We start from the raw sequence: 41,136 nt of genomic DNA, 5'->3' as shown, positions 1-41,136 counted from the left end.
CGGTGGCGAGGTCGTGGCCGATCTGGCCGTGGCGTTCCAGGGTGGCGGCGATCGCGGGGTCGTAGGCCGAGCGCAGGATCACGGCGATTTGTCCGGGGGTGAGCCATCCTGACGGGGTGAGGTCGGCTGAGCGGAGTGCAGCGGTAAGGGTGTTCATCTCTTGACGTAGGACGGCAGCGGCGCCACGGATACCGCCACCGGCGGTGCGGATCTGCCTCGCCGCGTTTCTCATGTCGAGGGATACGGAGAGTGTGGTGGCGTGGCGTTCGCCTGCGGGTCCGGCGCGGTTGATGAGTTCGGCGTAGGTGGTGGCAGCCCAGCTGGTGTCTTCGGGCTGGCCGTGGGTGGTCCACCATTCGGCCAGTCCGGTGCCGGAGTCGGGCAGGGTGCGTTCCAGGATCTGCAGGGTGGCGATCCTGCCGGAGCGGCAGACGGTGGCCAGGACGCGGCCCCAGGCGGTGACGCGGCGTTCTTGTTCGGCGGGGTCGAGGAGCACGAACGCGGGGTGGGTGATTTCGCACACCACCGTGAGCGTGTTCTGGTGGGGGTCGTGGATCATGCCTGCCCCTGTGGTCGGGTCCTCGTATTCGCGCAGTCGGGCTTGGTCGCCGGGTAGGGCGAGGGTTCCGGCGGGGCGTGGGGTGACGATGCGGCGCCGGTAGAGGAGCTGGCCGATGGTGGTGCGGTAGACCCACCAGCCGGCCACGGGCACCCACTCGATGACCGGCCGTCCCGCGACAGGGACCCAGGTGAGGAGGACGGCGGTGGCCCAGATGGGGGCGGTGTAGGCCAGCCACATCCCGCCCCCCGCGTACAGGGCGGTGACGATGGTGGCGATCGCGATCCCGACGGTGACCAGCTGGGCCGCGGACAGGCCAAGCAGGATGCCGCGACGGGTCAGCCGGGAGAACTTCACCGGCACCAGCTCCGAACCGGTCGCATCCGGTTCGTGGCTGTTGTTCTTCTTGCGGCGGCTCATGACTGCGGCTCCTTCCCAGCACTCGACGGCGGCGGCGGATTGTCAGCGGGCGGCGGGTTCGGCACCGGCGCGGACGGTGCCACCTGCTCACCCCCACCAGGCGAGGACGACCCCGGTGGCTGTGAGCTTGGGGTGCTGGGCGGGGTGGGCTCCCCGCTGGCAGGTGGGGTGCCCTGCTGTGGCGGCGTCTCACCGGGTGCAGGCGCCGGCGGAGTATTCCCGCCATTGCCTCCGCCTTCGTTGTTGGTGGGGGTGTGGTCGGCGGCGTCGGCAGCGGTCTCGGCCTGCTGACCGAGTTCGGCGCCGGCTTTCGGTCCCGCGGTGGCGGCATCCTTGGCCACCTGTGCCCCGATCACGGCCGCGGCCGCAGGACCGGCAGCGGCAGCAGACCCACCCGATGCCGCACCCGAACCGGAAGCCCCGGCCGCCCCGCCAGTGCCAGCTCCGGCTTCGGCTCCGCCCTGGGAGGCTGAGGGGTTCGGGGTACTCGGTTTCGCCGGCTGCTTCCCGCCACCACCGTTGCTGTCACCGCCACTGCCGTCGAGGACCTGCTGGGGGTTGCCCGGCTGACGTTCCGGTAGCGGGATGGGGCGGTTGAGGGAGTTCTTGGCGTCTTGTTCGGCGCCGATCGCGTGGTACATGTCGAAGCCGACGAAGCTGATGAACCGGTACGTCAGGTAGGGGGCGAACGCGGCCATCGCCATGAGCACCACCCCGGCCAGCGGGTCACTGATCGAGGACAGGTCCCCATCGATCGGGGCGGCGACTTGGGTGATCGCGACCAGGAACATCACGACCAGCACGAGCTTGGAACAGATCAGCGCGACCACGAACATCGCCCACTTGCTGATCCACCCCCTGGTGGCGTCCCACGAGGAGCCCGACAGGGCCAGGGGTGCGAACACGATCGCGACCAGCAGCAGGGCTTTGCGGACCAGCAGCGAGAGCCACACGATCGCCGCGGAGGTGATCGCGAGCCCGGCGAGGAAGATCGTGATGATCGCCCCCACCCCGGGGGCGGCGATGTTAATCGCGGTCAGTCCGCCGGCGAGGATCGTGATCTTCTCGCCCATCGATTCGGTGGTCTCCCCGGCGGCTTGGACGATCCCGACACACAGCTGGTCGACCACCTCCAACAGCAGCCCGGTCAGGGTGATCACCACGAACGACCCCAACACGCTCTTGGCGAGGCCGAGGGCGGCTCGGCTCAGGGCCGTCGGGTCGCGACGGATGAGGCCGGTGATGAGTTGGAGGCAGAAGAACAGCAGCATCACGAACACCGCGATGCCGAACAGCAGGTTGTACACCGACAGGTATCCGTCACTGGTGATGTCGACCATCGTGGTGGCGTCGAAGACATTCCACACCGCCTCGAACAACCACCCCGCCGCAGCCCCCATGGCCTGGGCCAGCCAGTCGAACGGGGCCGACACCAACGACGCGGCGGCCTCACCAGCAGTTTCGCATACACCTGAGATGACGGGCAGATCACAGATCCCCACCGCAATCACTCCTCACACACGTGGATTGGTGGGTAGGGGTCAGACGGACTGGCCGACGTTCCAGAAGAAGTTGATCAGCGTGACCGCAGCGCCGCAGATGATCGCCGACCCGCACGAGACCAGGACACCGACCTTGCCGCGGCCGGCCAGGTGCGGGTTGGAGGAGTTCGCGCCGAAGCCCCACACGATCGCGGAGATGATCAGCGCCAGCACCGACAAGATCAGCCCGATCGTCATCACCGCCCCCACGATGTTGCGCAACTGCGCGATCCCCGGCAGCCCATCATCATTCGGCGTGATCTCCACCTCCATCGGCAGCATCACCGGCAGAGATGACAGATTCGGCACAACACAGCTCATCAGATCAAACACAGCAAACTCCTCACAGGACGAAACAACGAAAGGGGCCCGGCCCCGCCAGGAAGTGACCGGGAGGGCAGGCAACCAAGAGAGGTCTGCCTGTCAGGTGCGCTGCCAGCCCCGAAGAGTTTCGAAGGAGCTACTCAGGACCGGTGCGTCATGTCATCATGGCGGTGTCAAGGGTTCGAGGAGGTATCCATGACCAGCCATAGCCGCAGGTGTGCGGACGCTGTTCGAACGACGCCTGAGCAGTGCGAATGCATGTGTGATGGAGCCTTCCACGGAGGCCCCCACAGCGAGCGCGCGCGAGCGTTGCTGTGGTCCAATGCGCGGCGTCAGAAGTACTCGCAAGAGCAAGTCAGAACAGCCAAGAGGAAGGCCAAACATGCTTTGGATGCCGCCGAGGAGGATTCGAAAGCGAAATCGGCAGCCGACGAGCTCTGCACCGACTTCCTCGTCCGGTACATCGTCAACGAGATCGTGTTCGAGGAGCCTACGTCGGTGCAGGAAGATGTTCGTACCGCGGTAGCAGACCTTATCGGTCTCTTCGTCGCAGGCGTCCTTGAAGAAGACCTCAGCACCAATGACTCAGCGCGCATAGCAGCCGTGATCAACGTCGAGCACATTCTGTGTAGTCTATGTGTGGAGATCGTCAAGCTTGCCGACGAACTCAGTCAGGCGGTCGATAAAGCGCTCAATGACCTTGCTGAAGCGTCTGCTACAACGGTGGTTGCCACGGTTGCTGGACGTTCCTCTCTCTCGGAACCGCTGGAGAGGGCATTGAAGGCGATACTCAAGCGCGTTTTCCATTCGATGTTCCCGTACGCGGTCGACCCAGAAAAAGTGCAGCTTCTGCGATTCCTTGGAGCGATGTCCTGCCCGAACATTGCTGTGCACCCAGACGTCGAAATCCACTGCCTCAAACCCCTTGAGAAAGACTGGGCGACCGACGCCCTCAAACAGTGGGCTGCCGACAGCTTCCCGAATGACGCTGCAGTCCTCGGGAGAGCTAAGCCCAGAAAGAAGAAGCGGCGACCCCGACACTTAGCTAAGTAATCAGAGCTGGTCGCCGAGGTTGATGAGCCAGTTGAGCCAGGTGATGCCGGCGCCTGCGAGGGTGGCTGTGCCGAGGGCGATGAGGAGTCCGGTGCGGGCTTTGGTGGCGGTGGTGTGGTTGCCGTTCGCTGTGGCGATGGCCCAGGTGATGCCGGAGATGAGCATGGTGAGGACGGCGGTGATGAGGACGAACGTAAGCAGGGCGCCGATCACCGTGTGGAGGGTGGTGTTGTCGCCGAAGGCGCCGAAGTCGGGGTAGATGTTCACGGGTATCAGCTGCCTTCTTTGACGGTGATGTGGACGTGGTCGTAGTGGCCGCCGGTGACGTCGTTGGGGTCGTGCATGCCGCCGCCGTTGTAGGGGCGCCAGCCTTCGGCGTCGCGGGCGAGGGACCAGATCTGGCCTTGCCAGATGAGGTACTCGACGCCGAGGGTTTCGGCGTTGTCTTTGAGCCAGTTCGTCAGTGCCCATCCGGCTTCGAGCTGCTGGGGTGTGGGTGGGGTGCCGATGGCGTTGCCGAAAGTGACGTCACAGGCCCGTCCGAGGGGGTGTTCGGATTTGGTGCCGGGGCGGGGTGAGTAGCAGGCCCAGGAGCTGTCGGGGTGGGCGGTGAGGGCTTGGGTGTAGACGTGGAGCATGCGGGCGGTGATCTGTCCGTCGGTGGTGGGGTCATCGACCTTGCGGTCCAGGTCCCCGTCATCGGGTCCTTGGGGCGGCGCGGGCTGGGTCGCGGCCGGGTTGCAGCCTTCCTGCTCGACCGGCGTGGTGGGGGCTGGGAGGTTGCCGGTGGTGTGTTGGTCGAGCCAGGGCTGGGGGTCGGTGAACTCGCCGTCGCTGCCCCCTTGGCGGAGTTCGAAGTGCAGGTGCGCGCCGGTGGAGTAGCCGGCCGATCCGACGTCGCCGATGTGTTGTCCGGCGGTGACGTGGTCGCCGACGTTGACGTGGATGCCGGTTTCCCACAGGTGGGCGTAGGCGGTGGCGATCTTCTGCCCGCCGATGGTGTGTTCGATGATGATGAGTCCGCCGTACCCGCCGGACATTGAGGCGTGGGTGACGATGCCGTCGGCGGCGGCGAGGATGGGGGTGCCGTCGGGTGCGGAGTAGTCCGCGCCGGTGTGGAGCTTGTTCTCCCCGGTGATGGGGTGGACGCGCATCCCAAATGGCGAGGTGGCGACCCAGGTGCCCTCGGGCAGCGGGAAGACCACACGCCCGGTCTCCGGCAACTGCGGGCTGTCGGTTGTGGGGGTGGTGAGGGTGGTCAGGATCTGTTCGGCGACGGGCTCGTAGTTCGCGTACCGGTCGGGGTAGGCGGAGACTTCCACGGCTTGGGCAGCTTCACCTTTAGACAGGGTCTGCCAGCCGGGGATGTCGAGCAGTCCGCGGGGTGAGGGGTGGTTGGGGCCGGTGGGGCCGCCGAAGAACGCGCGGGCCTGGTAGACGGGGTCCATGAGGTCGGGGACGGTTCCCCATCCGGCTTGGGGTCGCATCTGGAACAGGCCGAGGCTGTCGTGGTCGGAGGCGTCCCCGTCGTGGGGGTGGTTCCCGGAGTCGGGGTAGACGTTGGTGTTGGCCAGCATCCGCAGATTCGACTCGGTGAGGGCGGCCATGAGCGCGATCTGCAGCCCGTCACGATTCACGCCTTCGATTTGGGATCCGGTCTGGATGATGGTGGCGGCGTGAGTGAGCTGGGTGGTGTTCAGCGTGAAGGCCTGCCCGTCAGCGGTCGTCACGTCCAGCGAGTCCGGCACCGGCCCCACCACTGACGGGCCAGTGGTGCTGGTGGTGCAGGAGGCGTTGGCGCCGGGGCTGAACATCATCCCCACCCCCAACAGGAGCAGGGCGGGGCTGAACAGCACGAGCACGGCAGCGATCACGGCGAGCTTCTTCACGGCCAGGTCACCGCAACGGGTTGTCCAGCTGTGACAGGCGCAGCAGGTGACAGGTGTCGTAGGTCGGCGCGCAGACCACGAACACCGTGAACTCCACCTTGTGAGGCGAGTCGACTGGTTCACCGTTCCAGGTCCCGGTGCGGTGCCGGGTGCCCTCGATGGTGTAGGCGACCGTGCCCGGTGCGAGTTGCCCCTCGGGTGCCTGGGCGAGGGCTTCGCCCCACTGGTCGGGGATGTAGGCGCGGTCGATTGTCAGATGTTGACTGGTGCCGTACTCACGCAGGTCCTGCCAGGCGGTCCGCGAGGGCAGGTAGGCGGCGACGTCGGTGGCGAGGCCGGCTTGTTCGGCGCCGCTGGGGTCCCCGACGGCGAGGACCGCGGAGGTGTAGTCCAGCGGGAGCAGCCCGGTGGTGGTGTCCCACGCGAACAGTGTGGTCGCGACATTGCGAGCGAACTGCTCCGGATCAGCACTGCGCGCCACCGGTGGCACCGACGGCGCCTCTGATGCTGAAGGGCTCGCCGTGGCGGTGGTGGTTGAGGAGGGTGACGGGCTGGTGGTGATGGTCGGTGAGGTGCCCGGGGTGCTGGTGGGGGTGTGGGGGCCGGTGGCCAGGCCGTAGATCCCGACCCCACACACCAGGGCCGTGACCGAGCCGGCAGCGATCAGCACGAGCCGGCGACGCGACGAACGATCAGAAGTGTCCATGCCCAGCAGGTGCACGCACTCACCCCAAACACCAGCAGCCGGAGTCGGTTAGATCGCGCGCAGCTGCGGACGGCCACCCGCCGGTCCGTCATCCTGCTCATCGACAGGGTTGGAGGCGGCGGTGGTGGTGTCGTCGGGGTTGGTGAGGGCGGCTTGGAGGGCGTCGGCGAACTCGACGGTGTGTTCGATCACGCGCAGGAACGTGGCGATGTGTTTGTCGGTGAGTTCGACGGCGAGCACGGCTGGGTCGTAGTGGGTCCACCACTGATCCAGTTCGGTCCACGTCACTACAAACGCCCGCACCGGGTACTGCACCGGCGCGTGCTCACTGTCGTTCGTGGGTTTCTTGGCTGGGGCGGGCTTCGGTCTGTCACTGGATTGGATGCGGGCGAGGGCGTCGGCCGCGGCCTGATGCAACGCCTCATCGCCAGCATCGGGGCTGGCAGTGTGGTTGCGGATGGTCTCGTAGATCGGATGGACCGGGCTGCCCGCGTCGATCTCCTCCAACCCCTGCCGTGCTGCTGCCCTCACGTGTTCGGGCAGCGTCTCGTCGGTGGCGGCCTGTTCGAGGTAGCCGATCTTGTCCAGCGTCTTGTACGAGGCCCCACCGGGAATCATTCCGGCCGCTTGTTCACTGGCGCGTCCGGTGGGTGTTGACGGTGCGGGAAAATTTCCCACACCGTCGGTTCCGGGCTGGTTGTCGCTGCGGAACTGGGTCGCGGCCTTGCGACGCGCAGCATCCTCCGCCATGAGGGATTTCAGTTCGCGGTAGAGGGCGGCGGCTTCCAGCGCGGTGAGCGGCTTGTGCAGGACGTTGTCGTCTTGTTCGGCCAGCAGGTGGCCGAGCCGGTCGGAGATACCGGAGCGGACCCACACGTTGACGGTGCGCCAGCCGAGCTGCTTGATCGCCGCCAGCCGTCGTGCCCCGCAGATCAGCACCCCGTCGGGGCTGACCGTCAACGGCTGCAACAACCCATCGCGCTCAATCGAGGCCGCCAGCGCATCGATGTCACCCAGGTCGGCACGGTGACGTTGGCCGACATGCAGGGAGTCGACGGCGCGGTCCAGCTCGATGTGCCCCGGGGTACTCATGACCGCACCCGTTCCCGCCCCGGGACGGCACGGACGATCACGGTGACCAGGGCGTCATCACCCAACAGGTCCGCCAGCGTTTCCCCGAGCAGCAGGCGCAGCAGGATCCCGCGCCCAGCCGTCGTGGTGGCGTAGGCAGGTTCGGGATGGCCCAGCAGAACCCTCAGCAGGCACGTCCAGGCTGGGGCGGGGAGGTCGAGCAGAGCGCGGGCGTGTTTGTCGCGCCGCAAGGCTTCGTAGGTGCCGCGCCGGGACCCGATCCGGGCCAGGGCGTTGGTGACGTGATCCACCCCTGCCCGGGCGGAGGGTTCCGGCCAGCCCAGCAGCACGAACAATCGGGTCGCGTCCGCGACTGTTGCCTGCACCGTTGCATCCACATCCTCGGCCGCATCCTCATGGTCGTGGTGGTGGGGGTCGGTGAGATGGAACGCGGGATGGTATTCGTACAGGGGTGTTTCGCGGTCGGAGAACCGTTCGGGGTCGTGGTGGGCGGAGATGTGGGCGCGGCGGGCCTGGTGGACTGAACACATGAGCCCTTGGGCGCGTTCTTCGTAGATGCAGGTGATCCGCACCGCATGCGTGACCACCGCCCACGGATCTGCGGCCTTCCGCGCTGCCGGGGTGCGCATCACATCAAACGCCGCCGAGGCCGCCTCCCACACATCGAGGCCGTGCTTGCGCGCCAGGGGTGCGAACCGCTCCGCCGCGAATTCCAGCAACTCTTTGGCTTGGGGGTTGTTGCGCCATCCGTGCTCGGCCAGATGCTCCAGCAAGGCCCGCAGCCCCTCGCTGGTGCGGAAGTCAGCACTGTCGGGGTGGGGTGTCGACGGCGTTGTCGACGACGTCCCGGTCTCAGTGGCGGTGCCGGTGGTTGGTGTTGTGGTGTGGGTCATGGTGGTGCCTCCTGACAAGCAGGTGCGCACCCCCACCCCAGACATCGGCGGCAGTGGTGTCGTCGTGTTGGCGAGTCGTGTCATTGCTGGTCACCACGCTCAACTCATCCCCACCGCGGACCGATCCGGCACCGACTGGGCCCGGCCGAAGGCCGACAACGGCGCCAACCGTCCAGCCCGATCACCGATCCGCCGTGCACCCACCGTGATGCCGTGGCGGGTCTTCTGGCTCAGCGCGGTCTGGAAGTGGATGCCCCGGCCAGCGACCGTGGCGCCACGCCGGGCCATCAGATCGGTCGGACGCACCCACTCCACACCCCGCCCCACCTGCCCACCCACAGGACGGCCTGCGACCTGGGCGGTGCGGGCCTTGACCGCCTCAGGCACCCCCTCCGCACCCTCACCCAGCCCCGGAGAACCCACGTCTGGTCCGTCGATGTCTGGGGCGAGCTGCTCATCGAGCTCTTCCACCGGCGCCTTGGGTGGGACAAGATCGCCTCGCTCACTCACCGTCTCCTGGTCGAGGTTCTCCGCGTGGGTGCCGGGGGTGGTCAGGGCGAGTTCTTCGGGATCGGGTGGGCCGTAGTCGTCGTGGACCGGCGGGGCCACGGGGTGGTGCTCGTGTTCGTGGGTGCTCATGATTCCTCCTTCATCGATGGGCTGGTGTCAGGTTCAGGACTCCTCGTTGGTGTGGAGGTGAGCCAGCGGCCCACCGTGGACGGATGCACGCCCAGCTCGGCGGCAATCTGCTTGTTCGACCACCCCTGTCTCCGCAACCCGGCAGCCCGCTCCCGCCGACCCACCCCAGCCATCTCGGGAGCGCCTCGAACGGTCTCCTCATCAGGAGCAGTCGGAGTCGAAGCCTCGGGCGCGGGCTTTGCCTCGACGTGCTTCATCGGAGGCGGACCGGATTCCGGTGTGGTCGGTCGTTCATCGCCAAGGTCGACGGTGTCGCTGGCTTCGTGCTGCGGGAGTGCCGCCGGTGGAGGCTCTGCCTCGATGCCCGGTCTTGGGGCTGGTGTGGGCTGGTCGTTCTGTTGGGTGACGGTCTGCCACATCACGGACTGCGTCTCGGGGCTGGTGGCGCGGGTGAGGATGACGGTGAGGTGGGTGATCGCCAGCAGCACCACGGGCGGAACCGCGGCAATCGCTGCTGCCAACAAGGCCGGGACATCGGCGTCGGCGGCGACGATGGCGTGCAGGGCGTTGGCGGTGACCGAGACGACGGCACCGCCGATCAGCAGGGCCCAGGGATACCAAGCGGCCTTCTGGCCCGCGAGGGCGACGACGGCGACGGTGGCGACCACGATGATGCCGTCGACGATCAGCGGCCACGCCCACGCCTGACCTGCCCCGATGCCCGAACGGGCCGCGAGATCAGCTAGAGAGGTGAAGGACAGCCAGAACGCCCCGATCGCGATGAACACTGTCCCCGCGACCGCCGTCCGCACTGCCCACCGCCGTGCCTTCACGCCAGCCCCCAACCAGCACCCACCGGCACCCGCACCGACGCCGCCTCCGCTGGTTCGGTGGGCCTGGATGCTGTGGACGTGGTGGGGTGGGTGGTGCGGTAGGCCGACCGCACGGTGGTCGCGATCTCCCGCGGCCCCAACCCCGCCTCACCGGCAGCCGCGCCCAGCACATCTACCGCCGTGGCAGGTGTGATGTCGTGTTCCGCGGCCCGGCAAGCCGCCCAGAACAACCCCCGATTCCGCTCGCCCTCACCCAAACCCGCCACCCACGCAGCCAGCCGCGACACCACCACCCCAGCCTCGCTCTGAGCCATGCTCCGATGAACAGTGCGCGGTCGCGGAGCGGGGCGGGGGTCGAGGAAGTCCCGGAGCGCGTCACTGTCGATCCCGGCCGCCGCCCCTTGCCGGACCGTCGCCAGCCGATATGAGCCGGCAGTGGTGTGTGAGGGTGGGATGACGATGTAGCCGCCATCCCCGCGGAAATCCACACCGGCCCGGGCAGCCTGCCACGACCGCTGCACCACATCCGGCGTGGCCGGGTAGTAGCCATGCCGTCCACCTGAGGGGGAGACCACCGTGAACACCGGCACACCTGCCCGCCCCGCATCGAGGGCGCGGCGCATGCTCTCCCGGCCATCTATGTGCTCGCGGACATCAATATCCACGACCACGACACCGGAGACCGCCCCGGTCGGCAGCCCGAGATTCGCGTCCGGCCATCGCGTCCAACAGTGCTCGATCTGGGCGAGGTCGGTGGTGGCGTCGTGGAACCCACGGGCCGTGAGCGGTCGCTTTTGCCCGGGCACGCACGGAAACACCGGCACCCCCGCTGATGCGAGATCACTCGCCACCCGCCCCAGCAGACGATCTTGGCGAGGGGCGAGAAGCCGGGCGAGGTGGTAGAGGTTACGGCTCATAGCGCCACCGCCTCACGTCCCGACACCATCCGCTCCATCGGCTCCGACACCGCCGGTGCAGCCGGGGCCTGCCGTGTCGCGGGTTCGCGAGTGGGGGTGTCGCGTTCCAAACCGGGCGGGGTGCCGTTGCCGACCTGGGTGGTGTCGAGCTGCTCTAGAATCCCCAGCGCGGTTTTGCGGACCCGTTCCCCGGTGGTCTTGACCACCTCGACCGGGTCCTGGCCCTCCACTCGGGCCGCCCACGTCGACACGTATGGGACGGTGTAGCCGGAGGTGTCCATGCCATGCGCGGCACCCACCATCAACGCGACCGATTCGGCCTCCACCTCACCGATCCCACGATGCTGCCGCGCCTCACTGGCGTCCGGGCCATGCAACAGGACGTGGCCGAGTTCATGGGCCAGGGTCTTCACCTGCGCTGCCGGGTCCATGTCCGCACGCACCGACACCACCCGGTTGCTGTAGTCGGTCAGTCCGTTCGCCCCGAAAATCTCCGACGCATCCGCAACCAGCCGCAGCTCGAACCCGGCCGTGTCGACTTGTGTAGCGAGGCCCTCCCACAACCCGGCAGGAGCCTGCCCCTCCAACAACCTCGGAGCCGGCGGTTCAGGGATCGGCTCGCCAGTGGTCTGGGAGGCGTCCCAGACGTAGGCGGGGCGGACGCCGACCATCTTCGTGCGCACCGTCTCACCCGCACGCGGCTTCTCACCCTTCCCAAGGCGTCGCCACGACTCAGCATCCTGCGGGGTTGCTGAGGCGAACCGTCCCGTCACCGGCGCCAGAATCTGATATCCCGGCTGCCCCTTGGAGACCTGGCGACCCAACTGCTGCCACTGCCTATACCCGGCGACATGGGACGGCACTGGGTCCGGCACCAGACCCAGGCCGTAGGCCTCCTGATGCTGGGTGAAGATCAGAATCGTGTTCGCGAACGACCGTGCTCGGAACCGGGCTGCGAACGCCAACGCCCGGGCCCAATCCTCACCGGAGACCAGCTGCTCGACCGCACCCGTCAGCCGCTCATGCAGCGCATCAAGCTTCGCCTCCCGCGCCGCCCGAGCATCCTTGCCCGAGGTTGCCATGCCGGTCTCCTTCCGCGAACCTGTCTACCGGGTCGAAGAACCGACCCGGTGACCATCAGGTACGCCGGAACCACCAGCACTAGAAGACGGACAACAAGGAACCCCTACAGTGACCGTCAGGAACCCAACGAACCCGACGTGTCATACCCGGCCTAGCAGGTGCGCTGAGATCAGGCCATGCGTTGCTTCCGAAGATGAGCAGAATCGTTACAAGGAAGCGGCGTTTGGAATCATCAACACTGAAGCGATCTCGACTTCTTGGCCACAGCGCGGGCACTTGGCGTACCCGTCAGTGAGGGGTGTGACGGGCCGAGCGCGTTGCTGAGACTGGTCACGGTACTCAGTAGGAAGGAGGCCAGTGATGCGTCGAAATTGTCGCGCAGCATTGCCTCGGCTGCGCCATCCCACTTCGTGCATCAGTTCACCGACAGGACGTCGGCTGCGCGCGAGCAGTGTCGCGAGCTGGACGCAGCGAACCCGCGTCAGGTACTTCATCGGGCTGATCCCGTACCGTCGCGCGAAAACTCTACCCAACTGAGACGGCGAAATGTGCACCTCTCTTGCCAGTGACTCCAGAGTCCATTGCACTTCCGGCCGGTCGTTGAGTAGTGATGCAGCAATCTCAGCAGGGTCAGGCTCCGCCACTTGACGTAGAGACCCCATGCGGTTGCGACTCATGGGAGCCTCCGAAGACCCATCCGCGTGGAGGTCGAGTGCTTAGCGCGACAGGGCTCGATCACTGCGCAAGAGGAGGGCGATGCCCATGAACCCGACAAGGCATGCAGCCGCTGCGAGCGCCAGCGAAACCTGGTACCCCTCAGTCCCACAGGAGGGTTCACGGGCCATGAACGCCGCGTAGACGCGGCCTAGCAACGCGGCTCATGGTCCTGCGAGGTGCAGGCCGCGTAACCGACTGAGCGCTGCGTGTAGTTCGTGTTGTCGTGGTCTTGTCAGGTGTCCCGGGTGTCCGTTGAATGGCGACACCCAATCGAGGCTCTCTGCATCAACCCGTTCCTGTACTGCTAGCACCAGCTCTTCGATGGAGTTCTGACCGTCGGCGAGGCCTGCGATACGGTCGAGTGCCCATGCAATGGCTTGAGTCTGTGCTGGATCGACGAGCTGGGCCATAGCGCTGAGGTCGATCGTCTCGCCTGCAAATTGGATTGTCGCGCCTCTCACTTTCGCCGGCCTCTGATTTCTCGATCGCGTAAGAGAGCTCGGATCTGGGACTCGAGCAGTCCGTTCGTAGGTGAACGCCCGGGAGCCATCATTCGGTTCAGCGTCCTGGTGGTCTGAGATGAGCTTGCGAGCTTCCTTCGTGACGTTGCGCGCGATGTAGTGGTCGAGTGCGATAACCTGATCTGCGACATCGAAAAACGCTCCAGACCCTCCCGCCACAAGGATCGTTGACACGCCTAGTTCGGTAAATAGCGGTCGGACACGGGTGACGAAGGGCGTGATGGGCTCCCGGCTGGCTGGGATTAGAGCGCGCATGCGTTCGTCTCGGATCATGAAGTTTGTCGCTGATGTGTCCTCATCGATCAGCAACGCAGACGCACCGGCATCGATGGCCTCGACCAGGTTTGTGGCTTGGGAGGTCGAACCGCTGGCGTTAGACGTGCTGAACGACCGCGTATCGATGCCAGAGGGCAGGTTCGTGATGAAGGGCGAGATGTCGACGCCGGTGACGGCTCGGCCGTCCTCGGCTCTGATGCTGACTGCATCGGCACGGGTGATGACCCACTCCCGGCCGTCGCCGGCGATGTGCGGATAGACCCCGCGTTCGATGGCATGGAGAAGAGTCGATTTGCCGTGGTAGCCACCACCGACAATGACAGTGACGCCTTCGGGCACACCCATCCCTGTCACGGTCTGTCCACTGGGCAGTTGAAACTCGACCTGCATGCTATCGGGGCTGGTGAACGGTATAGCATCCGTACCGGACAACGGGAGATCTGAGTCTCCAGAACGACGAGGCAAGATCGCGCCGTCGCCGACGAAGGCCACAAGATTCTGGCCAGCAAGTTGGGAACGCAGCCATTCCTGATCGCGGTGGAGGATCACATGCTCTCGCAGCACGCGCTCGTTGAGATTCGCGCACACGAGTGAAGCATTGGCGATCCTCGGCAAGAGGGAGCCCAGGAGTTTGGAGGCCTCGCGGCCACGGACTCTGCGCCCGGATGCAGGGAGGCCAACATCGATACGCGCCTCGATGCGGTCAGGGGCGATGACGACGCTGGTGCGTTCAAGGACTTCCTGGCCAGGGTGGCCGATGCTGACTAGCCCGCTGTTGCCTGTACCGGAGGGTTCTGGCAACAAGCGGTGGGCGACGTCCAAGAACTGACGGGTGAGGAAGTCAGCGACCGCGCGTCGTCCTATCGCATCGTTGGTCAGATCGGCAGGCAGTCCAGCAGTTTGGGGGCCCAGGATAATCCGCATTCGTGACGGTGGGGCGTAGGGGTCGACCTGGACCTGGTCGATGGCCAGGCGAAAGGTGCCGAACTGGTAGGTGCCGGCGAGTTGTTTGTACGAGGCGTACCCTCGCCCATCGATCTGGGCGAGGGTACGCTCGAGGGCCGTACGATCACGCATGGCTGTCCTCGTAGGCGGTGACGTTCTGGCGCCCGGGCAGCTTGGTGAGGGCTATGCCGCCGAGCACAGCGAGCACGACGGCGGCAATCACCATGGCCGTGGTGAAACCGGTTTGCTGGACACCGAATCCGGTCAGCAGCGGTCCGATCGCCAGGCCTGCCGCGTATGCGAGGTTGTAGAGCGCGAACGATCCGCCGAGCGTGGGCGGGTTCGACCGAAATCCTTGCTCGCTGATGAGCGTGGTGGCGGGAGCGAGCAACATTGCCGACGACAGGCCCAGGAGGCCCATTCCGATCGCGATCTGCCAGATGCTGGTTGACCAGCCGAGAACGAGCAGTGCGGCCACCACGGCGACGATGCCGATGCCGATAAGCACCCGAGGCGGTGCCGAGGCGACGAACCTGCCCACGATCGGGTTGGCAATGATGCTCACGAGCGCGGCGACACCGAACAGGACGCCGATGATGGTGCTCGTCGCCTGTGCTCCCAGGTGCCCGGGAAGCACGGGTTGCACTGCAGCGAGGACCGCCGCGCCGATCGTGATCGCAGCCACGATGGCCGCCGAGCCCGATACACGAAGCACGGTGAAGGGCCCTGCTGTGTCGTCGGTCTGCCGAGGCGATCCCGGAATCAGTGCCACCAGCAGGACGAGATTGACGATGGCGACGAATGTGGCTAGCAGGAACGGCGAAGCGGGTCCGAACGCGTCGACGAGGAAGCCAGACAGTGGCGGGCCGACGAGCACCCCCAGAGTCACGGTGGACATGGCGATGCCCATCATCTGGCCTCGCTTGTCGAACCCTGTCGTTGCGGCGATAAGCGACAGTGCCGCGACCCATGCGACGCCGCCGGCGATTCCCTGGACGAAGCGAGCGACCAGGAGGAGCCAGTACGGCCCTCCTGTGGCGAACAGGAGGGTCGCGATCGCCAAGACGATCAGCCCGATCACGAGTGGACCCTTTGGACCGCGGCGGTCGACGAGGTGTCCGGCGAAGAGCGTGGCAATGACCATTGCCACGGCGTAGGACGCGAAGAGGATGCCGGTTGCGGCTGCTCCTTGCTCGACAACCGCAGGCAGTAGCGGCAGCACGGGGATGGCGAGTCCTTGGAGCAGCATGTCGGTGAAGAGAATGCCGCCGGCCACGGTGGTGGCGCGCGCCGGAGTCGCACCGGATACGCGAGAGGTGACGTTGGTGGTCATAGCGAAGTGTGTGTCCTTAGGAGTCGAGCAACCCCCTCACCAGCGCTGTGAGTGCGGTGTCGAGTTCGTCGGGTTGCGGTATGTCTTGTGGGCGAGTCACCGCAGTCACGGTGAACCCTTGGAGGAGCACGAGTACGAGGCTGGCGATCTCTCTCCTCCCTGGGCGAGCAGTGTCGCGCTCGGGCATGGATATGAGACCTTCGATGCGCTCGTGCCATTCGTCGAGGGCGCTGTTGCGTTCGGAATGCTCAAGAGCTTGTGGCGCAACGAGAACAGTCGTTGATGCCAGGGCGCGAAATCTCTCATCGCGGGTGAGCAAGCGAGTGAAGTCAGCTAGTAGAGCCTTCAGCGCTTCGTGAGCCGACGTGCCTACTGAGTCGTTGTTCTGGGAGAACAAGCGCTGCCCGTAGTCGGACCAGCCCCATTCGAGCGCCTCGATGAGCAGGGTTTGCTTGTCGCGGAAATGGTGGTTCAGCGCGCCTCGTGTGACGCCTGCGCACTCTGCGACGTGCTCGAATGTTGCCCCCCGCCACCCCTTCTCCTCGAAGGCCCTTAGTGCTGCGTCTAGCAGCGCGACGCGGGTCTTGGCCGCGTCCTCGGCAGTACGTCTCATACATACAAGTTAGCACGTATCCAAGTAGGGGGTCAATGGCGCCGTACCCTGTGGGTCGAGGACTCTTCGGTTGCAGGTTCTTGTCGGTGTTCATGTGTTCTGCCTCGGCTCGGGGCTCGGAGTCACGACCGCGCTGGTAAGGCGTGCTGCCATCGTGGGCGCATGCTCGGGGTTGGGGATGTCGGCCGGTCTCCAGATGGCGGCGGCGGTCAGACCCAGGATGAGTGTGATGATGAGCCGAGATGCCAGTTCTGCTGGTATCGGTCCCGGTGGCTGGGCTTCGGCCAGTGCAGCAGTGATCGCGTTGCGCCAGTGATCGATGGCGTGGCTCTGTGCGGCACTGGGGCCCAGTGCCGCCGGAGCGATGAGGACAGTGTTTGCAGCGAGTGCTTTGAAGCGTTCGTCTTCATCCAGGAGGGTGATGTATTCGGCGATGAAGTCGCGGAGCCGTTGTGTCGCGGAGCTGGTCCGTTCGAGGTGGGCGAGGAGTCTTTCGCTGTAGGCGAGCCAACCGAATACGAGGGCGTCTTGCAGCAAGTCGGTCTTGCTTTTGAAGTGGTGGTGGACCGCGCCCCGAGTCAATCCCGCAGTGGAGGCGACCTGCTCGTACGTCGCCTCCTGCCCATCCGTCCCTAGCGAACGCGTCCAGTGCCGCGAGCATGATTCGTTCGCGGGTTGCCTGGGTCTTTTCTTCGGTATGTCGTACCCTCTTCTCCCAATGCTCGTCGATGCCAGGGCGTCTGGCTAGATTTGCAAGAACTCGCGGACCTGGGCCCAGATCGCGGTCTGGGCCAGGCCGTTGATGCGGGCCGACGTGTCGACATCATTGGCAGGTACCCCAGCGGCGAACATCGCGTGACCGCGACCCGGCACGATGTGGTGTTCGACTTGTGCACCTGCTCCGGACTGCTGCATCGCCTGGACGATCTCGGCACCCATGCGTGACGCCGGCCAAAGTGTGTCGCTCTCCTGTGAAATCAAGAGAGTGCGCGCTTTGATGAGCTCAACAGGCAGTCGTGCAGGTGTGTCGGATGGAGCTTCCTCGACGGCTTTGTCGTGGAACTTCTGTAGCAGTGTTTTGTCCAGCGTCTCGTAGAATTCTTCGTCGGCGTCGAAGTGCAGGAACGGTAGCGGCTCTCCGTGGAAGCTCCAAGACGAGCGTGCCGGCGGCGTCCCGTTTTCGCGCACAGATTCCCAAGCGTAGAGGGTGGGTGACAGTGCGATGAGTTCGTCGACGCTCGGATCATGGCTTGCCCACGCGAGCGCGAACTCGGCACCTTTGGACATGCCGATCACACTGGTCCAGTTCGGGTCAATCCCTGGCTTAGCATGCAGGCGTCGAACGGCTTCTTGTGCGTACTCAAGTGGGATGCGGTCGATGCCTGTTGGTAGTCCGTACTCTGCTCGCCAGTCGAAGTAGGGCAATGCCAGCGCCGGTCGTCCATGTGAGGCGATGAGTGCTGCAATCTGGTTGCACCAGTCGAATCCTCCCCATGCGCCTGGAATGACGACGACAGCTCGGTTGTCGTGTCCTTGGGCGGGTTGGTAGAGGTTCGCCGTGGTCGTTCTGGTGCGCCATTCATGGCGGATCACGTCTCTGCCGGTGAAAGCTCGTACGAACTCGGTCGCTGCGAGGAGGTCTCCGGTTGCGGGATCGCGTACGTCGATCAGGATGGTGAGGGGGTGCAGCGTGAACGAGATCTGGTTTGTCCATCGAGCAGGTTCCTCGGGCGTGAGCTGATGGACGAGCCCGTGAGGGTCGTAGCCGAGGCCATCGTCGACCTGGGAGGCCTGGGTGAGGTCGAGGCGGCCTGAGGCATCAGCGTGCACGTCGAGCGTGCGGGACCATCGCCGTTGCTCGTGATCGATTGTCGAGACCTCCACGGACAGGGTCTGGTGTGGCGAGGCTTCGTGGAGGACCGCGGTGATGGGCTCGTCGACAAGGCCGTGAGGAACGTGTGGGGCGAAGTGCACCATGACAGTGATTTCCTTTAGCTTCTAGATGCGTTTCAGGACGAGGTAGGAGGCGGCAGTTGCCGTCACGACGGCGGCTAGGCTGCCGGTGATGGTGAATACGAGCCCGTGCAGCAGACCCATGAGGGTGCCTTGAAGTACGGCGAACAGCCAGTGAAACCGCGGTACCCACGGGGAGACGGCGAGGGCAATGCCGATGGCGACGCTGACCCCGATACCCAGCAGTTGGTGGGTGGGAGTCAGGGCAGTCTGGATTGCGCGCAGGAGAAGTTCTTGCCCGGTGATGAGTACGAGGGCAAGGATCGTGCCGAGTTCACCCCGCCGCAGGCGGTGCTGAGCCACAGCGAGTGGGAGTGCAGCCCCCTGGTAGGCGGCCCAGATCCATCCGGCAGTCTTTCTGGGGAGCTGCCCGTCTTGGTAACGAGGTGAGGCGGAGATCCTGCGACCTATCCACAGATATCCGTTGAGGAGGACTGTCGCCTCTGTGAGTCCCAGGCAGAGGCCGTTGAGGACAGCCTCGGGGGTGGAGATCGTCGAGCGCGGCCACCCTGCTGCAGCCAACAGGATGAGCGCTCCGGTCAAGCCCAGGCCCGCTGCTGCGTATGTGCGCCCTGCTTCTCGGAGGAGCCGGGGACCGGAAACGTCTTGCTCGCTCATCCGGCCCTCTGTTGTGCTTGAACTGCCCGCATCCAGTGCCGGGTTTGTGCCCACGAGAAGGCGTTGAGCGCCAGATGGCCAACGACAGCAGAGAGCAGCGAGCCCGCGAGCAGAGTGGTCCCGGCCAGGACCGAGGCGTAGGCGGTCTTGAGAACGATCTGGTGAGCACCGTAGGCGTCGTGCGATAGCCCGAAGAGCATCGCGGACACTGCCAAGAGTCCGATGGACGCCGCCGGTGTTTCGACGCTGAGTGCCACGAAGCCGACGATTCCGCGATACAGGATTTCCTCGACGATCGCGACGAGGCAGAGCTCCGGCAACGCCCAGGGTCGGGCGATGGCGATCTTCTGGGGAGTGGCCCAGTGGCGGTAGATGCGGGCGATTCCGTCGGCATCGGCGACAGACGGATCGGTGTGCAGTCGGGCGTCGATGTCCGTCGCTTCCGTCGCTCGTTGAGTCTTCGGGCGGACGTATCGGGCGAGAGACCATTCTGTCAGGACGAAGAGCGCCCCGAGACCCAGGCCGATGAGCACGTGGATGCCCACCTGTGTGATCTTGTCAGGCGTCGGGCTGATCGTGGCTCCGGTGACGATGGCTCCGACGGCGATGGGCGTCATCGTGACAATGAAGATGACGCCGGGCCGTACCCGCAGGCCCCGGCTGACACACCACGCGAGGATGTGCGCGCTCAGTGGTCGTCCTGCCAGAGCAAGGGCTGTCAGAGCAATCACATCTGCCCACCGGCCTATGCGTAGGGGTGCGGAAGCATGGCATCAGCGACCGCGCCATATGCCTGGAAACGCGGGTGGTTCAGTGGCGGGGCGCTCGGCAGGCACAGGCTCATCGTGTCTGGTGACCAGACCCGGGGTACGTAGAAGCCGAGCCTGCGCGCTTCTGGCGTCGTGCAGTCGGCGAACACAAGCTCTGCGCCAAGGCGCTTGTAGCCGGCGATGACCGCGTCGATCTCAGAGCGCACGTCCGATGCTCCATCAGCAGGCAGATCGCTGGCGTCGACAAACTGGTCTTTGGGGAACTTTCGATCGAGGACCGCGGCGCCGTCTGGTCGCGCGTAGTGGGCGACATTGGCGTCGAGGTCGAACATCTGCGTCGTGTCAGTGGTGCGCGCGCCCACGGCACCGTCGACAAGCTCGGGAGATATCCGCAGCATTTTCGACAGCTGGACTCCCGCTGCTGACTCGAGAAACGCCTTGTAGAGGGAGTCTTCGAGACTTGAGGCGATGCCGAGCCCGAGGTTGTGCCCCCGTCCCGACCCAGGGCGGCCGCGCATCACGCACGCAGTGACGTGAACGTTGAAGCCGGGCAGTTCGAGATAATGGAAGGTGGGCGTGACCTGCGAGCCAGCGAGGTGCCGGTCAAGCAGGGCCTTGAGCGCCGTGGTGCGACGACCGAAACGCACTTGTGGAGCAATACGGTCGGTGTACCAGTGACCCATCGCGGCATCGCCGTGGATCAACTCGTAGAGCGCCGACCGGACGGCGAGTTCGGGTGAGGTGTGGGCTGCGCTCCCGGTCGTGACAGCCGAGTTCAGCCACGGCTCGCCCTCCCGTTTGCGGAGCTGGTATCCAATGTAGAGCAACTGCGCTGGCGCCCACCTTGTCTCGCCGGTGATGAGCGAACGAGTGGGGGTCCACGTGATCGGGGAATCCGATTCGAGCGGCGAGTATGCGAACGTGTCCTGTGCATACTGTTCGTCGCGGAACGGGCGCGCAAAAGGGCCGACAAGGGCGGACCTGCCTGCCTCGGTCATCGAGGCCTGCGTCTCGAAGACGCTTTCATAGTCGGCTGTGAGGGGTCTGACGACCTGGGCGTAGCGTTCGACGGTCTCGCCAACACTGCGGATCAGGGCTTCCTCGGTGTAGATGCCGCATCCACCGATGTGATAGGTCAGACCGCTCTTGCGTCCAAGGAGGTGTTCAACGCCGGTTAGCTGTGCGCCGGAGACAATGATGCGTGGTTCGTCGCGACCGCGCATCATGAAGCCCAGGGTGCGGCTGAGCCCGGTCAGCGGGCTGATGATCCGTCGGGCCAGCCGGTCGAAGTCGGGATTGAGGCGAGGGTGATGGTCCGTTGAGGACAGGCGCATGCTCGGTGAGGGTGTCATTCTGCGATCTCCTCCAGCGTCCGTGTCCCGAAGTACAGCTCGAAGTCATCGCGTTCTGCCACCGGCATGCCGACGGTGCTGTCGGGCAGGGGCAGGATCTCGTGAACAGCGAACTCGGAGGTCGGGGCGAAGAATGAGTAGGCGTGTGACAGGGTTCCTGCTGTGCCTGTGGTCACCCACGACACGGCTTCCGGCAGGAGGTGGGCGGCGAGGAGCTGGGCGAGCACCGGCTGCACTTCGAACGCCTTGTCCTGGTTGACGCGGCCTTGCGCGAGGGCCTTCTTATAGGACTGGTACGAGGCGCTTTCACGCAGGTTCATCAGCATGCGCGTCTCATAGGCATCCCAGGAAGGGGTGCGCTTCGACACGGTAGTCGGGCCCACGAGAACGAACGGGCCGTCGACCACACCGTAGAGCCACGGCACCCCGAGATGGTCCATGACACGGTCCACGATTCGGGTCTTCACCGGATCGGCCACTGCCTCGGCATAGATGACAAAGCTCCCGCGCAACTCCTCGAACCGTTGTATTTGGCGATAGAACTCCAGACCGTCCTCCAGCCACGCTGAGTCAGCGTGAGTCAGTGATGCCAGGGGATGGTCCTCATCGGCGAGTGCGATCTCCAAGTCGGGCACTGTCTGTGCCAAGCCCGTCTGCAGAGGGCCGGTAACCTCGGCCGGGCCCACGATGACCACGGGTTCGAGACATTCACGAAGAGAGGAACGTCGACCTTGGACCAGGTCGACGTACTGGTCGAGATAGTTGTCGGCCTCAGCGGAGACGATCTCCTTCTCTTCGAGATATTCTACTACCGCTCGGATGTCTTCGTTTGTTTGTCCCGTGCTCTTTGCGATCTCACCAATGGTGTGCTTACCGTCGAGTAATTCGATGGTGGAGACGAGCTTGCCTGACTCCGAGTCGTCGGTCAGTGTAGTGGAGGTCGGGTTCCAGACCCCCTGTCGGAACTCCACCCGGTTGACATCATGAACGACCACCGAGTAGCGGTTCTTGACGCCATAAAAACTGTTCTCTTGCGTGCTCACGAAGTTCTCCTCCCAACAATGACGGAATGAATATAGGTTTCAAAAAGCCCGTCGATGCCGAGAAGGTCATGCACCTCATCGTCACACAGGCTTCCGCACTCCACGGCTCCCAACTCGAGTGCGGATGCGGCCAATCCCATGGACGCGGCAACGTGTCCGGCTTCGACAAACAGGAACCGCAGCCCCCGGGCTCCGTACTTCCGCATCGACCGCCACGGGCGACCAGCAAGAATGAAGACGGCTGAGGCGCGCGATAGGTGATCCTGGTCGGGTGGGGAGATGCAGGTGTCAACGATGCGTGCCGCATCGCCAGCATTAGGCGTGCGTATCAGTGCATGACGTCGCTTGTCGTACCGGTGAACGACCGGGGCCAGGCCCTCGACCCGTAGGGGCAGTACGTACGCGTCGATCGGTCTGAGGCCCCCGCCGTTGGCCGCCGCATAGAGAGGGAACTGGACTTGGCCGCCGTCGCTGAGTTCTACGCGGGCCCGTCCGGTTTCAGCGATGCTGTGCCCGATGATGTCGGTGAGCTGCTGGAGGGACATCTCTTCTGATGCGAAGGAGCGGCGGCTGCGTCGTCCCGCGACAGCGCTACCGAGAGTCGTGTCTATGGCCTGTGGAGACGGAAGAGGAACCACATCGTCGGGATGAGCATCTTCCTGGCCGATGAGTGAGACTGTTCGCAGGCCGTCATCGTTGAAGTAGGGGCGTGTGGAAATCTGTACTCTCACGTCGCCTCGCACCATTCGGGAAGCGAGTAGGTACTGTTCCGCGATTCGGCTACTCGGCCCCTGCCCCAGGGTTCGATGTGTCAACTCAGATGAGCGTAGTCCGGTTGACTGAATGGACGGCTGCCAAGTCTTGTAGCCGTTGTTGATGGCGAGATGCCTCAGCTCAGATGACGACAGGCGAGGGCCGTTGTCTGCCTCCGCGGAGTCTTGTGCTGCGTGGCTCGTTGTCTCACGAGTGAATCTGTCCGGCATATGTCCTCCTCTAAGTTCTCTGCCAGCCTTCGGCGACACATGTGCCGGGGCATCGGCCTCTGGGAGCGAGTACCGCCCCCAGAGGCCGACTCCGTTGGCGCGCCCGCACGGGTGCGAGCGTGTCAACGGTGGCGTCGACTCACTCGTCGTCGACGGTGACGACCGCGGCGGTCGTGGTGCCAGTGGTGCCCGCAGGGACCACCATCTGCACGCCGGCGTCGTCGTTGTGCGCGAGCGTCCGCTGCTCGGCGATTTCGGTGCTGGTGAGACGCATGACTCAACCTCCTTGATCTGCACTCCTCCGGACGCTGTTCGCCCGGAAAGTCGGAGCTGCGATTTCTCGCATTCTCACCGTAGGTACGTGGCAAGGCACAGTTGTAGTCCGGGAATGCACGGACGGGGCTATGGTTGACAATGATACGGGTTGGCCTGTATGTATGCGGCATGGGGACTGTTGCCGACGCGAGCACGAAGCTCTCGAACCCGCGAGCTGCTGTGCGGTGGAGCGAAGAGCGTTCACCGAGCCTGAGCTGTGGTGCGCAAGGGTCTACGTCAATCTGCGGCTCCGGATCGCGAACGCAGGACCAACGCACGATCTTCTCTTGGGGAACCCTCGGATAGCGGCACTGGAAGGGCCGATTGTGACGAAGCGTTTTCATCGTGCAGCAGCCTCTAAGAGAGTTTCTGAGGTCAAGGGTCTCGTTAACCTAGAGCCATTTTGCGATGCTCTTACAGAGTGCATGAGGCGAAACGAGGGCGAGGAATTTGACTGGCCCCGTATTTGCGCGGTGGTTGACTGCATGCGAGAACGCGTCGGCTTGGGTCTCAAACTGGTGGACGAAATTGGTGGACTCTCAGATGATGCCGTCGCAGTGGCGGTCGCCGCGAGCATCTCAGGCAGTCCGTTTCGACTGACTGCGTTGCTTCCACTCCTCACGTTCTCTGAAAAACGCGGACGTCAAGCACTCGCCGAACTCGAAGAACTTAAAGTTATTGTTGCCCTCGAGGATCACTATCGAGCTTTTGTCTCCCTCGGCCTAGAACCGAATTCCCTTGACGGCCGTCAAGCTGGGGCGCATGCTGCGCCGAGCCCACGAGAACAAGAGGTTGCCCGTCTCGTCGCTCAGGGTCTAACTAATTATCAGATTGGGGTGCGACTTGGGCTAAGCGAGCGCACGGTCGAGACATACATTCGACGCCTCTTCAGAAAGCTCAATGTGAGTTCACGATCCCAGGTCGTGGCTTGGCAGATGTGCCAGGAAAACGTTCGCCTCCCGCTCATGGCTAACGACCCCGTTGAGCACACTTCAACGTAAGTTCCTCTGCTCAGAGAAGCGGCGCGGTCGAGTCCAAATTCCTTTTCTGGTGCAGTGTCAAGGCTGGCCTTCCGCTCTTGGGGGTCCCTATGTTCTTGTCAAGCAGCGAGGGGCATTGGTGAGGGGTCTGGGGCCGGCGCGGGAGCCCGGTAGGGCTCTCGGTTCTTGATCATCGCGAACAGGACGTCGCACCGGCGTCTCGAGAGGCAGATGAGGGCGGCGTTGTGCTTCTTGCCCTGGGCGCGTTTGCGGTCGTAGTAGGCCCGGCTGATGGGGTCGGATCTGAGGGCTGCGAATGAGGACAGAAAGAGGGCTCGTTTGAGGTGTTTGTTTCCGGATCGTGCGGGGAACTCGCCGCGGATCGAGGTTCCGGAGCGTCGGGTGACTGGTGCTAGGCCGGCGTAGGCGGCCAGGTGGCCGGCGGTGGGGAACTGTGAGGCGTCGCCGACGTCGAGCAGGATCCGTGCTGCGGTCCTGACCCCGACGCCTGGCATCGAGGTCAGGACCTCGGCAAGAGGGTGAGCATCAACCACTTTCTCGACCTGGACCGCGAGCTCAGCGCGCTGGTCCAGGACCTGACGCAACGACGCGGCCAGCTTCGGCAGGACCTGTTCTGCCGAAGCCGTGCCAGCAACGACGACGGTCTGCTCGCCGAGAGCGGTGGTGATGGCGTCGGCGAAGGGTGGGGCGTTGCGGGGGTAGGCCTTGGTGATGATGCGCAGCAGCTTGGACTTCGATGCGGCTGCCATGCCTTGCGGGCCGCCGAGCTGCTCGATCACCGCCAAGCCCTGCTTGGTGGTCAACCTCGGTCCGACAACGCGTTCGAGTGCGGGATGGATCTGGGTGAGCAGGCCTCGGATGCGGTTCGACAACCGCGTCGCCTCGGCCGCAAGATCTTCGTCGAAGCCGACCAATACCTTGAGTTCGGCGAGGGTTTCCTCGCCAGCGTCGACGCGGCGCAGGGTGTGGGGCATCGTGCGGGCGGTGTCGGCGATGATGAACGCGTCACGGGCGTCGGTCTTCGCGTTGCCGGGGTAGAGGTCGGCGGCGCGTCGCATCGCCAACCCGGGCAGGTAGGCAACCGTGATGCCCATCGAGCGCGCGACCGCAATTGGCAGCGCGCCGATCGTGTTCGGTTGGTCCACGACCACCAGCACTCGTCCATGGGTTTGGATCTTGGTGAACAAGTCTTCGAGTTTGGCCTGGTCTTGCGGCAGAGGCTTGTCGAAGACCTTCTTGCCGGCAGTATCCAGCGCGCAGGCGTAGTGGGCTTGTTTGCCCACGTCCAACCCGCACCAGATGTCGAAGCCGATCTGTTCCATGATGACCACCATCCTTGCATCGAAGCGACGGTCGCCATGGTTGGTGATGCGTCAGCTGCCGGCACCCACGTTACGAAGAGACCTCATTGCTGGGCCGTGTCCCTATCAGCGGTCGGCTGGCGCCACCAGGCCCGGTGACAACACCCCCCCCGGATCATTCGTGCGACAGGGGCAGTAAGTCATGCCGGGCCCGGCGACCGTAACCCCGCCCTACGGGGTCACCAGCAAGGTAACGGGGCTGCCGATCCGTACCAGGTATGCATCCTGTCGCCTCCTTGGGGCCATGCAGCAACTCTGTTCGATCAACGTGTCCGGCCACCACACCACATGGGAGACTGCGTTGGTCACCGGCGTGTCCTCGGGAGAGATCGCCCGATAGATCGCAGTGTGCCGATAATTACCGATCTCTTCCTTGCAGACGCAGGCCTGGCGCTGCGCTGCGATGGTCATCGACGGCGTCTCCTCGACTTCACCTGCTGCGTCCGCGCACGGTGTGCAGGCGGTGAAGAACCGGTGGTCTTGAACAGGTCCACCCATGCCTCGACGGGCATGTCCTTCGGGAGTCCTGCAGCGGTCATGCCGTGGCGTGTCAGCCACGCCTGTGCGGTCTGTGGTGACCCGAGTGAGGTGGTGCGCGCGAGGATCTGTGCAAGCCCGCGGCCGGGGCCGGTGTAGACGCGGTGGACCAGGGCATGGAAGTGGCGTCGCCGTGTCGGGGACAGCAGCGGATGTTCGCGACGGTGGATGGTGAGGATTCCGCCGTCGACTCCCGGACGCGGGGTGAACGCGCGAGCGGGAACACGACTGTGCAGCGTGAACTCGAACCAAGGCGCCCATTGCGCGGTCATCATCGTGGCACCGCCGACGCCCGCTCTGCGCCGCGCGACTTCCCATTGCACGAGCACGATTGCATCGGTCCATGCCGGGGAGTGCAGGATGCGGCGCAGTATGGCCGTGGTCTGGTGAAACGGCAGGTTGCCGACGAGCACATGCGCAGACGTGGGAAGCCGGTAGGTCAGGAAGTCGTCGGCGACGACCTCCACGTGCGACGGGAGCCGTTGGGTCAAGCGTTGGGCGAGCCTGGTGTCGATCTCGACGGCTGTCACCGGTCGCCCGAGCTGGGCCAGCGGGGTGGTGAGTGCTCCGTCACCGGGGCCGATCTCGATGATCGGGCCCTCGGTGGCAGCCACGAGCCGTGTGATCGTGGCAATGGTGGATGGGCCAGTCAGGAAGTTCTGGCCGTGCTCATGACGGCCACCTCGATAGGTAGGCACTGTTTGCTCCGTGGTTGTTGCGGAGCCGGGCACGCTGAAAGAGCCGCCCGGCCGTGATCACCGGGGGCGGGAGCAACAACCTGTGGAGGGTGCTCTCCGCCGTTAGCGGCTGCGCAGACGCAGCGAAGCAGTGCCGTAGAACAACATGCCCACTAGCGTAGGCGACCCCACTGGGGCTTGTCAATCCCTGTGTGTAAGGGGTGTGACGGGGGTTACAGGTAGGGTTCGATTCGTTCGGGGTAGACGAGGGCGAGTTGGCCGAGGGCGGCCTTCCAGTTCGTGGTTACCGATCCTTCGATGAGGCGTCCGGGGGCTCGGCGTTCAGCGGCGGGTAGGCCGCGTTCCTTCTCGCGCTCCCGGGCTCGCTTGTCCTCGATGTTGCAGATCGCCAGCCACAGCAGCTTGACCACGGCGGCGTCGTTGGGGAAGTGGCCGCGGTTCTTGGTGACCTTGCGCAGCTGGTAGTTCAGCGACTCAATCGCGTTCGTCGTGTAGATGACGCGGCGTAGCTCGGGCGGGAAGGCCAGGAACGGGATGAACCGCTCCCAGGCCGCCCGGAACGTCCGCGCCGCGGCGGGGTACTTCGTGCCCCAGGGGCCGGCCTCGAATGCCTCCAACGCCTCCAGAGCCGCGTCCTCACTGGCGGCGGTGTAGATCGGCTTCAGCGCCGTGGCGACGGCCTTGCGGTCCCCGTAGGACACGAACCGCATCGCGGCGCGGATCAGGTGGACCACACAGGTCTGCACGGTGGCCAGCGGCCAGGTCGCCTCGATCGCCTCGGGAAAGCCGGTCAGCCCGTCGCAGCACACGATCAGCACATCGCGCACCCCGCGGTTGGCGAGGTCCGCGCAGACCTGGGCCCAGAACTTCGCGCCCTCGTGGGTCTGGACCCAGATCCCCAGGACGTGCTTGATGCCGTCCATGTCCACGCCGACGGCGATGTGGGCGGCCTTGTTGACCACGTGAGAGCCGTCCTTGACCTTGACCATGATCGCGTCGAGGTAGATCACCGGGTACAGCGACTCCAGCGGACGGCGCTGCCACGCGAGGACCTCCTCGGCGATGGAGTCCACGACCTTGCTGATCGTCTCGTGACTCACGTCCACCCCGACCGTGGAGGCTAGGTGGTGGGAGATGTCGCGCAGCGTCATCCCGCCGGCGTACAGCGAGATGATCATCCCGTCGACCCCGTCCAGGCGGCGCTGACCCTTGCCTACCAGCATCGGGGTGAAGGTCCCGGCCCGATCGCGCGGGATCGCGAGCTCGATGTCCCCGACCTCGCTCGTCACGGTCTTGGCGTAGTACCCGTTACGGGAGTTCGGGTGGTCGGCGGCATCGACCGCGCCCTTCTCATAGCCCACGTGCTCACTCAGCTCGGCCTCCAGGCCACGCTCCAGGGCGGCCTTGAGCATCCCGCCCAGCACCCCGCCGTCTCCGGTCAGCGGTTCACCGGCATCGATCCGGGCGAAAACCTCATCCAGGGCTCCGGTGGTCTTGAGCTCGGCCGCGAGCTCGGCCTGCTTTCTACGACGCTCAGCGCGCTCCTCGGCGCTCATCTTCGGCATGGCGTCAATCGTCACAGTGTGTCTCCTTCAGGGGGTGGTGCCACACCCCTTACACACACCATTTGACAGGCCCCCCCACTGCCGGTAAGCGTCTCAATATCCCCTCTCTGCTCAAAGACGCGGAAATCCATATCGATGCTGGCAAGAACGAATCCCGAGCTACCCACGGTCGCAGAGCCTCGGCAACATCGAGACTCACTCCGTGAGAGACCTCGACAGAGACGCCACGCCTCTTGCAGATCGAGGTTTGCTTAGATCGCCGGGCCGGTACTCTGACTGTGCGACGTACTGAACGTCGCACCCAAAAGGAGGTGGTCGGCATGCCGACGCTTTCTCTGCTGGACGACGCCTGCGGCAGGTGGGAGTCGTAAAACGCTCGTGGAGGGGCCGTAGGTCCGTGGATAACCTCACGGCTGGAACCCTGAGAAGCGAGAAGCGCATCGCGGCGTAGCCACGTGGCGCATTCCATCCTGGCAACGGGGTGGCGTTCCCGAGACTTCGGCGGACGGCAAAACCTCCAGAGTGCGAAAAGATCCAGGAGGTTGGCGGCGACGCCGCCGAGGGGGTGGCCGCAACGGCCACCCCCTCTCTCACATCCAGGACGCGAGCACCTTTCCGCGAGAGGGGTGGTTCGGCGTGACGGTGTCGATGCGGGTGATGTCGGCTGGTGATGGTTACAAATATCTGCTGCGCACTGTGGCGGCTGGTGATGGTGACCGGTCGCTGTCGACTCCGTTGACCCGTTACTACGCCGAGGCTGGCACCCCGCCGGGGCGTTGGCTCGGTTCCGGCGTCACCGGCCTGGGGCATGGTGAACTTGCCCCTGGTGCGCAGGTGTCGGAGGCGCAGCTTCAGTTGCTGGTGGGGATGGGGCGGGATCCGATTACTGGTGTGCCGTTGGGGCGGGCGTATCCGGTGTACAGCTCGAGGGCGGAGCGGGTCGCGGACCGTGTCGCGCAGCTGGACCCTGCCCTGGGGGCGGTGGAGCGGGGGCGGGTCGTTGCGCAGATTGAGGCGGAGGAGGCTGCGCGGGGGTCGCGGCGTGCGGTGGCGGGGTTTGATTTCACGTTCAGTGTGCCGAAGTCGGCGTCGGTGTTGTGGGCGGTTGCGGACGCGGGGACGCAGGCGTTGATTGCGCAAGCCCATCATGAGGCGGTTGCGGCGGTGGTTGCGTTCATGGAGCGCGAGGTTGCAGCCACCCGCACGGGTGCAACTGCTGGGGATGGCGCGGTTGCACAGGTCGACGTCACCGGTTTGATCGCGACGGCGTTTGATCACTTCGATTCCCGCGCCGGGGACCCGCACTTGCATACGCATGTGGTGATCAGCAACAAGGCCCGCACGGTGTTGGATGGGAAGTGGCGGAGTCTGGATGGGCGTCCGATGCATGCCGCGGTGGTCGCGTTGTCGGAGCTGCACGAGGCCGTGTTCGCCGATCACATGACCCGCACGTTCGGCGTGAGCTGGGAGCCGCGGGAGATGGGCCGTGACCGGAACCCGTCATGGGCGATCACCGACGTCCCCGAGGAACTGGTGGCGGAGTTCTCGACCCGCTCCCGGCACATCAACGAGGCGACCGACGCGCTGATTGCTGACTACGTGACCCAGCACGGCAAACGCCCGTCGCCGGCGACCATCATGAAACTGCGCGCCCAGGCCACGCTCGCGACCCGCCCAGAGAAGCAGGTCCGATCCTTGGCGGAGCTAACAGCCGAGTGGCGCACCCGCGCCAGTCAGCAGCTCGGCACGGATGCCACCGCGTGGGCGCGGAGCGTCACGGCGGGGGAGCGGCAGTTGCTGTTGCGGGCTGATGATGTGCCGTTGGATCTGATCGGGCAGGTGGGGCGGTCGGTGGTTGAGGTGGTTGGTGAGAAGCGTTCGACGTGGCGGCGCTGGAACCTGATGGCCGAAGCCGCGCGCCAGACGATGGGGTGGCGGTTCGCCACCGTCGAGGACCGCGAAGTCATCACCGCCATGGTTGCTGACGCCGCCGAACAGGCGTCCCTGCGCCTGACCCCACCCGAGCTCGTGACCAGTCCGGTGGAGTTCCGCCGTCCCGATGGCACCTCGGTGTTTCGGCCCAAGCACTCGACCGAGTTCTCCTCCGACACCCTCCTCGCGGCAGAGGACCGCCTCCTGCAACGGGCCCGCACCACCACCGGCCCGAGCATCGACCTCGCCACCGTCGAGACCATCACGAGCAAGCCCGATGCCGAGGGGCGGGTGCTCGGTCCCGACCAGGCGTCAGCTTTGGCGTCGGTCGCGGTGTCGGGCCGGGTGGTGGATGTGTTGGTGGGGCCGGCGGGGGCCGGGAAGACGACCGCGATGAACGCCTTGCGCCGGGCGTGGGAGGCCTCGCATGGTGCTGGGTCGGTGGTGGGGCTGGCGCCGTCGGCGGTGGCGGCGCAGGTGCTGGCCGATGATCTGGGGATCGCCACGGAGAACACGGCGAAGTGGTGGACCACCCACCAACACACCGGCGCCAGCTTCAAGGCCGGGCAGCTGGTCATCATCGACGAAGCCTCCCTCGCCGGCACCCTGTCCTTGGACCGGATCACGCAGGCAGCGGAGGAGGCGGGGGCGAAGGTGCTGTTGGTCGGTGACTACGCCCAGCTCCAATCCGTCGACGCTGGCGGTGCGTTCAGCCTGTTGATCCACGACCGCGACGATGCTCCCGAGCTGGTCGATGTCCACCGCTTCACCCACGCTTGGGAGAAGACCGCGTCCCTGGAGTTGCGGCACGGCCGCACCCCGGTCATCGACACCTACCTGGCACACAATCGCATCCATGACGGCGACGCCGAGGCCATGGCCGATGCCGCCTACACCGCCTGGCGCCGAGACCGGCAGCAGGGTTTGGTGTCGGTGCTGATCGCCGAAACCCGCGAGAACGTCACCGCCCTCAACGTCCGCGCCCGCGCCGACCTCATCCTGGACGGCACGCTGAAGCCCGGCCCCGAAATCACCCTGTCCGACGGGTCCATGGCGGGCGTGGGGGACACGATCATCACCCGCCACAACGACCGGCGGCTACGGAACCGGCACGGCTGGATCCGCAACGGCCAAACCTGGACCATCGCCGCCGTGCGCGGCGATGGTTCGGTCACGATCCGCCCACCCGGGGCCCGGTTCGGCAACAGCATCGTCGTGCCCGCCGACTACGTGGCCGAGCACGTCGACCTCGGCTACGCCGTCACCGCCCACCGCGCCCAAGGCATCACCACCGACACCGCCCACGTCCTCGTCGAACCCACCACCACCAGGGAGAACCTGTATGTCGCGATGACGCGCGGACGGGAATCGAACCAGGCCTACGTCATCCTCGACCGCCCTGACGATCACGCCACGGCGCATCCGGGCGACAATCCCGACGCCACCGCCCGCACGGTCCTCTACGGCGTGCTCCAACACAGCGGTGCTGAGCTGTCGGCGCACGAGACCATCACCGCCGAGCAGGACCGGTGGGGCTCGATCGCCCAACTCGCCGCCGAATACGAAACCATCGCCGCCGCAGCCCAACACGACCGCTGGACCACCCTCGTCACCACCAGCGGCCTCACTACCGATCAAGCGCAAGCCGTCATCGACTCCGACGCTTTCGGCGCCCTGACTGCGGAACTGCGCCGGGCGGAAGCCAACCACCACAACGTCGACACCCTCCTGCCACGCCTCATCAAGGCGCGCAGGTTCGCCGACGCCGACGACATCGCCTCCGTCATCCACCACCGCCTCGCCAACGCCACCACCCGACCCGCCGGATCCGGCCGCACCCGCCAGGCCCCGCGTCTCATCGCCGGCCTGATTCCCGAAGCCACCGGCCCCATGACCCCCGACATGCAACAAGCCCTGACCGAGCGCCGCCACCTCATCGAAACCCGAGCAGAAGCCGTCCTTGACACCGCCCTCCACACGCAAGAACCCTGGACCACAGCACTCGGTCCGATACCCGCCGGCGGGCGGGAACGGCGGCAATGGCGACGCCGCGCCCTGGTTGTAGCCGCCTACCGGGACCGGTACCAGATCACCGACCCGGCCCCGCTCGGCGCCCAACCGGAAGGCACGGCGCAGAAGATCGACCGCGCCCGAGCCGAAACAGCACTACGAACGCTGGCCCGCCCGACCATCCACGACGAGCGCCGGCGCCCCGCACCGCAGGCGTCTCGCCAATTGGTCTAGCGGGCGTCTGGGGCACGTTGCGCGCAGAGGTGGGGTGCGATCAGGAGGAGGCCGTAGGCGAGGACGAGGAAAAACGCGACCGGGCCTTGCTGGTTCCCTGAAAGCGTCGGGTACTGACCGGCGGCGGCTCCGTACACGATGGCATCCAGTAGGAGCCCGGTTGCTGAGATCGTGGTACCGAACAGCAGCCGGAGCATCAACGAATCATCGCGGCGCTTACGGAACAACAGGTAGCCGACCATGGCGACACCGAGAGCGAGCAGACCGAACACGATGATCACCGGTACGCCACTCCAGGCCCCGGCGTCAGGGACGAGGACTGTACCTGCCGTGACAAGCAGCCCGGTGGCGATCACCCAGATCACGACGCCATACCCAACGGCAACGAGCACGTCGCGCCGGCTGAGCAGTGGGGGAGGAGCGGTAGGCGGCATGCGACCATATTACTGAAACGACTGTGGTAAGAATAGGGTGTGGCTCGCCCAAAGAACCCTCAGCGCACCAGTGACCTGCTTGACGCCTCAGCTCAGGTGCTGCAGGCGCGCGGTATCGCCGGTGTCACCCTGCGGCCACTCGCTGCGGAGTTGGGAGTCTCGCCGCGAACGCTGCTGTATCACTTCGGCAGCAAGGAAAAGCTGATCACCCAGGCCATCCGGCACCTCCGCCACCAGCAACCCACACTCGCGAAGGCACTTGCTCCAGACCAACAGCCCAGTCCGGGCGCCGTGACCCTTGGTGATGTGGTCAGGTGCATGTGGGAGGAGCAGAAGCAGGAGCAAGCGCGGCCCTTCCTCGCGCTGTACTTCGAACTCGCCGCCCTAGCCATCCGCGACCCCGACACGTACGGAACCATGCTCCACGAACTCGACCACGAGTGGACCGACGCGATCACCAGTCATCTACAGACCCGCGGCCTTGATGCGCACGAGGCTGCTTCGCGGATGAAAATGCTGATGATCCGGTACCGCGGGGCACTGCACTACGGGCTCGTCACAGGAGACTGGGACGCCGCTGACGCGGCGATACACGCTGCCGTCGGCGCTACTGACGTGTGAACGCCCAGGAATATCTGCCCGTAGCTGTGGCCGTGGCGCGGGCCCGCGGAGGGGGCTTGTTGATGGCCCTCATGTTCTCGGGGGTTCGAGGCCGGGGCGCCTGGTCGATGTCGCTACGCGTCGGCACTACATCGAGCGGCCGGGCGACTCGGATACCGGTGCGTTGCGCCGTTGGAAATCGGCAGACAGTTCCGCCCGTTCCTGGAGATGCTGAGGCGGAAGGTGCTCGACGTCGTTCGCCGAGGCCACCAGCCGGGCAGTTCCTGCGCGGAGAAGCTCGTGGGTGCCAATACTCGACACGCTCGTAACCGGCCCGGGCACCGCTGCGACATCACGACCCAAGCGATGCGCTTCTCGGGTCACGCCCAAGGCTCCTGATCGTGCGGCCGCTTCGACGATCACCGTTGTGCCAGACAAGGCAGCAAGCAGCCGATTGCGAGCTAGGAAGCGATGCCGCGTCGGCACAGCCCCGGGAGGCAGCTCGCTCACCAGGGCACCGACATCAGCGACCTGGTTCAGCAGGTCGTGATGCCCGCGAGGGTAGAGCCGGTCCACGCCTCCGGCCAGCACCGCGATCGTGTCACCACCAGCAGCCAACGCTCCACGATGCACTGCACCCTCGACCCCAAAAGCACCACCAGCGACCAACAGGCGCTCCCGACTCGCCAGATCACCAGCCAACTCGCTGGCGACCCGCTCACCATAAGACGTGGACGCACGAGAACCGGTCACGGTGACCAGGTCCTCCAACGGGCGCGCGAGGAACGACGTCGCGCCACGCACGAACAGAACATACGGGGCACGCTCCCCAAGATCATCCAAAGCCCGCGGCCACTCCACGTCACCCGCAATCAACGTGGCGAAGCCCCCGTTCTCGACCGTCCGCAACCGCTCACTGAGCCGCTCGACCTCCTGTGGAGAGAGCCGGTCACGCCACACCTGTGCATCCACCCGGCTCAGACCCGGAACTGCGGCATCACTGTCGAGCAGCCTCAGAGTCTCGACAGCACCCCGCTGCTGTAGCAGACGACCAGTCGTTGCATCGTCGGGCTCGGCCAACAACGACAGCACCACCCGGGCACGACGTTCATCAACACCAAGACCAGCAACACCAGACATGACGGCTCCTCCTCGACCGGACTTCGCCGAGAAGGTGCGCCAACGCAGCCCGCGAGCCTCGCGAGGCGGTCAGGCCGTCGGTGCTGGTGAACGCGACGGCAAGCGCCGCTCGCGACGCTCAGCAGCGCGGGCTCGCACCAACAACACCACGCTTACCGGGCCCATCACTAGGAACTTGAACGCGTTCCAAATGGACAGCAGCACCAGCAGGTGGAACCACCCCGGCGCACCGCGGTCGATGAGAATCGTCAGGATGTTCGCGACCCCGAGGTACGGGATGGCCAGCATCATCGCCGGGACGCCCCACTTCAGCCCGCGTCGCCTGCGGAGCTTGTCCAACACGATGTTGGTCGGCATGTAGCGGCGCAGGAAGTCACGCGTGTGGATGCTGACGATCCAGATCAGGCGAAACATGAGCACAGTCCTCTCCTCGTCTCCGGCGACAAGGAATCGAGAAGGACCGCTCCGGCCGAAGCCAGCTGGTCGTCCCACCACGTCCGGCGGTGGGTCACGCAGGTGGAGGCCGCCTACCCACAAGATACCGCCGTTGACGTTGCGTTGGAAGAGTCCCGGTGCTTGGTGACATGACCCGCTTGGGCTCTCACCCCCAGAAGATTGGATCCTGGTGGCTGCCGATGTAGTCGAGCAGTGACTGGACGTTCTTCGTCGGACGCTTGCGGGTGTACTCGTGGAACTTCATGTACCGGTCGCGCCAGTAGATGCTCCACTGCCCAGTCTTGACGGTATAGCGCAGGCGCGCGACCGGGAACCGTGTCCAGTCTCCCTGCCCGTCCCAGGGCGGCCTCGTCTCGATGATCGTGACGTGCCGGTCGGCAATCTCGGCTTCTACCCGCACTTGATCCCACAGGTGCTCGGGCACGCGTTCACGGCACCAGCGGCCGATGCGCAGCAGGTCGGTCTCGGGCATCGCCATACGTCCATTCTGCTATCCGAGCTCCTCGGTAGCCTCGAAGCTGTGGCGGCAGGGCAAGTCCATCGGGGAGCATCACGTTGCGGCGGAGCTGGCCCGAAGTAGCTCACGTTGGTGCGGACAGTGTGAAGGCAGTCCCATCCCCGCCGACCCGGATAACGGTCGGGTGGTCGAGATTCAGGTGAAGACGGCGCAAGGCTCCACCTGGCGATAGCTTCGCTGGCTCGACTCGAAGTCACAGGATCCAAGGTCAGCAGGAATAGTACGTCATGGCGGCCGTTCCGCATGACCCATGCCGTGCAGGAAGCTCCGTGGTGCCTCGTCCGCATGTCGTCCCAGAGGCGTGGGGCGAGCACATGAACCCGATCACCTGGTCACATCCGCGTGCCGCGAGGCATCCTCGCGGCACAGGCGCGATCATAGGCTTATGGCGATTCGGCGGTTCCAGGGAGCTTGCCGCTTGCGGCCGCAACGATGCCTACACAGGAGAGATCGACGTGGTCGCGGCGGAGAGTCGCGACCCGACAGCAGTTGCACGTCATATCTTGGCTCTGGAGGAGGCCGTCAAGTGAGGTCACGCCCCGCTGGCTGGAAGCGATCGCGATCGCTCAGCAAGCTAGTGCCCCAGTCCCTATCGGAAGGTCGCTCAGCATGGCAACGGTAGAACAGCAGGTTCTGGACTCGAGCAACGCGATCGACCAGAACATCTCGGCAATCACGACCGACCGTGGATTCTTGTCACAGAACCTGCTGCAATACTTGCGCCATCTGGTCGAGGGCTTGGTCGTCTATGCGCACGTCCCAGATCGGACGGTGACGTACAACTACCAGACGGAGTTTGATGCTGCTCGGGACGCAGTGAACGGTGATGCCCGCTATCGACTGTTGACGCGCTTCCACAGCCTGCTCCAGATCAGTGTCTCGCACTACACACTCGACCGGGACCCCTCAGAGCGCCTGATGCTCAAATACTACGAGTACCTGCTACGCACACGCGACCTCGCGAAGCAGCACCTCGGCCTGGACATCCTCCGGAATCTCGAGCAGTTTCCGCTTCACGAGGATCCGGCACTCCGCGCGTACTACGAGAAGATTGCTGGCCGGATTGAGGCATCGAAACACGACTTGCTGACCGGCAAGACCGAGCGTTACTACATCAACAGCTCTCGACCGTTCTTCATTGGCAACCGAATCTACTACGAGGTCACCTTCAGCCTGGCCCACAACCGGACAAGCAAGTTTGATCGGATCATCGGCTTCACCGACATTGATGTGAGCGACTACTACGCTGCACAACTCGAGCTTGCGAACGACTCAATCGACGTGCTCGGTCAGACGATGCCGATCATCATCGTGCGCGACTGGTCGGTGTCCATCCGACCGTGCGAGTTCGACAACTTCGCTCGACTCCTCGGACAGCAGACCACGGTGCAGTCGGGACACGTCGAGTACCGCAATCTGATGCGGTACCTAACGCTGACACGTCACAGTCTGCTCGACCTCCTTGACTCGTCAGACGAGGTGTACAACCAGGTGAAGACATGGGTCCTCACGAACGCTCAGCGAACGCCTCTAATCTTTCCTGCACTGGACGCGGCGAGGGCGATCATCGGGCACAACCGTCCAGGCACCCGACTCTTGCGCTACCTGATGCTCCGGATGAACAACCAAATCCTGAAGGCACAGTACGACGTTAATCAGTGCGGGTGGCTCTCGAACCTGAATGTCTCAAGCGGCTGCCGTCCGTTCGACACGATGCCGTACTGTACGTCGCCCCGGAAACACAACCCGAGGTTTGCTGACCTCGCGGCTAGCATCGATTCTTCGAACAGGAAGCACGAGCTACTTGCGCGACGGGTACGCGTCAACGTCGAGCAGCACGGCATGATCTACACACCCGAGAGCGACCTCGAAGACCTCGGGGACATCGACGACCTGATCAGGCGCCACAACGCCGCTCTTCCACCGACACCACGGCACGCCCCACGCAAACTCCAACGCGCCAACGGCCACGTGTTCATCGTCGGGTACGAGGACGGCACCGTAGAGATCATCGAGCAGCTCCAGAAGATCGCCTCGAATGGCATCGAGGACTACGCGGACGACGTCGCCGCATGGCTTGACGAAAACGCGAAACTTCCGGACGGTGACCCGCAGAAAGTTGACGATGAGATCAAGGCCGATGCCCTGCGGAAGCTCTTCTCCCACTCGAAGGTGGCCCTCATCTACGGAGCCGCAGGCACCGGCAAGTCCACGATGGTCAACCACATCGCGAACTACTTCGAGAGTGAGCGGAAGCTCTTCCTGGCACACACCAACCCGGCCGTCGATAACCTGAAGCGCCGCGTCGACGCTCCCAACAAACACTTCAGCACAATCTCGAAGCATGTGCGGGGCGACTGGGACACATCGGGTCATTTCGATATCGTCATCATCGATGAATGCAGTACGGTCAGCAACGCTGCATTCCTCGAGGTGCTCGCCAACACCGAATTCGATCTGCTGGTGCTGGTGGGTGATGTCTACCAGATCGAGTCCATCGAGTTCGGGAACTGGTTTGGCGCAATTCGCTCGTACATCCCACCAGAGTCAGTACACGAATTGACACACCCGTTCCGTACGACCGACGAGGAGCTCCTGACCCTCTGGGATCGCGTGCGTGACCTTGACGACCGGATCGAAGAGTCACTGTCGAAAAATGAGTACTCCAAAGAACTAGGGGAGTCGCTCTTCGCACGACACGGTGCCGACGAGATCGTGCTCTGTCTCAACTACGACGGATTGTACGGGATCAATAACGTTAACCGCTTCCTTCAGGCGAGCAACCCGAGCCCGGCCCACGTCTGGGGTGAGGCTGTTTACAAGGTTGGCGATCCGGTGCTCTTCAATGAGACGGATCGCTTCCGCCCGCTGATCTTCAACAACATGAAGGGCAATATTGTTGGGATTAGCCAGGTGCCCGGGAAGATCACCTTCGACGTCGACCTTGGGCTCGAGCGTGAGGTGACAGCGATGGAGGCGATGCTCTCGAACCTCCGCGTCGTTGAAGACTCCGTGGTTCAGTTCGACGTCATCGAGCGCCCAGACACGGACGAGGACGATGACTCGACGACGACCATCGTGCCATTCCAGATTGCCTACGCGGTCTCGATCCACAAGGCGCAGGGTCTCGAGTTTGACTCGGTGAAGGTTGTTATCACGGAAGCCAACGAAGAGAACATCTCGCACAGCATCTTCTATACAGGGATTACCCGGGCTCGAAAGCATCTCGAGGTCTACTGGACGCCTGACACTCAGACTCGGATCCTAAGCCGACTGGAGGTTCGCGAGAACAAGAAGGACGAGAACCTGCTTCGGCGGCGTCGCGGCGTGGTTCCGGTAGTCAAGGTGCCCAAACGACAGAAGGTGCGTCAGAAACCGTAGCTGCCTGGATCGGATCACTGATGGACCTAGCGCTTGCCACCGGGTGCACACGAATCACGTTGCCCGGGCACCGTGCGGCAGCTAGCCGTGGCGAGTAGCTCGAAGTCCCGGTACGGTGGACCCATCCGTAGGGGTGTGCTTTCCATCTGGCGACGAGGTCGGGGAATGCATGCCACACCGCCCGCGCATGGCTGATTCTCCGGTGATTCAAAGGGGCAGGCTGGACAGCGAATGCGGAGATGGCTCGGTTTGTGGCCCATTCGATCAGCGTGGCTCCGTGGGCGCAAATGGTCGCAGAGCCCAGACCTGTCGGCCGTACGGTCTCGGTAGGTCTGGGCTCGCTCCATGGGTGGGTGAGTCAGGGCTCGGTGACGTAGTCGGACAGGGATTCCAGTGTCGAGACCCATCCGTCGTAGAAGAAGCCGTCGCCGGGCTGCCCTTCGACGCCGCGCAGGTCCAGGGTCAGGAGCGTGCCAGTTCCCATGGGAGTAAGCGTCAGTGTGATCACGGGTGCGTCCGCGGGGTCCGCGTCAGGTTCGCCCCAGGTGAACACGAGTCGTGAGTGGCGCTCCAGCTCTAGGTAGACGCCGCCGGTCACGACGGTTGTGCCGTCTTCGTCGTTGACCATGGCGTATTGATAGCGGCCCCCAACACGGAGATCGACGGAAACGCTATCGCTAGGAGTGTGGGCTCCCTTGGGGTGCCACCAGGCGGCGATTTCTTGTGGGTTCGTCCAAGCGTCCCATATCTGATCGGGTGACGCGGCGAGCTGGCGAGTGAGTGTGAAGCCCTTGGTCTTATCGGTCATCTGTGGCCTCCTTTGAGTCGGTAGTGCTGGGTGAGTGTCCGTTCAGGTGGTCTTCGAGTCGATCGAGGCGGTCGTTCCATTCGGCTCGTTGTGCTTCGAGCCATGCAGCGGCTTGGTCGAGCCCGGTCTGGGTCAGATGGCATTCGACCCATTTTCCTCGGCGGGTGCGAGTGAGTAGTTCCGCCTTTTCCAAGACGGTGAGGTGTTGCGATATGCCGGCACGGGTCATGGGGTAGTGGCCTGCAAGTTCGGTGACGGTGGCTGGCCCTTGTCGAAGGCGCGTCAGCAAGTCGCGTCTGGTCGCGTCGGCCAAGGCGGCGAACTGTCGGTCGAGTAGGTCTTGCGTGGACCTCACCTCCTCGTGTAAGCACTTACTTACACGATAGTTGGGATCGTACGGTGGCGGCAACCCCGTGCTGGGTCCGCTACGCGTGACCACAGGAAGAGAGCTGTTCATGGGCCGAATCTTGGGCATCGCCCACTTCGCATTCCACGAGGGACGAGCTGAGAGGTTCCTACAGTTGAGCGCCGAGTGCTTGCGTCTCACTCGCGAGAGGGATCGCGGGACACTTCGGTACGAGGTCTACGTCAACGAAGAGCGGACTCGCGCGGTGGTCGTTGAAGAGTATGAGGACGAAGCCGCGCTCCTCGAACACGGAGAGCACATCGGCGCGAGCCTCACTGAGGCCATCTTGGCAACCGGCGAGGTTCATGGCGAGATTGTGGGTGAGCTGAGTCCCGAGATGTGCAGACGACTGCGCGGCGGACCAGTCACGGCATTTCTGCCTGCACACACGTTGCCGAAGAGCCAGTCGGACGAGGTTCAGCCTGAAGCCCACTGACCGGCGTGATCGGATGAACGCGATCGCTTGATGCGTTGGAGCGCCACATTGCGGTGCTGTTTTGCGAGCAGTATCGGACTAGGCTTGAGGCTCCACTGAGGTGTGCTTTCCATCTGGCGACGAAGCGCCCGAGTTCAGCCGCGATGTCCTTGAAGCCATGCGACAGCCTTTG

The 41,136-nt window shown here is 64.7% G+C and carries 41 protein-coding genes and 2 pseudogenes; 8 read left to right on the top strand and 35 right to left on the bottom strand.

All coding sequences use genetic code 11. From position 1 onward, the window contains the following. From Q0X68_RS07470 to Q0X68_RS07460, 3 genes are all read right to left on the bottom strand, one after another. The coding region (locus tag Q0X68_RS07470; protein WP_297749733.1) for an SCO6880 family protein at positions 1-979 on the bottom strand (979 nt) is incomplete at its 3' end. After that, positions 976-2,481 carry a conjugal transfer protein TrbL gene (locus Q0X68_RS07465; RefSeq protein WP_297749730.1) on the bottom strand — a complete coding sequence of 502 codons (1,506 nt, stop codon included), beginning with the start codon at positions 2,479-2,481 and terminating at the stop codon, positions 976-978. The genes Q0X68_RS07465 and Q0X68_RS07470, both read right to left, overlap by 4 nt. A 39-nt stretch (positions 2,482-2,520) precedes the next feature. Further along, complete coding sequence (locus Q0X68_RS07460; RefSeq protein ID WP_297749741.1) at positions 2,521-2,841, bottom strand: DUF6112 family protein; 321 nt, start codon at positions 2,839-2,841, stop codon at positions 2,521-2,523. Positions 2,842-3,039: 198 nt separating this feature from the next. Between Q0X68_RS07460 and Q0X68_RS07455 the strand changes: the two genes are divergently transcribed. Continuing rightward, a complete protein-coding gene (locus Q0X68_RS07455; RefSeq protein WP_297749727.1) occupies positions 3,040-3,897 on the top strand; it encodes a hypothetical protein in 858 nt (285 codons plus the stop codon). Here the strand turns inward: Q0X68_RS07455 and Q0X68_RS07450 are convergent, their stop codons facing one another. Together Q0X68_RS07450 and Q0X68_RS07445 are read right to left on the bottom strand one after the other, a co-directional pair. Beyond that, entirely contained in the window at positions 3,898-4,164 is a 267-nt protein-coding gene (locus Q0X68_RS07450) for a DUF6112 family protein (RefSeq protein WP_297749724.1), read from the bottom strand. It lies immediately after the preceding gene. Positions 4,165-4,169: 5 nt separating this feature from the next. Beyond that, a complete protein-coding gene (locus tag Q0X68_RS07445; protein ID WP_297749739.1) occupies positions 4,170-4,976 on the bottom strand; it encodes a M23 family metallopeptidase in 807 nt (268 codons plus the stop codon). Here Q0X68_RS07445 and Q0X68_RS07440 point away from each other — a divergent pair. Next, positions 4,947-5,184 (top strand): annotated as a pseudogene (locus Q0X68_RS07440) (hypothetical protein); the annotation flags it as partial. The gene Q0X68_RS07445 and the pseudogene Q0X68_RS07440 sit on opposite strands and share 30 nt — an antisense overlap. A 393-nt stretch (positions 5,185-5,577) precedes the next feature. Next, positions 5,578-5,820, top strand: a complete 243-nt coding sequence (locus Q0X68_RS07435) for a hypothetical protein (RefSeq protein ID WP_297749721.1) — start codon at positions 5,578-5,580, stop codon at positions 5,818-5,820. Here the strand turns inward: Q0X68_RS07435 and Q0X68_RS07430 are convergent. From Q0X68_RS07430 to Q0X68_RS07345, 20 genes and pseudogenes are all read right to left on the bottom strand, one after another. Then, positions 5,794-6,507, bottom strand: coding sequence for a hypothetical protein (locus tag Q0X68_RS07430; protein WP_297749718.1), 714 nt, complete (start codon positions 6,505-6,507; stop codon positions 5,794-5,796). The genes Q0X68_RS07435 and Q0X68_RS07430 overlap by 27 nt on opposite strands. Before the next feature lie 33 nt (positions 6,508-6,540). Further along, the gene (locus tag Q0X68_RS07425) at positions 6,541-7,584 is read right to left on the bottom strand and encodes a ParB N-terminal domain-containing protein (protein WP_297749715.1); all 1,044 of its coding nucleotides are present in this window, start codon (positions 7,582-7,584) and stop codon (positions 6,541-6,543) included. After that, on the bottom strand, positions 7,581-8,561 hold the full coding sequence (locus Q0X68_RS07420) for a hypothetical protein (RefSeq protein WP_297749712.1): 981 nt from the start codon (positions 8,559-8,561) through the stop codon (positions 7,581-7,583). The genes Q0X68_RS07425 and Q0X68_RS07420 overlap by 4 nt, the downstream gene beginning before the upstream one ends. A gap of 15 nt (positions 8,562-8,576) precedes the next feature. Continuing rightward, complete coding sequence (locus Q0X68_RS07415; RefSeq protein ID WP_297749709.1) at positions 8,577-9,116, bottom strand: hypothetical protein; 540 nt, start codon at positions 9,114-9,116, stop codon at positions 8,577-8,579. Then, positions 9,113-9,949: a DUF2637 domain-containing protein gene (locus Q0X68_RS07410; protein WP_297749706.1), complete on the bottom strand. Its 837-nt coding sequence runs from the start codon at positions 9,947-9,949 to the stop codon at positions 9,113-9,115. The genes Q0X68_RS07415 and Q0X68_RS07410 overlap by 4 nt, the downstream gene beginning before the upstream one ends. Continuing rightward, complete coding sequence (locus Q0X68_RS07405; RefSeq protein WP_297749703.1) at positions 9,946-10,866, bottom strand: bifunctional DNA primase/polymerase; 921 nt, start codon at positions 10,864-10,866, stop codon at positions 9,946-9,948. Before Q0X68_RS07405 ends, Q0X68_RS07410 begins: the two co-directional genes overlap by 4 nt. Next, the gene (locus Q0X68_RS07400; RefSeq protein WP_106506941.1) at positions 10,863-11,948 is read right to left on the bottom strand and encodes an ArdC-like ssDNA-binding domain-containing protein; all 1,086 of its coding nucleotides are present in this window, start codon (positions 11,946-11,948) and stop codon (positions 10,863-10,865) included. The genes Q0X68_RS07405 and Q0X68_RS07400 overlap by 4 nt, the downstream gene beginning before the upstream one ends. A 207-nt stretch (positions 11,949-12,155) precedes the next feature. After that, the gene (locus Q0X68_RS13140; protein WP_366127971.1) at positions 12,156-12,611 is read right to left on the bottom strand and encodes a helix-turn-helix transcriptional regulator; all 456 of its coding nucleotides are present in this window, start codon (positions 12,609-12,611) and stop codon (positions 12,156-12,158) included. A 216-nt stretch (positions 12,612-12,827) separates the two neighbouring features. After that, on the bottom strand, positions 12,828-14,540 hold the full coding sequence (locus tag Q0X68_RS07395; RefSeq protein ID WP_297749698.1) for an ABC-ATPase domain-containing protein: 1,713 nt from the start codon (positions 14,538-14,540) through the stop codon (positions 12,828-12,830). Continuing rightward, the gene (locus tag Q0X68_RS07390; protein ID WP_073717287.1) at positions 14,533-15,741 is read right to left on the bottom strand and encodes an MFS transporter; all 1,209 of its coding nucleotides are present in this window, start codon (positions 15,739-15,741) and stop codon (positions 14,533-14,535) included. The genes Q0X68_RS07395 and Q0X68_RS07390 overlap by 8 nt, the downstream gene beginning before the upstream one ends. A 16-nt stretch (positions 15,742-15,757) precedes the next feature. After that, on the bottom strand, positions 15,758-16,354 hold the full coding sequence (locus tag Q0X68_RS07385; protein WP_073717286.1) for a TetR/AcrR family transcriptional regulator: 597 nt from the start codon (positions 16,352-16,354) through the stop codon (positions 15,758-15,760). Positions 16,355-16,444: 90 nt separating this feature from the next. Beyond that, the gene (locus Q0X68_RS07380; RefSeq protein WP_230975936.1) at positions 16,445-16,891 is read right to left on the bottom strand and encodes a hypothetical protein; all 447 of its coding nucleotides are present in this window, start codon (positions 16,889-16,891) and stop codon (positions 16,445-16,447) included. After that, positions 16,892-17,053: pseudogene (locus Q0X68_RS13135) on the bottom strand (TetR family transcriptional regulator); the annotation flags it as partial. 45 nt (positions 17,054-17,098) lie between these two features. After that, a complete protein-coding gene (locus tag Q0X68_RS07375; protein ID WP_102237440.1) occupies positions 17,099-18,331 on the bottom strand; it encodes an acyl-CoA thioester hydrolase/BAAT C-terminal domain-containing protein in 1,233 nt (410 codons plus the stop codon). Between the two features lie 21 nt (positions 18,332-18,352). Next, complete coding sequence (locus Q0X68_RS07370; protein WP_073717283.1) at positions 18,353-18,985, bottom strand: hypothetical protein; 633 nt, start codon at positions 18,983-18,985, stop codon at positions 18,353-18,355. Next, the gene (locus Q0X68_RS07365; protein WP_297749688.1) at positions 18,982-19,602 is read right to left on the bottom strand and encodes a CPBP family intramembrane glutamic endopeptidase; all 621 of its coding nucleotides are present in this window, start codon (positions 19,600-19,602) and stop codon (positions 18,982-18,984) included. Before Q0X68_RS07365 ends, Q0X68_RS07370 begins: the two co-directional genes overlap by 4 nt. Positions 19,603-19,730: 128 nt before the next feature. Continuing rightward, positions 19,731-21,089, bottom strand: coding sequence for a YcaO-like family protein (locus tag Q0X68_RS07360; protein ID WP_073717281.1), 1,359 nt, complete (start codon positions 21,087-21,089; stop codon positions 19,731-19,733). 14 nt (positions 21,090-21,103) lie between these two features. Next, entirely contained in the window at positions 21,104-22,150 is a 1,047-nt protein-coding gene (locus Q0X68_RS07355; protein ID WP_106506939.1) for a hypothetical protein, read from the bottom strand. Next, positions 22,147-22,896: a SagB/ThcOx family dehydrogenase gene (locus tag Q0X68_RS07350; protein WP_255407898.1), complete on the bottom strand. Its 750-nt coding sequence runs from the start codon at positions 22,894-22,896 to the stop codon at positions 22,147-22,149. The genes Q0X68_RS07355 and Q0X68_RS07350 overlap by 4 nt, the downstream gene beginning before the upstream one ends. A gap of 376 nt (positions 22,897-23,272) precedes the next feature. Then, positions 23,273-23,407 carry a hypothetical protein gene (locus Q0X68_RS07345; RefSeq protein ID WP_255407897.1) on the bottom strand — a complete coding sequence of 45 codons (135 nt, stop codon included), beginning with the start codon at positions 23,405-23,407 and terminating at the stop codon, positions 23,273-23,275. Positions 23,408-23,933: 526 nt separating this feature from the next. Between Q0X68_RS07345 and Q0X68_RS07340 the strand changes: the two genes are divergently transcribed. Next, positions 23,934-24,449: a response regulator transcription factor gene (locus Q0X68_RS07340; protein WP_297749677.1), complete on the top strand. Its 516-nt coding sequence runs from the start codon at positions 23,934-23,936 to the stop codon at positions 24,447-24,449. Positions 24,450-24,547: 98 nt separating this feature from the next. Here Q0X68_RS07340 and Q0X68_RS07335 read toward each other — a convergent pair whose 3' ends face one another. From Q0X68_RS07335 to Q0X68_RS07320, 4 genes are all read right to left on the bottom strand, one after another. Beyond that, entirely contained in the window at positions 24,548-25,783 is a 1,236-nt protein-coding gene (locus Q0X68_RS07335) for an IS110 family transposase (protein WP_170957839.1), read from the bottom strand. A gap of 198 nt (positions 25,784-25,981) precedes the next feature. After that, positions 25,982-26,221, bottom strand: coding sequence for a hypothetical protein (locus Q0X68_RS07330; protein ID WP_073717678.1), 240 nt, complete (start codon positions 26,219-26,221; stop codon positions 25,982-25,984). Beyond that, positions 26,218-27,045: a 23S ribosomal RNA methyltransferase Erm gene (gene erm, locus Q0X68_RS07325; RefSeq protein ID WP_297749666.1), complete on the bottom strand. Its 828-nt coding sequence runs from the start codon at positions 27,043-27,045 to the stop codon at positions 26,218-26,220. The genes Q0X68_RS07330 and erm overlap by 4 nt, the downstream gene beginning before the upstream one ends. Before the next feature lie 212 nt (positions 27,046-27,257). Continuing rightward, on the bottom strand, positions 27,258-28,601 hold the full coding sequence (locus Q0X68_RS07320) for an IS256 family transposase (protein WP_246958392.1): 1,344 nt from the start codon (positions 28,599-28,601) through the stop codon (positions 27,258-27,260). Positions 28,602-29,246: 645 nt separating this feature from the next. On the opposite strand from Q0X68_RS07320, the gene mobF reads away from it, so the two are divergent. Beyond that, a complete protein-coding gene (gene mobF, locus Q0X68_RS07315) occupies positions 29,247-32,786 on the top strand; it encodes a MobF family relaxase (RefSeq protein WP_297749664.1) in 3,540 nt (1,179 codons plus the stop codon). Here the strand turns inward: mobF and Q0X68_RS07310 are convergent. Next, positions 32,783-33,220, bottom strand: a complete 438-nt coding sequence (locus tag Q0X68_RS07310; RefSeq protein ID WP_146007793.1) for a hypothetical protein — start codon at positions 33,218-33,220, stop codon at positions 32,783-32,785. The two genes, mobF and Q0X68_RS07310, sit on opposite strands and share 4 nt — an antisense overlap. Before the next feature lie 39 nt (positions 33,221-33,259). Between Q0X68_RS07310 and Q0X68_RS07305 the strand changes: the two genes are divergently transcribed. Continuing rightward, positions 33,260-33,841 carry a TetR/AcrR family transcriptional regulator gene (locus Q0X68_RS07305; protein WP_102237424.1) on the top strand — a complete coding sequence of 194 codons (582 nt, stop codon included), beginning with the start codon at positions 33,260-33,262 and terminating at the stop codon, positions 33,839-33,841. 126 nt (positions 33,842-33,967) lie between these two features. Here Q0X68_RS07305 and Q0X68_RS07300 read toward each other — a convergent pair whose 3' ends face one another. The 3 genes from Q0X68_RS07300 to Q0X68_RS07290 all read right to left on the bottom strand — a co-directional run bounded on the left by Q0X68_RS07300 (position 33,968) and on the right by Q0X68_RS07290 (position 35,894). Then, positions 33,968-34,960, bottom strand: coding sequence for a DNA-processing protein DprA (locus Q0X68_RS07300; RefSeq protein WP_297749657.1), 993 nt, complete (start codon positions 34,958-34,960; stop codon positions 33,968-33,970). A 69-nt stretch (positions 34,961-35,029) separates the two neighbouring features. Then, positions 35,030-35,374: a sulfate permease gene (locus Q0X68_RS07295; protein ID WP_102237430.1), complete on the bottom strand. Its 345-nt coding sequence runs from the start codon at positions 35,372-35,374 to the stop codon at positions 35,030-35,032. 187 nt (positions 35,375-35,561) lie between these two features. Then, entirely contained in the window at positions 35,562-35,894 is a 333-nt protein-coding gene (locus Q0X68_RS07290) for a DUF3024 domain-containing protein (RefSeq protein WP_102237427.1), read from the bottom strand. Between the two features lie 648 nt (positions 35,895-36,542). Here Q0X68_RS07290 and Q0X68_RS07285 point away from each other — a divergent pair. Further along, on the top strand, positions 36,543-39,314 hold the full coding sequence (locus tag Q0X68_RS07285; RefSeq protein ID WP_297749648.1) for an ATP-dependent RecD-like DNA helicase: 2,772 nt from the start codon (positions 36,543-36,545) through the stop codon (positions 39,312-39,314). A gap of 358 nt (positions 39,315-39,672) precedes the next feature. Here the strand turns inward: Q0X68_RS07285 and Q0X68_RS07280 are convergent, their stop codons facing one another. Together Q0X68_RS07280 and Q0X68_RS13130 are read right to left on the bottom strand one after the other, a co-directional pair. Further along, positions 39,673-40,122, bottom strand: coding sequence for an SRPBCC domain-containing protein (locus Q0X68_RS07280; RefSeq protein WP_297749645.1), 450 nt, complete (start codon positions 40,120-40,122; stop codon positions 39,673-39,675). Beyond that, positions 40,112-40,579 (bottom strand): metalloregulator ArsR/SmtB family transcription factor, encoded by a 468-nt coding sequence (locus Q0X68_RS13130; RefSeq protein WP_366127957.1) that lies wholly within the window; start codon positions 40,577-40,579, stop codon positions 40,112-40,114. Before Q0X68_RS13130 ends, Q0X68_RS07280 begins: the two co-directional genes overlap by 11 nt. On the opposite strand from Q0X68_RS13130, the gene Q0X68_RS07275 reads away from it, so the two are divergent. Continuing rightward, positions 40,554-40,964 (top strand): putative quinol monooxygenase, encoded by a 411-nt coding sequence (locus tag Q0X68_RS07275; protein WP_297749642.1) that lies wholly within the window; start codon positions 40,554-40,556, stop codon positions 40,962-40,964. The genes Q0X68_RS13130 and Q0X68_RS07275 overlap by 26 nt on opposite strands. The last annotated feature ends 172 nt before the right edge of the window (positions 40,965-41,136 follow it).

Origin of the sequence: uncultured Tessaracoccus sp., from assembly GCF_947286155.1 — a bacterium.
Classification (GTDB): Bacteria; Actinomycetota; Actinomycetes; order Propionibacteriales; family Propionibacteriaceae; genus Arachnia.
This window is presented reverse-complemented; position numbering and strand designations above follow the sequence as displayed.

Excerpts from the sequence above, each read along its gene's own strand:
- Q0X68_RS07290 (WP_102237427.1), bottom strand. The coding sequence starts at position 35,894 with ATGGCGATGCCCGAGACCGACCTGCTGCGCATCGGCCGCTGGTGCCGT.
- Q0X68_RS07390 (WP_073717287.1), bottom strand. The coding sequence starts at position 15,741 with ATGACCACCAACGTCACCTCTCGCGTATCCGGTGCGACTCCGGCGCGC.
- Q0X68_RS07320 (WP_246958392.1), bottom strand. The coding sequence starts at position 28,601 with ATGAGCGCCGAGGAGCGCGCTGAGCGTCGTAGAAAGCAGGCCGAGCTC.
- Q0X68_RS13130 (WP_366127957.1), bottom strand. The coding sequence starts at position 40,579 with ATGAACAGCTCTCTTCCTGTGGTCACGCGTAGCGGACCCAGCACGGGG.
- Q0X68_RS07405 (WP_297749703.1), bottom strand. The coding sequence starts at position 10,866 with ATGAGCCGTAACCTCTACCACCTCGCCCGGCTTCTCGCCCCTCGCCAA.
- Q0X68_RS07335 (WP_170957839.1), bottom strand. The coding sequence starts at position 25,783 with ATGGTGGTCATCATGGAACAGATCGGCTTCGACATCTGGTGCGGGTTG.
- Q0X68_RS07400 (WP_106506941.1), bottom strand. The coding sequence starts at position 11,948 with ATGGCAACCTCGGGCAAGGATGCTCGGGCGGCGCGGGAGGCGAAGCTT.
- Q0X68_RS07310 (WP_146007793.1), bottom strand. The coding sequence starts at position 33,220 with ATGCCGCCTACCGCTCCTCCCCCACTGCTCAGCCGGCGCGACGTGCTC.
- Q0X68_RS07345 (WP_255407897.1), bottom strand. The coding sequence starts at position 23,407 with ATGCGTCTCACCAGCACCGAAATCGCCGAGCAGCGGACGCTCGCGCAC.
- Q0X68_RS07460 (WP_297749741.1), bottom strand. The coding sequence starts at position 2,841 with ATGAGCTGTGTTGTGCCGAATCTGTCATCTCTGCCGGTGATGCTGCCG.
- Q0X68_RS07370 (WP_073717283.1), bottom strand. The coding sequence starts at position 18,985 with ATGAGCGAGCAAGACGTTTCCGGTCCCCGGCTCCTCCGAGAAGCAGGG.
- Q0X68_RS07375 (WP_102237440.1), bottom strand. The coding sequence starts at position 18,331 with ATGGTGCACTTCGCCCCACACGTTCCTCACGGCCTTGTCGACGAGCCC.
- Q0X68_RS07415 (WP_297749709.1), bottom strand. The coding sequence starts at position 9,116 with ATGAGCACCCACGAACACGAGCACCACCCCGTGGCCCCGCCGGTCCAC.
- Q0X68_RS07365 (WP_297749688.1), bottom strand. The coding sequence starts at position 19,602 with ATGACGCCCATCGCCGTCGGAGCCATCGTCACCGGAGCCACGATCAGC.
- Q0X68_RS07395 (WP_297749698.1), bottom strand. The coding sequence starts at position 14,540 with ATGCGTGATCGTACGGCCCTCGAGCGTACCCTCGCCCAGATCGATGGG.
- Q0X68_RS07455 (WP_297749727.1), top strand. The coding sequence starts at position 3,040 with ATGACCAGCCATAGCCGCAGGTGTGCGGACGCTGTTCGAACGACGCCT.
- Q0X68_RS07420 (WP_297749712.1), bottom strand. The coding sequence starts at position 8,561 with ATGACACGACTCGCCAACACGACGACACCACTGCCGCCGATGTCTGGG.
- Q0X68_RS07280 (WP_297749645.1), bottom strand. The coding sequence starts at position 40,122 with ATGACCGATAAGACCAAGGGCTTCACACTCACTCGCCAGCTCGCCGCG.
- Q0X68_RS07340 (WP_297749677.1), top strand. The coding sequence starts at position 23,934 with ATGCGAGAACGCGTCGGCTTGGGTCTCAAACTGGTGGACGAAATTGGT.
- Q0X68_RS07295 (WP_102237430.1), bottom strand. The coding sequence starts at position 35,374 with ATGTTTCGCCTGATCTGGATCGTCAGCATCCACACGCGTGACTTCCTG.
- Q0X68_RS07425 (WP_297749715.1), bottom strand. The coding sequence starts at position 7,584 with ATGAGTACCCCGGGGCACATCGAGCTGGACCGCGCCGTCGACTCCCTG.
- Q0X68_RS07385 (WP_073717286.1), bottom strand. The coding sequence starts at position 16,354 with ATGAGACGTACTGCCGAGGACGCGGCCAAGACCCGCGTCGCGCTGCTA.
- Q0X68_RS13140 (WP_366127971.1), bottom strand. The coding sequence starts at position 12,611 with ATGGGGTCTCTACGTCAAGTGGCGGAGCCTGACCCTGCTGAGATTGCT.
- Q0X68_RS07285 (WP_297749648.1), top strand. The coding sequence starts at position 36,543 with ATGGCAACGGTAGAACAGCAGGTTCTGGACTCGAGCAACGCGATCGAC.
- Q0X68_RS07330 (WP_073717678.1), bottom strand. The coding sequence starts at position 26,221 with ATGACCATCGCAGCGCAGCGCCAGGCCTGCGTCTGCAAGGAAGAGATC.
- Q0X68_RS07350 (WP_255407898.1), bottom strand. The coding sequence starts at position 22,896 with ATGGTGCGAGGCGACGTGAGAGTACAGATTTCCACACGCCCCTACTTC.
- Q0X68_RS07300 (WP_297749657.1), bottom strand. The coding sequence starts at position 34,960 with ATGTCTGGTGTTGCTGGTCTTGGTGTTGATGAACGTCGTGCCCGGGTG.
- Q0X68_RS07360 (WP_073717281.1), bottom strand. The coding sequence starts at position 21,089 with ATGCGCCTGTCCTCAACGGACCATCACCCTCGCCTCAATCCCGACTTC.